The following is a 56,868-nucleotide window of genomic DNA, read 5'->3' as shown; positions in this document are numbered from 1 at the left end:
CCGACCCCGCGATGATGCCGTCCACCAGCATCTCCGAGGCGAGCTTGTAGATGTCCACGTCCTGGACGTACTCCGCGCGCTTCTCCCGGACGTAAGCCGCGCGCTCGCTTTCCGGCAGCTCCATGATCTTGTTGTAGTAGACGGCGTTGACCGCCGGCTCGGGCCCCATGATGGCCACCTGCCCCTGCGGCAGGGATAGCGCCGCGTCGGGCTCGAAGGCCGGGCCGCACATCGCGTAGAGCCCCGCGCCGTAGCACTTGCGCACGACCACGGAGATCTTCGGCACCGTCGCCTGCGAGGTGGCGAAGACCATCTTGGCGCCGTGGCGGATGATGCCCGCGCGCTCCACCTTGGCCCCGACCATGAAGCCCGGGACGTCGGCCAGGTAGACGAGCGGGATGTTGAACGCGTTGCAGAGCCAGATGAAGCGCGCGCCCTTGTCGGAGGAGTCCACCATCAGCACGCCGCCCTTGACCTTGGGCTGGTTGGCGACGATGCCGGCTGCGCGGCCGCCGATGCGGGCGAATCCGGTAATGATCTCCTGGGCAAAGAGCCGCTTGATCTCGAAGAAGGAGCCTGCGTCCACGACCCGATCGATGACCTCGTACATGTCGAACCACTTGCGCTGGTCGTACGGGACGATCTGTTCGATCGGCCTGCCCGGCACGGCCTCGCGGGCTTCGGTGCTCGCCGGCCGCTCGCGATACGACTGGGGCATGAAGGCCAGGTATCGCTTGCAGAGTTCGATCGCGTCCTCGTCGGAGCCCGCCAGGATGTCGCCGCAGCCCGACACCGAGCAGTGCATGCGTGCGCCACCGAGGTCCTCGAGCGAGACCTTCTCGCCGATGGCCATCTCGACCATGCGGGGAGAGCCGACGTACAGGCTCGCCTTACCGTCCACCATGATCACGCAGTCGGTCAGAGCCGGCAGGTAGGCAGAGCCGGCCGGCGACGGGCCGAAGAGAATGCACACCTGGGGGACGACGCCGGAGAGCTGGACTTCATTGTAGAAGATGCGCCCGGCATGGAAGCGGCCGGGGAAGATCTTGATCTGCTCCGAGATGCGCCCGCCCGCCGCGTCCACGAGATAGAGCAGCGGCACCTGCAGCCGCTGGGCCCGCTCCTGGATGCGCACGATCTTCGCCACCGTCTTCTCACCCCAGGAGCCGGCCTTGACCGTGTAGTCGTTGGCCATGATGCAGACTGTGCGCCCGCCCACGGTGCCGACACCGGTGACCACGCCGTCGGCGGGCGTATCCGCCTCCAGGTTGCGGGCGAAGAGGAAGTCCTCCTGGAACGGAGAGCCCGGGTCGAGGAGGAGCTTCAGACGGTCGCGGACGAAGAGCTTGCCCTCGTCCTTCAGCTTGTCGCGGTACTTGACGTGGCCCTGCTCGATGCGGGCGCGCTCCCGGAAGTAGCGCTCCTCACTCACGGCCGGCCCCCGTCCCGCTCACTTCGCCGGGGGCGCGGTGATCGGATCCGCCCAGATGATGATGATGAGCACACCGTTGCCGTGGCGCGGGCCGCCGACGATGGCAGGCGCGCCCGGGGCGGCGACGATGTTCGAGGTCATGACCGACTTCTCGCCCTTGAGCAGCCGCACCTGCATGCGGACCGACTTGCCCTGGAGGTCCATCGGCGTGACTTCGAGCGAGCGGTCGCCCGGGGCAGGCAGGCGCCTGGAGGCGCCGAACTCGACGTCCACATTGTGATGTTCGAGCGGCGTGTAGTCACTGTAGCGGAAGAGCTTGCTCAGCCGCGGCACGATCTGCTTGAGGCGCTCGTCCATCTTGCCGACGGCGGGGCCGGCGGGAGCCGGCGCCTGCTTGCCGGCCGCCGCGGGCTGAGGAGCGGGAGGGTTCGAGGCCTGCAGGACCCTGACCTCGAAGTGGACCGTGCCTTTCGGAGGCGCCGTGACGGGCGGAGGCGCCGCGACCGGGGCCGGCGGAGGCGTTTGACCCGAGGCCGGCGACCATGCGGCGACGCCCGCGAGCGCGGCCGCGAGACACACGAGCACGAGCAGCATGGGCCCGAGCGCGCTCCGCAGCCGCTTGCGCGCGTTGTGAAGCCTCGACATCACCGTTCCGATTGGGCAGTTGAGCACGGATGCGATCTCGCGGTACGAGAGTCCCTCGACGTCACTGAGCATGATAATGGTTCGCGCGTTGGGCGGCAAGGTATCGAGCGCCTGGCGGATGCGCAGGCGCCGCTCGGCGCCCAGCGCGGCCTGGTCGGGCCGCTCCCCGTGATCCAGCGCCGTGCGCTCCCACTCCTCCGCGGGCACTGGCTGGCTGCCGAACGCGCGTGCCTGGGCGCTCCGGGCGCGCAGCCGGTCGGTCGCCACGTTCATGGCGATGCGGAAGAGCCAGGTGTAGAAAGCCGCGTGGCCCCGGAACGATGCCAGCGACTGGAATGCCCGCACGAAGGCGTCCTGAGCGCAATCCCATGCCTCCTCGCGATCGCGCAGCACCTGGAAGGCCAGGCGCCACACGCGCTGCCGGTACTTCTCCACCAGGGGCTCGAACGCCGCGATGTCACCCGCGCGACACCGCTCGATGAGGAGGCGCTCGTCCAGGTCCGCGGAGCCCGGAGAGCCTGCGCCGTCGGGTGGCATCGGCGGATCCGCGGGCGGCGTCACAGGCGCCCCTGGCGGCCCCCACGCCTCCCGCCACGACGCGGATTAGACGCCGGAAGGGGGACCGACATTCACCGCGGGCGCCGGCTCGGCCGGCCCGCGGCGGCCGACTGGAGCGCCGCGTCCACGCCCAGGAGGTAGCTGGCGGGGCCGAAGCCCGCGATCTGTCCCCGCGCCACGGCTGCGATCACCGAATGGCGACGGAAATCCTCCCGCCCGTGGAGGTTCGAGAGGTGGACCTCGACGACGGGCACGGAAACGGCGGAGACCGCGTCGCGCAGCGCGAGGGAGTAGTGGGTCAGCGCGCCGGGATTGATGACGATGGCCCGGAAGCCCTCGCCTGCGGCGCCCTGTATCCAGTCGATGAGCTGGCCCTCGTGGTTCGACTGGCGGCAGACCGCCTTGGCGCCTCGGCGCACTGCGTGGCGCCGGATCTTGCCGTCGAGCTGTGCGAGGGTCGTGCGGCCGTAGACGGCAGGCTCCCGCGTCCCCAAGAGATTGAGGTTGGGCCCGTGGAGTACGAGGACAAGGGCAGCCGATGAACGTGCCATGGCGGGGAAAGTATACACTGGCCCCTACGCATCGGCCTCGGGCTGGTGCGCGGCCGGCAGACGCGAGGCGATGGCGTCGCGCACTTGACGCCCCAGCACCCGGGCCGCCACACGCGCGTCGGGCTCCTTGGGCGGCAAAATGACCGGGTGGTAGACGATGGTGAGCCTTCCGGGTCGGGGCAGGACGCGTCCTGGGGGCCACGAGTCGTGACCACCCAGGATAGTCACCGGCAGCACCGGCACCTGGAGCGACGAAGCGAGGCGAAAGGCGCCGGGGCGGAAGCGCTGGAGCCGGCCGTCTGGGCTGCGCGCGGCCTCGGGAAAGATCATCACGCATTGCCCCGTCTGGAGCAGGCGGACGGCTTCCCGCGTGGAGCGGGGATCGGCCGATTTCAGCTGCACCGGGAAGGCGCGAAGCCGGCGGATCAGCCAGGAGAGGCCCGGGACCTCGAACAGCGCATCCCACGCCATGAAGTGCACGCGGAGATGGATGGGCAGCGACACCAGGACGGGGTCGGCGTACGTGACGTGGTTGGGCGCGATAATGAGCGGCCCGTCCGTCGGGATGTGTTGGATGCCCTCGAGCTGGATCCGCCAGTAGATCCGGGCCCCGAACCGGATGAAGGGACGGAGGGTGTCCAGGACGGGAGTGCGCACGGCCAGAGTGTGCCACGGAGATCGCGATGGAGACAATGGAGCGCTCAGCCGGAAAGCCGATCGTGATCGCGCGCGGCGGCGCGTCGGCCGAAACGCCCGAGCACACCATCGCAGCCTTTGAGGCGGCGCTGACCGAAGGCGCCGACGCGCTCGCGCTGCGGGTGCGAGTGTCGAAGGACGGCCATCCCGTGGTCTTCGGCCACGCCACGCTCGAGCGGACCACCGACGGCTGGGGCCCCGTGGCTTCGCTGACCGTCCGCGAGCTCAAGCGGCTCGACGTCGGCAGGTGGAAGGGGCCGCGCTTCGGCGGCCAGCGCATCCAGACGCTTCAGGAGGTGCTCGAGCGGTTTCGCGACCGCACGCGCTTCTGGATCGAACTGCCCGACGGCGCCGCCGCGGGGAGCGCTATCGAGGAGCGCATCGTCTCGACGCTGGAGATCTACGAGGCCGTGGAGCGCTCGCTCGTGCAGTCGGCCGACCGGGAGGCCCTCGGCCGCGTACGGACGCTCAGCCCCGCCGTCCCGCTCGGCGCGCTCTGGAGCGCGGGCCCGCTCGACGCGGCGCTGCCGGCAACCGGAACGGTTGATGCGCTATGCCCGTCGGTGGAGGTGCTCCGAGCGGCGGACGTTGAGACAATCCGGGCGGCGGGGCTCAGCTGCTATGTCTGGACAGTCAACGAGCCGGCCCTCGCGGACCGGCTCATCGGCTGGTGCGTTGACGGTATCCTCACCGACCGGCCCGGGCTCGTGCGTGCTCGGGTCGACCGGCTGTAGTCGTCGCTTAGTCGTCCTCCGGCTCGTCCTCGTCAACACCCGCGCCGACGAGCGCCATGTGACGCGTCATCCGCTCGAGGCGGTCCTGGCAGCGCACGCAGGTCATCACCTCGGGCATGGCCTTGAGGCGGGCGGGCGCGATGGCCTCGCGGCACTCCTGGCAGACGCCGTACTCGCCGTCCCGCAGCCGCTCGAGCGCCTCGGCCAGCCGGTTGGCGCGCTCCACGAGCAGGCTCCGCGTGGCGAAGCTCATTTCGCGATCCTCGTTGATCTGGATCACGTCGACCTCGTCGGCCAGCTGGCTCGTGTCGCCCAGCGCGTTCATGGTCTGCACGGACGTGGCCGTCCCGCCCATGTGGCGGATGCGCTCGACCGTCCGGTTCAGTTCCGCTTCCAGCTTCTTCTTGATGTCTTCCACGTTGGTCTCCCCCCTGGGCGGTTCGCCCTCTGGCTGCCCCCGCCCGGCTGGCTTGGATGAGTGCAAGCCCCATGCCGCAGCCTTCGTGGAGAGAGACGGCCAAAAATGGGGAATATTCTGGCCAGAAAGCGAATTGATCCGGTCCAGCCGGGCAAAGTGCCCCTATTGGGTGGGAAAAAAGGTCACCCGGACCGCCAAATAGTGAAGACAGTACCCAGGATCGGCAGGACTTGAGGAGGGAACGGACACGCCGGGACGCTAAAACGACTGGGCCCCGGGGATCCCTATAGGAGGGTCCCCCGGGGCCGTCTGCTTGATGCCGGCGGAGCCAGCCGCCCTATGCCCTATGCGATGACTGGTGCAGGGTCGCGGACCCCTCCGCCCAGATGCTGTTCTTCCGTGTCTCGGGCATCAGGAACAGGGCGAGCAGGAACATGACCGCGGGAAGCGCGATGGGATAGATCAGCGCGTAAAGCAGGGGATTGCTGGAACCCGCTTGCACCGCGGACGCGTACGACGCGGTCGTGATGATCGGGACGAGACCCCCGCCCCAGCCGTTGCCGATGTGATAGGGCACCGACACCGAGGTGTAGCGGATGCGACCCGGGAAGAACTCGGCCAGGAACGCCCCGATCGGGCCGTAGGTCATGCCGACGTAGTTGACCAGGATCACGACGATCAGGATCGACATCGGGTAGTTGATGCCCACCTTGGGATCGGCGTAGTTGCCGAGGGCGGTGTAGAGCGGGTAGTACGTGATGGACGCCAGGGCCATGCCACCCAGGATGATCGGCTTGCGCCCGACCTTGTCAGAGAGCCAGCCCCAGAAGATAAGGGTCGGGGTGGCGATCAGCAGCGCGATGCCGATGATGTAGCTCGAAGACAGCACGTCGACGTTCTTGACCTTCTGGAGGAAGAAGAGCGCCCAGAACTGGCCGCTGTACCAGACGCATCCCTGCCCCAGCACGACGATGCTGGCGACCACGATGTACTTGAAGTTCTTGCTGAGGAAGGCCTCGCGCCAGGGATTCGTCGTGGTCTGCCCCTTCGCCTTGATGTCCTGGAAGACCGGAGTCTCCGCGAGCGTGAGGCGGATATAGATCGCGATCGCGACGAGGAGGAGGGAGATGATGAACGGCACCCGCCACCCCCACTCGGCGAAGGCAGCCTCGCCCATGTAGCCCCGCGTGCCGATGATCACAGCCAGCGATAGGACGATGCCGAGCGTGGGTGAGGTCTGGAGCCAGCCCGTATAGTACCCGCGCCTTTTGTCCTCGATGTGCTCCGCCACGTACGTGATGGCGCCGCCGTACTCGCCGCCGAGGCAGAGGCCCTGGATCAGCCGGAGGCCGAAGAGGATGAAGGCCGCCGAGAGACCGATCTGGGCATAGGTGGGGACCATGCCGATGACCGCGGTCGACACTCCCATGCCGGTCAGCGTGACGATGAAGGTGTATTTCCGGCCCACCTTGTCGCCGAGCCAGCCGAACACGAAGGCCCCCAGCGGCCGGATCAGGAAGCCGACCGAGAAGATGGCCACCGTGCTGAGGAAGGCCGCCACCGGGTTGGTCTTGTCGAAGAACTTGACCGCGAGGATCGAGGCCAGGCTGCCGAAGATGTAGAAGTCGTACCACTCGATGATGTTCCCCACCGATGCGGCGATTACGACACGACGGAGCTCTTTGCCCGTAACGTTAAGAGCCGCCATTGGCCTCCCCTGTTGTCAGGTGCTCTGGAGTCGGTTTCAACCCCCTCCCCTGCGTCCGCATGGACGCCCAGGAGGTGCCTCATCCCCTAGCACGGCCAGTGCCAGCCGGGGGTGCAGGCTAACTACCCAGAATCAGAGGCTCAGGGCCGCGAGAACGGCCGTCGAGCTTGGTGAATTTGCCGTGCCGTCTTGGTATCAGAGCCCTATTCCTCCTCCCCGTACTGGTCCTTCAGCCGGGCCACGACCGCCGGATCGGCCAGCGTGGTCGTGTCGCCGAGCGCCTTGCCCTCGGCGATGTCACGCAGGAGCCGCCGCATGATCTTCCCACTGCGGGTCTTCGGCAGATCGGAGGCGAAGAAGAGGTCGTCGGGGCGCGCTAGCGCGCCGATCTTCTTGGTCACGTGCCCCTTGAGCTCCTCCATCAGCTCCTTCGTGCCCGTCGTCCCGTCCTTGATGGTGACGAAGGCGGCGATGGCCTGCCCCTTGATCTCGTGTGGGCGGCCGATGACGGCGGCCTCGGCCACGAGCGGGTGGTCCACCAGCGCCGACTCGACCTCCATGGTCGAGATGCGGTGGCCTGAGACGTTCATGACGTCGTCCACGCGGCCCAAGAGCCAGAAGTACCCCTCCTCGTCGACCTTGGCGCCATCACCCGTGAAATAGATGCCGGGGTAGCGGCTCCAGTACTGTGCCTGGTAGCGCTGCGGGTCACGGTAGATGCCGCGGAGCATGCCGGGCCATGGCTTCTTGAGCACGAGGTAGCCGGTCTTGGCGGGTAGGCCCTTGTCGTCGACCACCTCCGCCACGATGCCCGGGAAGGGCCTGGTCGCCGAGCCTGGCTTGAGCGTGGTCAGGCCCGGCAGCGGAGTGATGAGGATCTGCCCGGTCTCCGTCTGCCACCAGGTGTCCACCACGGGGCAGCGGCCGCCGCCGATCACCTTCCAGTACCAGACCCATGCCTCGGGGTTGATGGGCTCGCCGACCGAGCCGAGCAGCCGCAGGCTCGAGAGGTCGCAGCGACCCGGATACTGGTCGCCCCAGCGCATGAAGGTGCGGATGGCCGTCGGCGCCGTGTAGCAGATGGTGATGCCGTGCTTCTCGATGATGCGCCAGAAGCGGTCCTTGTCTGGCGTGTCCGGTGTCCCCTCGTACATGACCGTGGTCGTGCCGTTGGCGAGCGGGCCGTAGACGACGTAGGAGTGGCCCGTGACCCAGCCGATGTCGGCGGTACACCAGAAAACGTCGGTGTCGTGCAGGTCGAAGACCCACTTGGTCGTGGCGTAGACGCCGGTGAGGTAGCCGCCCGTGGTGTGCTGGATACCCTTGGGCTTGCCCGTCGAGCCCGAGGTGTAGAGCAGGTAGAGCATGTCCTCGGCATCCATCTTCTCGGGCGCGCAGTAGGCGTCCGCCCCCTTGACGAAGTCCTCCCACCAGACGTCGCGGCCGGTCTGCATGTTGACCGGCTGGCCGGTGCGCTTGAGCACGACCACGATCCCGACGTCGGGGCACTCCGTGAGTGCCTCGTCGACGTTCTTCTTGAGAGGCACGATGCCGCCGCGCCGCCAGCCGCCGTCCGCCGTGAGCAGCACCGTCGACTGGGCGTCGTGGATCCGCTCGCGGATGGCGTCCGGCGCGAAGCCCCCGAAGATGACGCTGTGGGGAGCGCCGATGCGCGTGCACGCCAGCATGGCGATCGCGGTCTCGGGCACCATGGGCATGTAGATGGTGACGCGATCGCCCCGCTTGACCCCCGAGCGCTTGAGGGCGCTGGCGAAGCGATTGACCTCGCGGTAGAGATCCCAGTAGGTCAGCGTCCGGGTGTCGCCCGGCTCGCCTTCCCAGATAAGGGCGGCCTTGGTGCGCCGGGCAGTATTAATGTGGCGGTCGAGGCAGTTGTAGGAGACGTTGAGCTTGCCGCCGACGAACCACTTGGCGTAGGGCGCCTTCCACTCGAGCCCCTTCTTCCACGGCTTGAACCAATCGAGCTCCCGGGCGAACCCCTCCCAGAACTTGACCGGATTCTTCGCGGCCTGGGCGTAGATCGAGGCGCTCCTGGCGTTGGCCCGCTTGGCGAACTCCTTCGGCGGCGCGAACTTCCGCTTCTCCTTCAGGAGGGCCTCGATGGGGGTGCCGCCGCCCGCTGCCTTGGTCGCCATATTGGACGTGCCTCGCGTGATGGGTGGAGTCGATGATCGGCGCGGCATCGCGCCCGCTATCTTCTAAACCAAGTCCCCGCCGACTTCAAGTGGCGCGCGTCCCGCCGTCGCCGGGCTCCGCGGCCTGGCGACGGAGCCCGTAGCGCGCCATCTTGTCGGAGAAGTTCTTGGGGTCCATGTCGGCGTGCTTGGCCGCCGCGGTCAGCTTGCCGCCGTGGGCATCCAGCAGCCCGGCGACATAGGCGCGCTCAAATTCCTCCACGATCCGAGCCTTGGCGTCGCGGAACGGCAGGGACAGGTCCACCGGCGCCTGCGCGCCGGCCGGCCCGCCGAGGAAGCGCTCGAGCGCGGTCAGCACGTCCTCCTTGGAAACGATGACGGCCCGCTCGATAACGTTCTCGAGCTCTCGGACATTGCCCGGCCACGGGTAGCGGACCAGGGCCTGAACGCTCTCCGGCGCGATGGCCTTGACCGCGCGCTTGAGCCGTCGGCCGGCCTCCTCGAGAAAGTGCTGGGCCAACAACGCAATATCCTCCGGGCGCTCCCGGAGAGCGGGCACGCGGACGGGCATGACGGAGAGACGGTAGAAGAGGTCGCGCCGAAAGGCGCCGTGCTCGACCTCGGCCTGGAGATCCTTGTTGGTGGTCACGATGAACCGGACGTCGATGTCCACCGGCCGGTCCGCGCCCACCGAGGTGACTTTCTTCTCCTCGATGGCGCGCAGCAGCTTGCTCTGGAGATGCAGTGGCATCTCGCCGATCTCGTCCAGCAGAAGCGTGCCGCCGTGGGCCATCTGGAAATGCCCGCGGCGGTGCTCGCTGGCGCCGGTGAACGCGCCCTTGCGCGAGCCGAAGAGCTCGGACTCGAACAGCTCCGCCGGGATCGCCGCGCAGTTGACCGCCACGAACGGGCGGTCGCGGCGCGCGCCGGAGAAGTGCACGGACCGCGCCAGCAGCTCCTTGCCCACCCCCGTCTCGCCGTGGATCAGCACGGTCGTGTCGAGGTCGGCGACGGAGCGGAGCGTCTCGAAGACCGACTGCATGACGGCGCTCTTCGCCACCACGTTCCTGAAGGTGAAACGCTCCTGGTTGCGCCGGATGGAACGCCGGTTGGCCGACTTCAACGCCTGGAACTCGATGGCCCTGCGGATCACGAGGAGCATCTCCGCCGCGTCGAAGGGCTTGACCAGGTAGTCCTCGGCGCCGAGCCGCATGGCCTCGACCGCCGACTCGATGGTCCCGTAGGCCGTCATCACGACCACGGCCAGGTCGGCGTGGTCGGCCTTAATCTGGCGCACAAGCGCCACGCCGTCCATACCCGGCAGGCGCTTGTCGGTCAGGACCAGGTCCACGTCCTCCGTCTTGAGGGTGTCGAGCGCCTCCTCGCCGCTTTGGACCGGCAGCACCTCGTAACCCGCCAGCTCGAGCGTGCGGTGCAGCGGGCGGAGGAACACCTCGTCGTCGTCGACCAGGAGCAGCCGCTGCTTCATGACGTGCCTCCCGCTACGGGTTGCGCGAGCCCCACGGCGGGCAGCGAGATGCGCACGCGCGTGCCGCGCCCGGGCTCGCTCTCGACGCCGACCTCGCCGCCGTGGAGATCCACGATCTTCTTGACGATGGCCATCCCGAGGCCCGTGCCCGAGGGTTTCGTGGTGAAGAACGGCAAAAAGATCTTCTCTCGGTCCTCAGGGGCGATGCCGGCGCCGTTGTCGATGACCTCGACCACGGCCCGGTCTTCCTCCGCGAGAAGGTTGACGACTACGCGGCCGTCGACCCGCCGGGGATCGATCGCCTCCAGGGCGTTCTTCATGACGTTGGCGAAGACCTGGCGCAGCCGTTGGCCGTCGGCCGAGGCCGCCACGTCCCGATCCACCCGGCCGTAGCTGAGCTCGACGCCGCGCGCGCGCCCCTCGGCCCCCACGGCCTCGACGACGGGGTCGAGGATACGGAGAACCTCGTACTCGCCGCGCTCGAGCTTGGTGTCCCGGGTGAAGTCCAGCAGGCTGTTGATGATGCGCTCGATCTCGACGATGCCGGACAGGATCGAGCGCGCCATCTCCTTCGATAGCGCGCCATCACCCAGGTCTCCCGACGAGAGAAGGTTGGTCGCCATCTTGATGCCGCCCAGGGGGTTCCTGATCTCGTGGGCCACGCCCGCCGCCATCTCCCCGAGCGACGCCAGCTTCTCGCGCTGGATGAGCCGCCGCTGGGTCTCGACCTGTTCGGTCAAGTCGCGCAGCACGCCGACCGTGCCGATGATCTGCCCGTCCGCGTCGAAGATGCAGCGCACCGACAGGTAGGCGGGGAACGCCTGGCCCTTCGCCGTACGCGCGGTCACCTGGCCGCTCCACCCCTGCCCCGCCTCGACCGCTCGCGCGATGGCCTTGCCGGTCCGGCCGCGCTCCTCCAGGCCCAGCAGGTCCTGGACGCCGATGCGGCCGATCCGCCGCTCCCGGTGGCCGAGAAGACGTTGGCCGGCCAGGTTCATCGTGACGAGGCGGCCGTCCACGCCCGTGGTGAAGATGCAGTCGTCCACGCTCTGGACCACGGAGGCGAGCAATCGCTCGCCCCGCCGCACCTCCTCCTCCGTCAGGCGCAGCGACTGCTGCATCTGCTGGAAGGAGGTGACGAGCTCCTGGGCCTCATCCTTCGAGATGGTGAAGTGGTCCTCCACGATCATGCGCGCCGCGGCGGCGCCGAGGGAGGCCGCCAGCAGCCGCTCGAACCTGATCCGCAGCTCGAGCAGCTCGGGAACGGAGAGATCCGCGGGCGCCTTGCCGCGGAAGAGCTCGCGTACGATGCCCTCGGCCTCCGCGTCGCCCACGTAGTGGTGCACGAGGCGCTCGATCTCGGTCGCCGACAGGATGGCCGGCGCGCCCGCCAGCTGCCTGTCTTCTCCCGCCGCGCCAACGAAGGCGGCTGCCTGGGCGCGATCGTCGGCGTCCTGCTCGGTGAAGAGGGAGACCAGCACGAAGAGCACCAGGTTGACGAACAGCGACCAGAATATCCCGTGCGTCGTCGGATCCAGGCCCGTCAAACCCAGGAGCGCCGTCGGCCTCAGCCACGCGATCCCCCACAGCCCATCGGCGAGCACCGACGCCGAGACCAACCCCTCCTTGACCAGGGCCGGAATGATCAGCGTGTAGCACCACAGCGCGAACCCTGCCGAAATGCCCGCCGCGGCGCCCCGCCGGTTGCCGCGCCGCCAGTAGAGCCCCAGCAGGATGGCCGGCGCGCACTGGCTGACCGCGATGAAGGATAGGAGGCCCATCTCGACGAGCAGGAGCTGACCGCGCTCGATCCGGGCCCAGGCGAAGCCGAACCCGACGATCACGAGCATGGCCACGCGAGTGTAGAAGAGCGTCACCCAGTAGATATCCTCCAACTTCCGCCTGCGAAGCAGCATGGGCAGGATGATGTCGTTGGTGACCATCTTGGACAGCGCGAGCGACTCCACGACGATCATGGCCGTCGCGGCCGAAAAGCCGCCGAGGAAGACCACGACCGAGATCAGGTGGCTCTCGAAGTGAAGCGGCAGGCGCAGGATGAAGCCGTCCGCCTGGGCGCCCGACTCCGGGAAGACCAGGAGCCCCGCGAAGGCGATGGGCAGCACGAACAGGTTGATGAGCAGCAGGTAGAGCGGGAAGGACCACGCGACCGCGTTGACGTCCCGCTCGCGCGGGTTCTGGACGACGAGGACGTGGAACTGCCGCGGCAGGAACATGACGGCCATCATGGAGATCAGCAGCATCGCCGCCCACCGCGCGAACGAGGCCGTCGGCGGCTGGTCGAGCGTCAGGAGGCGCGACCAGTCCGGGTGGGCGGCGATGCGACCGAAGATCTCGGCGGGCCCGTCGAAAAGCCCCCAGGTGACGTAGACGCCGACAGCGAGAAAGGCCACCAGCTTGACGACCGACTCGACCGCCACCGCCGTCATCAAACCGGTCTGCTGCTTGGTGAAGTCGAGATTGCGCGCGCCGAAGAGAATACCGAAGAGCGCCAGCGTCACGGCTACGAGCAGGGTCGGGTCGAACACGTTGAGGACCGATCCTTCGTGCAGGATCATGGTGAAGGACGCGGACACGGCGCGCAGCTGGAGCGCGATGTAGGGGATCATCCCGGCCACCACGAGCACGGCGACGAGCGTGCCGAGGTTCGCCGACTTGCCGTAGCGGCTGGAGATGAAGTCTGAGATCGACGTGATGCGCTGCTCCTTGGAGACCCGGACCAGCTTGCGCAGCAGGACCGGCCAGAGCAGCGCGACGCAGGCAGGCCCGAGGTAGATCGTGAGGAATTCGAGGCCGCGGTTGGCCGCGAGGCCGACACTGCCGTAGAAGGTCCACGCCGTGCAGTACACCGAGGCCGCGAGGACGTAGGTGATGGTGCGGATCCGCGCCCCCGCCAGGCGGTGCGCGAAGGTCTCGCCGGCTGAGGCGACGAGGAAGAGGAAGATGAGGTAGCCCAGCACGATGGCCAGCAGGGTCGGCTGGCTCAGCCAGCTCACTCGTTATCCTCCAGCGCCCGCCGGCGCACGGCGGCCGCGATCAGCACGGCCACGATGGCGGCCCAAACGGCGAAGAGGTAGAGGACGAGGGCCGGCACGCCCCAGATGAGCACCGGGCGGTTGGCGATGGTGAGGAGGGGCCAGACGAGCAGGGCCCCGAAGAGGAGGAAGCAGGCGGCGAGGAGTTCCCTGGCCTTCATTGGCTGGCGGGATTATAGGCGGCGCCCGAGGGGGACGCAATGAGTCTCCCGGGCCGCCGCCTGTCAGCCGGGGCTGGGGAGGAAGCGCTTCATGAGGAGGGCCTGGAAGCCGTCCTCGAGCTCCGCGGCGACGGCCTGCGCGACTTCGTCGGGCGAGCCCTGCCGTTCGACCCAGTCGCCCTGGCCCCAGCCCTCGAGGTAGGCGTCGCCCTCCGTCGCGTTTTCCCGCATGGCGAGAGCGTCGATCAGGTCCTGGAACTTCTGCGAGAGCTGGTGACGAGCCGTCCGGTCGGCGTCGGCGGCTTCGACCAGCGACGGGATCTCCTTCCAGCGGACGATGCGGTAGCGGGCCATGGTTGGTGCGGCACATTCTATCGAAAAGACGCGCGATTGCTTGACAAAGGTAGACCCCAACCCTACCCTCTGAGCGGGAGGCCCACACATGATCGATACGAAGACGGCGGACAAGGAGCTGCAGACCTATATCCGCCCGCAGACCTTCCCCGTGGCGATCCGGATGCTCAAGCCCGGCGAGCCCATCCCCGAGCGGGCGAAGCGCCCCGCACGCGACTTCAAGAAGCTCAGCATGTCCTGTCAGGTCATCGATATGTCGCGGCGCTACGGCTGGATGATCGCGCTCACCCGCGAGGACCACATCTGCTCGCTCGGCATCACCGCCATCGGCTTCGACAAGCCCCTGCCCATCTACAACGTCGGCACGCTCTGCGAAGGCATGTACACCGAGACCAAGGAGGCCGGCCAGCGCTCGGAGGCCGCCATCGACAAGTTCGCCCCGGGAGAGTACGAGACGCTGCTCGTCGCGCCGCTCGACCGCGCGACGTTCGAGCCGCATCTGGTGTGTATTTACGCAACCCCCGCTCAGGTGATGCGGTTGACCCAGGCGGCGTTGTGGAAGCGCGGCGGGCGCCTGCACTCCTCGTTCGAGGGGCGCGCGGTGTGCGCCGACATCATCGTGACGACGATGCAGACGGGCGAGGCCCAGGTCATCCTGCCCTGCTCGGGCGACCGGATTTTCGGCCAGACCCAGGACCACGAGATGGCGTTCACCATCCCGTGGGCGAAGATGGAAGAGATCGTGGAGGGCCTGCGCGGCACGCACAACGGCGGCATCCGCTACCCGATTACGCAGTTCATGGAGTACGAGGCCAAGCTGCCGCCGCGCTACATGGAGGTCAACCGGTTGTGGGACGCCGAGAAGGGCAAGGTGGCGCTGACCCCGCGCGACCGCGTCGTGGCCGCCTACAAGCGCTCCTTCGCCGACCGCGTCCCGGTCTACCCGATCGTCGCCTCGTTCGCCGGCACCCTCGACGGGCAGTCCATCGAGGAGTACTGCACGAACCCGACCAAGGCCATCACGGCCATGATGAACTACTTCGAGCGCTACGAGCCGGACGTGGTGCTGGCGTACAACGACCTCGCCAAGGAAGCCGAGGCCTTCGGCTGCAAGGTCAAGTACTCCGACTACGTCGTGCCGTCGATCGAAGGGCACGTGCTCGAGGACAAGGCCAACTTGGCGAAGCTGAAAATGCCGGACCCGTACAGCGCGGCGAGACTGCCTGGCTTCCTCGAGCAGTGCGAGGCGCTCGTCAAGGCCGCGCCCCCCGCCGCCATGGGCGCCGTCGCGGTCGGCCCGTGGACCGTTGCCATGCTGCTGCGCAACCCGGAGATGATGCTGCTCGACACCTTCGAGGACCCGCAATTCATCCACGACCTGATGCGCGTCACGACCGATTTCTGCAAGACCTGGGGCGACGCCATCGTCAAGACCAAGATCGGACTCAGCTTCTCGGAGCCCACAGCGTCCATCAGCCTGGTCTCCCCCGACAACTATCGCGAGTTCATCGCCCCGTACCACAAGGACCTCGTGGACCACTTCAAGGCCAAGAAGGTCGGGCTCACGACGCACATCTGCGGGACGACCTACCCGATCTACGAAGACATCATCGGCTGCGGCTTCACCACGGTCTCGTTCGACCTCGACCAGCAGGGCGACCCGAAGCTGTACGTGGACCAGCTGCAGCGCTTTATGGAGGTCGCCAAGGGCCGCGCCGTCGCCATCGGCAACGTGGACGCGACCAAGTTCGAGAAGACGACGAAGGCTGAGATGGAAGCGGACGTGCGCCGCTGCATCGACACGGCGGCCAAGCACTCTGCGTTCATCCTGTCGACCTCGTGCGAGATCCCGCCGCGCTCGAACCCGGAGATCGTGAAGTGGTTCATGGACGCGGCGCACGACTACGGCCGCTACGAGCGGGTCCTGGGGTAGCCAGGCGCCAGACACACGAAGGGCGCGGGGGCAACAGCCCTCGCGCCCTTGGCGCTTAAGCTCGAGATCCAGCTACCACTTGAAGGGCTTCTTGGAGGGCGGGACGCCGTACGCGCCCCGATCGCCGCCCCCGAACCCACCGCCACGACCGCCGCCGCCCGGGCGTCCACCCGGCCGGCCGCCGCCCCGCGGGCCGCCGCCGCCGGAGCCGGGCGCCTTCGGGGTCGAGAGATTGACGGTCAGCTTGCGGCCGTCGAGGTCCTTGCCGTTGAGCTCCGAGATGGCGCGCTGGGCCTCCTCAGCCGTGGTCATCTCGACGAAGCCGAAACCGCGCGACTGGCCGGAGAACTTGTCGGTGATGACCGCGGCGGATTCCACGGTGCCGCACTGGGCGAAGTACTCACGCAGCGTCTCGCTCGTCGTGGAATACGAGAGCCCCCCTACGTACAGTTTCGAAGCCATCTGGATCTCCTTCAGTCGCTCTTCCGCCTTGATGCACGCCCCAATACTCGGAAGAGCCAATATCGGAGGCGAGGGCGCCGGCCGCGGCGCTATACACGGAGTTTACACCATACGGGGCCGCCCCGCCGCTACAGCCGCCCGTTTACGGCGTCATCCAGGCCGCGAGGGCCGGATCACGGTAGGTGTTGTCGGCAGGCGCGGGCGTGATCGGCGGCTCCGGCTCCGCAGCTTCCGGAGGCGGGGACGCGATCTCCGCGTGGCGGATGGACTCCCCCGTCGCGACCAGGAGGCCGAGCAGACAGAGGGCCACGCCCAACCCGAGGACCCAGGCGAGGAACTTCCTGCCGAAGGATTCCATCGCGTCTACCCGCACACGGCCTCGACGGCGGCGGCCGCCGCCGCGGGGCGCGGCGCCACCACACGGGCGGGCCGCTCGGCCTTCGCGACGAGGTCGAGCACATCGAAGGGCTCGCGCACCGCGCGAAAGCCGTGAAGCTCGAAGCGGACCTGCTCGTCTATCCCCTGGCCGGCCTCGACCCGCACTACCACCGGCACGCTGGGAGCTACGGTGTCGAAGAGCCGCGCGAGCTCCGCCCCCGGCAGATGCACCAGGGCAGAGGACAGGATGATCAGCGACACGGGAGTCTCGAGCAGGTGACGCACTCCCTCGCAGAAGGTATCGGCCATCCGGACCGCGATGCCTTGCTCGAAGCATCGCATGCCGACCCATTCGGTCAGCGTCCGGTTCTCATCGATCATCAGCACACGTGTCATGGCATTCCTTTCCCGTTAATGTTAAGACCACTGGAATGAAGGCAAAGCCGATGCCACGTGGGGGAAGGCGCACAAATGCGTGTGAGCGCAGGACCTTAGCGTGTGCCGGCCCTCACGGACGTGACGAGACGCGTGACGGGATCGGGCGCGGTGCCCGACGAGAATCGTCCCCTGCCCGAACGGCTTCAGCCCTGCGGCTTCAGCTGATCCGGGGAGATCCCGTAGGTGAGGAGCTTGCGGTAGAGGGTCTTGGGATCGATACCGAGGAGCGCCGCGGCCTTGGCACGGTGCCCGCCGACCTGGCGGAGCGTGGCGTTGATGTGCTGGCGTTCCATTTCCTCGAGGCTGCCGCCTTCCGCCGGTCTACCGGTTGTACTGCCGTGGCCCATACGCAGCTCTGCGGGCAGGTCCTCAGGCTCGATCTCGTCGCCCTTCCCGAGAATGACGGCGCGCTGGATCGCGTGCTGGAGCTCGCGCACGTTGCCCGGCCAGCCGTACGCCTCCATGCAGCGCAAGGCCGCCGGGGAGAGGCGCTTGCGCCCGTAGGCCGCGTTCTGCTCGAGAAAGTGCTCGGCCAGGAGCCCCACGTCCTCGGGCCGCTCGCGCAGCGGCGGCAGGGTCAGGGCGATCGTGTTGATCCGGTAGTAGAGGTCCTGGCGGAACTCGTTGGCGCGGATCGCCTCCGCGAGATCGCGGTTGGTCGCTGCGACGAGCCGCATGTCCACGCTGCGCCGCCGCGTCCCGCCCACGCGAAAGAAGGCGTGCGACTCGAGGACCCGCAGGAGCTTGACCTGGCTGTCGGGCTCCATCTCGCCGATCTCGTCGAGAAAGAGCGTCCCGCCGTCCGCCAGCTCGATGAGCCCCGGCTTGAAGCTGACCGCGCCCGTGAACGCGCCCTTCTCGTGGCCGAATAGCTCGCTCTCCAGCACCTCGCGCGGCAACGCGCCGCAATGGATCGGCACGAAAGCCTGCGTCGCCCGCGGCGACCGCTCGTGGATGGCGCGCGCGATCAGCTCCTTGCCGGTGCCGCTCTCGCCCAGGACCAGAACGGAAGAGTCCGTCGGCGCGACCCGGTCCACGAGGCGCAGCACCTCCTGCATGGCGGGGCTCGCCGTCACGATGCCGACCGACGTGGCGACACCCTCGGGGTCGAGCTGGGCCCGCAGCACGGTGTTCTGTCGTATGAGGCGGCCCTTCTCGGCGGCCTTGCGGATCAGGACGTCGAGCTCCTCGATCCGCGCGGGCTTGGTCAGGTAGTCGTAGGCGCCGAGCTTCATCGCCTCGACGGCGTTGGCGACGTCCTGGAAGCCCGTCATGACGATGACTTGCGGCGCCTCGGACATCTCTCCGAGCGCACGCAGCACCTCGATCCCCTCTATCCTCGGCATCCGCATGTCCAGCAGCAGCACGTCGGGCATGTCCTCCCGCAGCCGCTCGAGGGCCGCCCTGCCGTCGGGCACGCCCGCAGCCTCGTGTCCCTTGCGCTCGAGCTCGCGCACGATCAGGTCGCGCAGGTTCTTCTCGTCGTCGGCTACCAGCACGCGAATGGGCGCGCTCACGACGCGGTCTCTGAGGCGCCCGTGGGCAAGATCACCCGAAAGGTCGTGCCCCGGCCGACGCGAGACTCCGCCTCGATGCGCCCGCCGTGGTCGGCGACGATGCCCTGGGCAATCGCGAGCCCGAGCCCGGTCCCCTGCCCGGGCGGCTTCGTGGTGAAGAAGGGGTCGAACACGCGCGGCAGCGCGTCGGCGGATATACCCGGTCCCTGGTCGGCGAACACGATCTCGACCTCGCCGGTGCCGCGCCGGCCCGTCGTCACCGTCAGCACGCCGCGCCCCTCCATGGCCTCGAGAGCATTGCCGGCGAGCCCGAGGAAGACCTGACGGAGCTGCCCCTCGTTGACGACCACCGCCGGCAGCGCCGGGTCGAAGTCTCGCCTGACCTCCGCTCCAACGAAGCGCGACTGGTGGCCGAGGAGCTCGAGGACCTTGTCCACGAGGGTGTTGAGGTCGACCGCCTCGCGCCGCCCGCCCGGCTCGCGCACGAACTGGAGCAGGCTGCCCGTGATCTCCTTGCAGCGGAAGGCCTCCTCCTCGATGAGCGAGAGATAGGATGGGAAGTCCTTGAAGCAATCCTGCTCGGCGAGCCGCGGATCCCGTGCGCGCTCCTTCAGGGCCTCGGCGCAGCCCGCGATGGTCGCCAGCGGATTGTTGAGCTCGTGAGCCACGCCGGCCGCGAGCCGCCCGGCGGTCGTCAGGCGCTCGGTCAGCAGCATCTGCTGCTCGAGGCGCTTCTGGAGCGTGAGGTCCTCGACGAGCACGATCAGGCGCCCGGCGCCTCCGGCCGCCGCGGGCAGCGGCGCCGCCGTCAGCCTGAGCGTCCGCGGCTGCGCCCCGCCCGGCACCTCCCCCTCGAGATGCCTGACCTCCCGGGCCGCCAGGGCGGCGCCGAGAAAGTCGCCGACGGTCGAGGCCTGAGCGGCCGGCAGGAGGTCCACGAACGAGGAGCCCACGCCCGAGGGACCGGCGAATGCGGCGGCGCCCTCCGGGTTGGCGCGCACGATCCTGAGCTCCGCATCGAGCACGTAGAGGCCGAGCGGAAGCGTCTCCAGCACCACTTCGACGAAGCGCTTCTGCTCGTCCAGCTCCCGGGTGCGGTTCGCGACCATCTCCTCGAGCTGCTCGGAATACGTGCGGACCGAGCTGAAGAGCCGCGCATGCTCGAGCGCCATGGCCGCCTGGTCCGCGAAGGCAGCCACGAGCGACTCCTCCTCCGGCGTGAAATGGTGCACGTCGGTGCGGAGCACGGTCAGCGCGCCGATCGCCTCGTTGCCTACCACGAGCGGAGCGGCCAGCATGGAGCGCAGCGGGCTTGCCTCCGCCACCTGCGGGTAGCGGACGCGCGGATCGTGCTGCAGATCGGCGCTCTGCTGCGGCCGGCGCTCCTTCACGGCCATGCCCGTGATGCCCTCGCCCACTCGGAGCCGGATCCGGCCCACGATCTCAGGGTCGAGATCGAGGCTCGCCGCCGATGCGAGCTCGCCCGTGGCCGGGTCGAGCGTGAAGAGGCCGCAGGACTGGACGCCGAGCACCTCGCGCGCCTGCTGGAGGATGAGGCGGATGGTCTCGCCGACGTCCAGGCTCTGGTTGACGGCGTGCCCCGCTTCGAGGAGCGCCTGGCGCTCGCGGCCGCGGCGCTGGCTTTCCTCGAAGAGGCGCGCGTTCTGGATGGCGATGCCCGCCTGGTCGGCGAAGCCCTCCAGGAGCGCCTGGTGCCTCCGGCGGAAGAAGCCGATCCCCGTCGAGAAGGCCGAGATGACGCCGATCAGCTCGCCGCCCACCCGCATTGGCACGGAGAGCATGGAGCGGATGCCTTCCTTCTCGTCGACATCGCGCTGCGCCGAGCGCGGGTCGGTGCGGACGTCGTCCACGCGCAGTGCCGCTCCCGACATCGCGGCGCGCCCGATGATCCCCTCGCCCAGGGGCATGGAGAGCCGGCTCCACTCGGGCGTCCTGAAGCCGTGGGCGGCCACGTGCACCACGGCGGTGCGCTCCGCATTGAGGAGGCCGATGCCGCAGCCGGTGCTGCCGATGAGGTCCGCCACGGAGCGGCTGACGGTCTCGAGGAGCGCGCTCAAGTCGAGCCGCGAGGTGATGAGCTGGCTGGTCCGGTTGAGCGCGGCCAGCGCCTCGGCGCGCTCCGCGGTCTCCGCGTGCAGACGCGCGTGCTCGATGGCGGAGGCGAGCGGCCGCGCCACCTCGCCCAGCGCCTCGAGGTCGGCGTCCGTGAACGCGCGGGCCGCGCGGTGGGCGACGTTGAGCGTGCCGATGACCACGCCCTGGGAGACGAGCGGCGCCAGCATGGCCGAGCGGAGCCCGCGGCGCGACAACAGCTCGCGGCTGGCCGGGGGAACGGCAGGATCGTCGAGGTCGTCCACGCGGCGCGGCGCCCGCTGCTCGAGGACCCACTGGGCGAGCGTGCCCTCGAGCGGGATCCGCTCTGTCCTGGTCTCCGGAACCCCGGCCCGGGGGGACACGGTCACCAGCTGGAACTCTTCGCGCTCGGTGTCGAGCAATGTGACCGAGAGCAGGTCGAAGCGGACCAGCCGGCCGAGCGCCCGCGCCACGGCTTCGTAGACCTGCTCGAGCGCGTGCGCGCCGGCGGTCAGCTGGGTCACCTCGTTGATCACGGTCAGTCTGAGTGTGCGCCAGTGCAGCCGCCAGACTTGCTCGAGCGCCAGCCCGAACTCGAGCGGAAAAGAGGACGGCAGCGCGCCGCCGCGAAACCGGCGCCCCAGGAGCAGGAGCGTGCCCAGAGGATGCGCCGGCGGGCCGAGCGGCGCCCGCAGCAGGAGCGGCCGGCCCGGCCCCTTCCACCCCGGCGGCGGCTCGCGCAACGTCTCGACCCGCATCCTCCGGGGCGGCGTGGCGTCCTGCCCGCCGAGCCACGTCGCCAGCGCCGAGTCCGGACGCGCGCCGGCGAGGAGGTCTAACGATGGGCCCGGGCCGCTGGAGAAGGTCAGGCGGCCGGCGGAGGCGCCGGTCAGCCTGACGAGGCGCTTGATCCCGCGGGCGACGCCGATCTCCGGCGAGGAGGCGCGGCCGAGGGTAGCCAGGAGATCGGGGAAGAGGCGGCCAATTTTCATCGCGACCCGACCCTACGCCGCCGCGGGCCTGAGCACGCGCCCGGGAAGATTCCCGGTATGCTCGCCGCCTCGCACGACGGCGCGGCCGTTGACGATCACGTGCTCGATCCCGGCGGCGTAGCGGTGCGGGTCCTCATACGTCGCGAGATCGGCGACGCGCCCTGGCGAGAAGGCGACGACGTCGGCCTTGGCGCCGGCGCGGATGGCGCCGCGATCCTTCAAACCGAGCCGCGCCGCGGGCATCCCTGTCATCTTGTGGATGGCGGCGGGCAGGGTCAGGACGCCCTCGTCGCGGACGTAGCGGCCGAGCACGCGCGGAAACGTCCCATAGCTGCGCGGATGAGGCTTGCCCACGGAGAGCTGCCCCGTCGCCACGAGGGACGAGCCGTCGGAGCCGATCATCACGTGGGGGTGGACGAGCGCCTTCCGGAGGTCCGCCTCGTCGAGCTGGAAGAGGATGACGAAGCCCTTCCCCTTCTCGGCCTCGATGACCTCGAAGGCGCAATCGACCGGGTCCCTGCCCCAGCGCCTGCCGATCTCGTCGAGCCTCAGCCCCTGCGCCTCGGGGCGCGAGGGCGCATACGCGATCATGATGTCGCCCCAGCCGACGCCGCGCGCCAGGACGGCCCCGTGCGCCATCTCGTCGCGGATCCGCGCGCGCGCCGCCGGGTCGCGGAGACGGCCCAGCATCGCCTCGATGCCACCCTCGAGGGCAGAGTCCGGCAGGAGAGTCCGGATCGTCGTGCTCGAAGCCGTGTACGGGTAGACATCGGCCATGATGTCGAGCCCTCTCGCGCGCGCGGCGTCGATCAGGCTGAGGGCGTCCTTCACCCTGCCCCAGTGGGGCCGGCCCGCCGCCTTGATGTGGCTCACCTGGACCGGCAGACCGCCCTCTTCACCGACGCGGATGGCCTCGGCGACCGAGTCGAGGAGCTTCGCCCCTTCGTCGCGGATGTGGCTCGCGTAGAAGCCCCCGCGCGCGGCGGCGCGCGCGATCTCGACGATCTCCCGCGTCTCCGAATAGGAGCCGGGGGCGTAGATCAGCCCCGTCGACAGGCCGCAGGCGCCGTCGGCCATGGCCGACTCCATGAGGCTCCGCATCCGGGCGAGCTCTTTCGCCGACGGCGGCCGCCGGGCGAAGCCCATCACCGCGAGCCTCAGCGTGCCATGCCCGATGAGCTGCGCCACGTTGAGGGCGAGCCCGTCGTCCTCGTAGCGGCGGAGGAAGTCCTTGACCGAGCGCCATGAGAAGTCCATGCCGTGGCCGAGGTAGGGGGCGAAGCCCTTCATGTCCTCTCGAAACTCGTCGCTGACCGGCGCGGGAGAGAAGCCGCAGTTGCCGACGACCTCCGTCGTGACGCCCTGGCGGATCTTGGACTCGGCGCGGCGGTTCTCGAAGAGGCGCCAGTCCGAGTGCGAGTGCATGTCGATGAAGCCCGGCGCGACTGTCAGCCCCGCTGCCTCGACGGTCTCTCCCGCGGGCTCGCGCGAGAGATCGCCGACCGCCGTGATGCTGTCTCCCGTGACACCGACATCGGCCCGCACTGCGGGCGCGCCCGTGCCGTCCAGCACCTGCCCGCCCACGATCTTGAGGTCAAGCACGCGGCGTCTCTTTGAAGCCGATGACCCGCTCGCACCAAGTCGCCGCGGCCAGCAGCCGCGCCTCGCACCACGGCGCGCCGCTCAGCTGGACGGCGAACGGCAGCCCGTCGAGCGCGAGCCCGGTGGGCAGCGAGATCGACGGCATGCCGGCGAAGCTCCAAGGCGCGCAGTAGTACGGATCGCCAGTGGACTCGAGCCCCTTCGGCGCGGGGCCGGCCGCCGTCGGCGAGACGAGCGCGTCGTAGCGCGCCGCGACCGCGCCCATGTCTTTGGTGAACGCACGCCGGTGGGCCTGGGCGGCGATGTAGTCCACGGCGGCGATGCCGTGGCCGGCCTTGACGGCCTCGCCGATGTGCTTCGGGTACTCGGCCGAATGCCGCGCGTAGAGGTCGCGGTGGAAGGCGGCCGCCTCGGCGCGCGAAACGGTGTCTCCCGCCGCATGAAGACCCTCGAACGAAGCCGCGAGCGGGGCCTCCTCGACCTGCGCGCCTGCCGCGCGAAGCGTCTCGAGAATCGCGTCGATGTGCGCCGCGTTGGCGGGCTCGGCGCGCCCGATCAGCGGCCGCAGCACCCCAATCCGTGGGGCCGCCGGTACCGCCAGCGCGGCGAGGTAATCCTCCACGGGCATCGCCGCCGAGAGAGGGTCCGCTGGATCGTGACCGGCCATGACCGTGAGCGCCAGCGCCGCGTCCTCGACGGAGCGGCAGAGCACGCCCACGTGGTCCAGGCTCCACGCCAGCGGCGTCACGCCGACCGCGCTGATGCGCCCGTGAGTCGGCTTGAAGCCGACCGCGCCGCAGTAGGCGGCCGGGCGCAGCACTGAGCCGACGGTCTGCGTGCCGAGCGCCAGCGGCACCATGCGCGAGCCGACCGCCGCGCCCGAGCCGCTCGACGATCCGCCCGGCGTATGGTCGGGATTCCACGGGTTGCATGTCGCCGTCGGGTCGCGGAGCGCGAACGGCGTCGTCGTGACCTTGCCCAGGATGACGGCTCCCGCGGCCCGCAGTCGCGCGACGGACACCGCGTCCACGGTCGGACGGCGGTGCCCCCAGACGCCTACTCCTGACGTCGTCACGAGCCCGGCGGCGTCGTAGATGTCCTTGAGCGCGACGGGCACGCCGTGGAGCGGCCCCATGAAGCGTCCCTCGCGCGCCTCGATGTCCCGCTGGACCGCGACGCGGGAGGCGGCATCGCGGTCGAGGTGCACCCAGGCCTTGAGGACGGGCTCGACCGCGTCGATGCGCTTGAGGCAGGACGCGAGCAGGTTGGAGGGCGACAGCGCGCCGGCACGGATGCGGCGCGCGGCCTCGGCTGCGGTGACGTCGTGGAGATCGGCCATCGGAGTCCCCCGGGAAGACTACTGGAGCGCGTCGAGCACTTCCGCGACAACCTCGAAGCGGCCGAACGAGGGCATGAGGTACACGCCGGCATAGTGGCCGCGGATCTGTCGGACCAGCGCCTGGGCCGTCTCGATCCCCGCGCGCAGACCGCGGTCGCCCGCGTCCTTCATGCGCGCGCGCACGGCGTCGGGGACGGTGATGCCGGGCACCTCGTTGTGGAGGAACTCGGCATGGCGGGACGAGTGCAGCGGCAGCACGCCGACCACAACCGGGATCGGTGAGCGGGTGCGCGCGAAGAAGCGCTCCAGCACCTCGAGGTCGTAGACCGGCTGGGTCTGGCACCAGCGCGCGCCCGCCTCCGCCTTGGCGAGGAGCCGCTCCATCTCGCGCCCGGGATCGGCCGCCGCGGGGTCGAGCGCCGCGCCCACGCAGAAGGCCGTGGGCTCGCCGACGGAGTTGCCCGTGGCGTCGCGCCCTTCGTTCATACCCTGCAAAATGCGGATGAGCCCGATGGCGTCCACGTCGAACACGGCGGTGGCATCGACGTAGTCGCCCGTGCGGGGCGGGTCGCCCGTCATCGCGAGGATGTTCCGGATATCCAGCGCGTGGGCTCCGAGCACGTCGGCCTGGATGCCCATCAGGTTCCGGTCGCGGCAGGTGAAGTGCATGTTGACGTCGAGCCCCGTCGCCTCGCGGACCAGGATGGCCGTGGGCAGCACCGACATGCGCACCCGCCCGAGCGAGCCGTCGTTGATGTCCACGATCTCGACGCCCCGCTCCTTGAGGAGCTTGGCGCCCTGGACGAGCTTCTCGATGTTGTGTCCGCGCGGCGGGTCCAGCTCGACCGTCACGAGAAACGCCCCCGCGTCGACTTTGCGTTGAAGCAGCGTCGGAGCGGCGGTCGTCGGCAGTGTCGGCGCCGGGCTCGCCTCGACGCGCGCGCGCCGCGGCTCGGCCGCCTTCCCGGCGCCGGAGCGCGGCACGTGACGGTCCACCACCTCGCGCATGGCGCGGATGTGGTCGGCCGTCGTGCCGCAGCAGCCGCCCACGAGGCGGGCGCCCGCCCCGATCATCCGCGCCGCGTATTCGGCCATGTATGCGGGCGACGAGATGTAAATCAGGCGCTCGCCCACGCGGCTCGGCAGCCCGGCGTTCGGCTGGATGATCACCGGCAGACCTGCGGCCTCGGGCAGCATCTGCTCCAGCACTTCGTAGAGCGTGCTCGAGCCGACGGAGCAGTTGGCGCCGAGCCCCTGGATGGGCAGCGCGCGGAGCGTCCTCGCGACCTCGACCGGCGTGTGGCCGAGGAAGGTGACGTGGTCCTGGGTGAAGGCGACCGAGGCGATGACCGGCAGATCGGTGATGGTGCGGATCGCCTCGACGGCCAGCCGCAGCTCGACGAGATCCGAGAAGGTCTCGGCGACGAAGGCGTCCACCCCGCCCTCGAGCAGCCCCTCGGCCTGTTCGAGGAATGTCGCGCGCGCCTCCTCTTGCGTGACCGACCCGAGCGGGGCCAGGTACTTGCCGAGCGGGCCGATCGAACCCAGCACGAAGACGTCTCGCCCCATCGTCTCGCGCACGTCGCGCGCCAGCTTGGCGCCGCTGAGGTTGATGTCCCGCACGCGCGCGGCGAGACCATGGATACTCAGCTTGAAGCGGTTGGCGCCGAACGTGTTCGTCTCGATCCAGTCGGAGCCGGCCTGGATGTACTCGGCGTGGATGCCCTGGACGATCTTGGGCTCGTTGACGTTGAGCACGTCGAAGCAGGCGTCGAGCGGCACGCCGCGGGCGTAGAGCATGGTGCCCATGGCGCCGTCGCCAAGGAGGGGCCGCTCGCGAAGTCGCTCGAGGAAGGGCGCGGGCATCAGACGGCCTGCCTCTCACGCTCTGCCAGCGCCGCGGCCACTCGCGCCGCGACCTGGTCGGGGGTGAGCCCCGTCGTGTCCATCGTGAGGTCTGCCTTGGCGTAGAAGGGAATGCGCGCCGCGTAGAGCGCCTCGGCCTGCTCGCGCGTCTTGTCACTGAGCATCGGGCGGTCGCCGCCCCGGAGGGCGCGCTCGTAGAGCGATTCGAAGTCACCCGAGAGCCACACCACGGTGCCGATGGCGCGAAGCGCTTCGGCGCGACCCTGGCCGCAGGGCAGCCCGCCACCCGTGGCGATCACGTCGCCCCGCTTGAGGGCGAGGAGTCGCACCGCCTCGTCCTCGAGCGCGCGGAAGTGCACCTCTCCCTTCTCGGCGAAGATCTCCGGGATGGGCCGGCCCTCTGTGGCGGTGATCATCTCGTCCGTCTCGACGAAGCAGCGCCCGAGCCGCGTGGCCAGGATGCGCCCGACCGAAGACTTGCCCGCCCCCATGAAGCCCACGAGGATCACGTTGTCCGCCATCTCACCGGCCATCGTATCACCAGGACACGGCGGAACCCTACCGGCGCACCGTGGTGGCGGCGGGGGCGCGGCGATAGGCGCAGTCGGGCATCCAGCAGCGGCGGCACTGGGTGAAGTAGTGGTCCACCCGCGCCTCGGGCCCGACGCCGACCAGGAAGGAGATGCTCTTGCCAGGGCTCATCACGCAGGAGTCATTGAGCGTCACGCCGATGGGCCCGCCGTGGCAGATGCGGAAGAGGGTCGCCTGTTCGGCGGTATCCCACCCGGCATAGCCGGGGCTGACCCGGTTGGTCACCTTGAGCCCTGCGGGAATGGCCGCCTGGCACAGGAGGTCGTTGGCGTACTCCGCAAGGCTCTCGACCGCCGCCGAGCCGACGCTGTCGAGCATGACCGCCAGCGGCAGCTCTCGCCTATCCCACAGCTCGCGCACTCGCTCCTCGATGGCAGACCCCACGGTGCAGATGCCCGCCCCGATCGCCTCGAGCGAGCCCCAGAGCCTGCCGATCTCGGGGATCTTGAGCCGCTCGCCGCCGGCTTCGATCAGGTCGGGCCCCTGCCCCGTCACGCGGCTGCCGCGGTAGACGACGCGAGGCTCGATCAGCGACTCGCCGAGCGCCAACGCCTCGTCGAAGAGCAAGAGCACGGCGGCATCCGGGATATCGATGCCCTTCTTGTAGCCCTGGAAGCGCAAGACCTCGTCGCGGTCCACGCGCAGCGGGACATCCTGGAAGACGGCGGGGAGCGGCGAGCGGACGTCGAGCGCCGCGCTCACGTGCTGCGGCGGGAGCGCGCGACCTCGGCGATGAGGCGGATGTGGCCCGGATCCGAACCGCAGCACGCGCCGACGATGTTGCAGCCGGCGTCCAGCAGCGCCGGGTAGTCCTTGGCCATGGCCTCGGGCCCAAGCTCGTAGGTCGTGGTGTCGCCCTTGGTGATGGGCAGCCCGGCGTTGGGGTACGCGATGAGCGGCGCGTCGGTCACCGCCCGCATCTCGCGGATGATCACGATCGCGCGGTCGGGGCCGCGGCCGCAGTTCATGCCGACGATGTCGGCGCCCGCGCCGAGCAGGCCCTTCGCCACGTCGGCCGGGCTCTCGCCCCACATGGTCCGATCCCGGTCGTGCATTTCCTCGTATTGGAAGAACATGGTCGCCATGACCGGCAGGTCGGTGACCGCCTTGCACGCCTTGATCGCGGCGGTGGCCTCCTGGGGAAACATCATGGTCTCGACGGCGAAGATGTCCACCCCGCCTTCGGCCAGCGCCAGGGCCTGCTCTTTAAAGGTAGCGACGTACTCCTCGTCGCTGGTGTCACCGAGGGGCTCGTACTCGACCGGCAGGCGGCTCGTCGGGCCGATCGAGCCCGCCACGTAGCCGCCGGGCGGGCAGACCGAGCGCGCCAGCCGCGCGCCCTTATCGTTCAGTTCGCGGGTCCGGTCACCGATCTGGTATTCGTTGAGCTTGAGCCGGGTGCCGCCGAAGGTGTTGGTCTCGACGAAGTCCGAGCCCGCGTCGAAGTAACCCTTGTGGATGCCGCGGACGACCTCCGGGTGGGTGTCGTTCCAGAGCTCGGGGCAGGCGCCGTTGAGGAGCCCCGCCGCGAAGAGCGCCGTGCCGTAGCCGCCGTCGAAGACCAGGCGCTCCCCCGCCTTCGCACGCTCGACGATCTCCCAGCCGCGCGGGCGCGCCATCAGGTCGCCGCCGCCACGCCGAGGAGCTCCTTGGCGCGCACCACCGCGATGGTCGAGTCCCGCGCGTAGCCGTCGGCGCCGATCTCGTCGGCATAGGCCTGGCTCACCGGGGCGCCGCCGATCATCACCTTGACGCGGGCGCGGACGCCCGCCTTCTCCAGCGCGTCGATGGTGCGCTTCATGGCGGGCATGGTCGTGGTCATGAGCGCCGAGATGCCCACGATCTGCGCGCCGTGCTCCTCGACCGCCGCGACAAACTTCTCAGGCGAGACGTCACGTCCGAGGTTGTGCACCTTGAAGCCCGCGCCCTCGAGCATCATGGCGACGAGGTTCTTGCCGATGTCGTGGAGGTCGCCCTGCGCCGTGCCGATGACGACCACGCCGAGCGACTGCCCGTCGCCGCCCGCCTTGGTGATGAGGGGCTTGAGGAGGTCCAGCCCGGCGTACATGGCGCGCGCGGAGAGCAGCACCTGGGGCACGTAGTACTCGTTGCGCCTGAACTTCTCTCCCACGACGTCCATGCCGGGGATCAGGCCGCGAAAGATCAGCTCCTTGGGATCCATCTCGAGGGCGAGGCCTTCGTGGGTCTTCCGGGCGACGGTGTCCTTGTCGCCCAGGATCACAGCCCTCGACATGATGGGGTAGTCGAAGTCGTCGTTCATGCCTCGTTCTGGCTTCCTTCTCGGTCGTGACCGCGGGCGGACGTGACCGCGGGATACCCCGCCTTGACCCACTCGCGCATGCCGCCGGCTACATTGTACCAGTCGGTCATGCCGGCCCGCAGGAACGCGCTGATCACCGAGCTCGAGCGGAGGCCGCCCGCGCAGAGCACCGCCTTAGGGCGGTCGGCGGGAAGCTCGCCCATGCGCTCGACGGCCTGGCCCATGGGCACGTTAACCGCGCCTGCGATGTGGCCTTCATCCCACTCGAAGGGCTCACGCACGTCCACCACGACGAGCTCGGGCCGCTCTTCGCGCATGGTCGCCAGATCGTGCACCGTGATCTGCGGCACCCGCTCCTCCGACAACCCCTCGCTCTTCCAGTCCGTCATCCCGCGCTGGAGATACCCGGCGATGTCGTCCATGCCGGCGCGCCCCAGCCCCTGCACCGCGCGGGTGAGGTCCGAGGGCCCCGTCGCCAGGAGCACGAAGCGGCTATCGGGCGGCGTCATCATCGCCACGCGGGCCGCGAAGGGGTTGCTCTCGATCCACACGTTGATGGCGCCGGGAATGTGCCCCTCTCCATATTCCGCGGGGCTGCGCACGTCGAGGACGACCGCGCCCTTGGCCATGGCCTCGCGCGCCTGAGTGACAGACAGCGGCTCGGGATCACCCGACGATGGCAGCGCCTGCGAGCGGTTCTTGGCGATGATGCGGTCGAAGCCGGGCGGCTTGGGCGGCAGCCCGGTCATGAGCGCGCTCACGAAGGCGTCGGCCGTCCGGGCCTGGAGCGCCGGGTTGAACCGCCGCTCGAAGCCGATGGTGGAGCCGGGCTTGGAGGACATGGCGCGGCCACATGAAGATCCGGCGCCGTGCGCCGGGTAGACCTCGACGCTGTCGGGCAGCGTCAGCACGCGGGTCGTGAGGCTCTCGTAGAGGTTGGCGGCCGCGCGCTCGCCCCCGAAGTCGGGCCGTCCCACGTCGCCCACGAAGAGCGTGTCGCCCGTCAAGACGAACCACGGATCCTCGCCGCGCGAGAGGTCGGTCACGAGGAGGCAGACGCTGTCAGGCGTGTGTCCCGGCGTGTGGATAACCTGGACGCGCACCGTGCCGATCCTGATCTCGTCCCCGTGGACGATCGGCGCATGAGGAAAAGCCGCCTCTGCTGCTGGATGGATGTGGATGCGCGCGCCCGTCTTCGCCGCCAGGGCCTGGTTGCCCGAAAGGTGGTCGGCGTGGATGTGGGTGTCGACGATGCGGGTGAGGCTGAGGTCCTTGCGTCGCGCCCAAGCAAGGTAGTCGTCCACGCGGTCCCGCCCGGGGTCCACAACGAGGGCCTCCCCCGCCTGGCCGCACCCGATCAGGTAGGCGATGCAGCCGGCGTCCTCGTTGACGATCTGCTGGAAGATCATCGCTCGCATCTTCCCACACGGGCTCCGTGTTTCGCAAGGCCGCCCAAGATAAGGGCTCGAGGCCCGCCGATCTCACGCTGCTTGACCGCCCGTTCGCTGGTAGACTAAAATCGCGGAGCTAAAATCTCGGATTTAAACTCGACCCGATCGGAGGCCCCCAAGGGGTCGGATGAAGACGGTCGCATGAAGATCAAGGTCCTCGGCTCGTACGGGAGTGAGGGGCAGGGACAGCGGCCGTCGGCTCTCCTCGTGGACGATCGGGTCCTGGTGGACGCAGGCACGGTCGGCGGAGCCCTCTCCGCCGCCGAGCAGGTCGAGGTCGAGTACGCCTTGATCAGCCACGCCCATCTCGACCACATTGCCGGCCTGTGCTACCTCACCGACACGCTGGCCATGCTCGCCCCGGAGCGACGGGTGACGGCCTGCGGCCTCGGGCCGGTGCTCGACAGCCTCCGCACCCACGTCTTCAACGACATCGTCTGGCCCGACTTTGCGAACATACCGAACCCGAAGGACCCGGTGCTGGCCTTCCGCTCTTTGGCCGAAGAGGGCGAAGCGCGAGTGGGTGAGCTGTGGGTGACGCCGATCGAGGTGGAGCACACCGTCCCGACCTCGGGCTTCATCGTCCACGACGGCGAGACGGGCTTCGTCTTCAGCGGTGACACGGGGCCGACGCGGAAGATCTGGCAGGCGGCGCGCGAGATGCGCGGGCTCAAGGCGGTCATCGTCGAAACGTCATTTCCGAGCCGCATGGACGCCCTGGCGAAGGCCTCGGGGCACCTGACGCCGGAGATGCTGAAGCGCGAGCTCGACAAGGCGCCGCCCGACGTGCCGGTGTGGGTCTACCACGTCAAGCCGCAGCTGTACCAGGAGACCGCTGAAGAGCTCGCCAAGATCGACTCCACCCGCATCCACATCCTCGAGCAGGGCAAGACCTACACGCTGTAGTCCTTACTGTTCCGTAGTCCCGTTGTCATTCTTGCAGCGCTGGGCCGGGGCCGGGACCGGGGGTGCCCTCGTCCGCTCAACCTCCTCGCCTCGCGCGCCACCTCGCTCGGGCACCTCCGCCTGCCCCCCATCCCCCGAGACGGGGGTGCGCTCGCCGCCCCGCTGCGCGGGGACGGCTCGCGCGGCGGAGTCGCCCTGCGCTTCGGGGCGCGCTACGGCTCGTCGGATTCGCTCCCGATGGCACCCCCGGTCCCGGCCCCTGACGTGCGGACACGCTCGTCGAGGTGAATCGCTCCAGTCAGACGGTAGTGACGTTAGCGGGAGGCAGGGGCGAAGAGGAAGTCGCGGAGGTAGGCGTTGACGACTGCTGGGTGCTCGATCTGGGGAAAGTGGCCGCAGCTGTCGAGCCACTTGGCCTGGGCGGCCCCGAGACCCTCCGCGACCTCCCGGGCGTGAGCCAGCGGGACGACCCGGTCCTCCCGCCCGTGGACCACGAGCACGCCCCGGCCCAGGCGCGAGAGAGCGGCGCGGTACGCGTCCGCGTCCACCGTGAAGTCGCCCTTTGCCGAGCGCAGGAGCGAGAGATAGGCCGCGCGGCCGGGGCGGGACGCGCGCGCCGCGTATTCGTGCTCGACGAAGAAGCGGATCTCCTGGGCGTCGGGGTGGGCGAAGCAGCGCTCGAGCGCCGTCGCGCAGATGCCGGGAGTGATCAGGCTCGAGAGCATCTCGCCCAGTCCCGGCAGCGACAGCGTCCGGTAGATCCACGACGGGCGCAGGTGGAAGCCCGGCACGGCCGCCCCCAGGAAGGCGAGCCGCTCCACGCGCCCAGGGTGCTCGAGGGCGAAGCGGGCGGCGACGGCGCCTCCGAGCGAATGGCCGACCAGTCTCACCGTGTCGACGCCGAGCGCGCGGAGGAGCCCGTCGAGCGCCTGGGCCAGGAAGTCCAGGGTGTACGCGCGCCGCGGCTTGCTCGAGCGGCCGAAGCCCGGCAGGTCGAGCGCGATCACCCGTCCGTGGCGCGCCAGCTCTGGGATGTTGTGGCGCCACGACTCGGCGAACCCGCCGAGCCCATGGACGAGCACGGTGGCCGGCCCCCGCCCCTCTTCGAGGTAGTGGAGCAGGAGCCCGTCGAGGTCGCCGCCTCTGAGCCGGATCTCGGACACGTCAGGAATCGAGCAGGCGCGTCAGCGACTCTCGGAACGGGAAGAGGCTGAAGATGCCGCCGGTGTGGATGAAGCAGACACGCTGGCCGAGCGCCTTGGGGTCGCGCTGGAGCGTGTCGAGGAGGCCGCCGAAGGCCTTGGCGGTGTAGACGGGATCGAGCATGACCCCCTCCTCGCGCGCCAGGCTGATCAGAAGTGAGAGCTCGGCGTCGTCGACCCCCGTCCGTCCCGCGCCCTGGTAGCCGTCGAGGAGGTGGATAGTCTTGGGCACGTCGATGGCGAAGCCGAAGCGGCCCACGGCCTTGCTGATGGTTTCGGCGACGTAGCTGCGAACGTGGTCCGCCGAGAACGCGATCGGCACGCCGACGATCTCGGAGGGCAGCCCCGCCAGCTGCTTGCCCATGAGGAGCCCCGCCTGGCTGCCGCCGCTGAACGCCGTGACCGCGATCGTGTCGAATCGCGGGGCCCCGTGGCTGATCTGCTCGGCCAGCTCGACGGCGCACTCGAGATAGCCCAACGCGCCGATCTCGTTGGAACCGCTCTCGGGGATGATGTACGGCTTGCCGCCGCGGCGACGGACGTCCTCGGCCATAGCCTCGAGGGCGACGGGATAGCTCTTGAACTCCTCGTCGGTGAGATAGCGGACCTCGGCGCCAAGCATCCTGTTCAGGAGGAGGTTGCCGTCGTAGGCGGCGGGACGCTCCCCCTTCACCGCGACGACGGCCCGCAGCCCGAGCCGCGCGGCCACGGCCGAGACCGCGCGGCAGCAGTTGGACTGGAGCGTGCCGACGGTGATAAGGGTGTCGGCGCCCTGCGCCAGGGCGTCGCCCACCAGGAACTCGAGCTTGCGGATCTTGTTGCCGGACTCCAGCAGGCCCGTCAGGTCGTCGCGCTTCATGTACAGCTCGACGCCCAGACGGCGCGACAGGCGCTCGAGCTTCATGATGGGCGTGGGCGCCAGGGCAAGCTCGATGCGCGCCGGGGCGTTCATACGCTCATCCTATCACTCACCCATGCTGCTTCTTCAAATCAGCGGCGATGGGGGCGAAGTCGTAAGACGGAAAGACCTGGTAGCGGAAGGCGCCCCAGGCCTTCTGCTCCATGTACCGGTTGACGCTTCGGACCTTGTCGGCCTCGACCTTGAGGTTGATGACGAAGCCGAACGACATCGCCACGACCCAGGACACGAGCTCCGAGCCCTCCGGAGGGAAGTCGCGGTAGAAGCCCGTCTTCTTCAGGTGCGCCATGATCTCGTCGAGGGTCTTGGACTGGTCGTGGTGGAGCAGCACCGTCAGCATCACGTGGCCGGAATCTGCCATGCCGTCCTCCTGGAGCGACGTTAGGGGGAGAGAGGGAGCGCGTCCGCAACGTAACATATAATGCGCCGGTGACCCGCCCGCCGGAGAGCCTGGCGAACCCCCGTCTGTGGCTCGCTTTCATGACCATGCTCCTGATCTCCGGCTTCCCAAACACCTACGTCCTCTTCCTCCCTTCGCTCCTCGCCGAATTCCACGCCTCGCGCGCGGCGACCGCCTCGCCCATGTCCTTCGTCTGGATGGGGGGAGCCGTGCTGGGGCCGCTGGCCGGCTGGCTCGTGGCGCGGCACAACCCTCGCCTCGTCGTCATGGCGGGGCTCGGGGCGGCCGCCTGCGGTCTCGCGCTGGGCGCGGCCGCCCCTACCCTGCCGGTCTTCGTCGCCTCGGTGGGCATCGCGGTCGGGATCGGCCTCGGGCTCACGAGCCTCTCGACCCAGGCCGCGCTGCTCGCGGACACGTACAGCCGGCGCCGCGGCGTGGCCATGGGCATCGCCTTCTCGGGCTCGATGGCGGCATTCGTGCTGGGGCCCGTGACCCAGCGGATCATCGACGGCTTCGGCTGGCGCACGGCCTTCGGCTGCTACGCCGCCGCGCTCGTGGCGCTCGTGCCCGTGGCCTGGCGCGTGCTCCCCTCGCGGCTCGGCGAGCGCAGCGTCACGGTGGACCCGGCCCGCGTCACCCCCGCGGAGCGGCCGGTCGCCGCCATCGTGCTGTCCGCGCCCTTCTGGAGCCTCATGGTGCTCTTCAGCGTCCCGCCGCTCTTCGGCTTTCTCGCCATCACACAGCACGCTCTGTACTTTCCCGCGCGCGGGATGTCGGTCGCGGAGACATCCATGATGCTGGCGGTCGGCGGCGTGCTGGCCGCGTTTGGCCGCATCCTGGCGGGCATGGCGGCGGACCGCTTCGGCGCCCCGATCGCGGGCTTCGTCTCGTTCAGCTCGTCGGTGCTGGGCGTGCTCTGCCTGCTCGCGATGGAAGCCTGGCCGGCGCGGCTCCTGGCCTACGGCTACGTGCTGTTCCTCTTCATGCCGCTCGGCTCCCGGGCGACCATCGTCTCAGTCCTCCTGAGCCGCATCGCGGGGCCGCGGAACTACGGGCCGGTCTTCGGCCTGATCGGCATCGGCAACAGTCTGGGAGGGGCGGCAGGACCGTGGCTCTCGGGCGCGATCTTCGACCACACCCATTCGTACCTGACGCTCTACCTCACCACGCTCGGCTTCGCCGCGGCGGGGCTCTGCGCGCTCGCGGTCTTCCTGCTCACGTCGCGCCAGCGCGGCTGAAGCGCGGTAACGCTCAGCCGACCTTCTTCGCGACGGCGGCGTACCCGTCCAGGAGCGGCAGCACCGTGTCCGCACTGGCCGATGGGACGAAGAAGACCACGCGCGCCACGCCCGCGTCGCGCAGCCCGCCCAGCTTGTCCGCGTCAGGCGGGACGCCGAAGATCGACACGGTTACGGCCGACGGGTCGCGCCCGGCCTTCTGGGCCCGGGCGCGGAAGTCCGCCATGGACTCGGCGATCGGCTCGCTGTAAGTCCGGCCGCCGATGGGCATCCAGTGGCCGTCGAAGTCCGCGGCGCGCTGTCGCGCGTGCGGGCCGGCGCCGCCCATGAGGATGGGCGGGTACGGCTTCTGGACGGGCTTGGGGTAGGACCACAGCTTGTCGAAGTTGACGTACTTGCCGTGGAACTCGGCTTCATCCTGGGTCCAGATCGCCTTCATGGCCGCGATCCGCTCGCGCAGGATCTTCCAGCGCTCGGCGAACGGGGTGCCGTGGTGCTCCATCTCCTCCGCGTTCCAGCCTCCGCCGATCCCGAAGAGCACGCGGCCGCGCGAGATGTGGTCGAGGCTCGCCACTTCCTTGGCCAGCATGATGGGATCGCGCTCGATGACGAGGCAGATGCCTGTGCCGAGCATGAGGGTCTTGGTCACCGCGGCGGCGGCGCCGAGGGCCACGAATGGATCGAGGGTGTGCCAGTACTCGCGCGGCAGGTCGGCGCCGCCGGGCCACGGGCTCTTGCGGCTCACCGGGATGTGGGTGTGCTCGGGCAGCCACAGCGACTCGAAGCCGCGCGCCTCGAGCTCGCGCGCGAGCGCATCGGCCTGGATCGCATAGTCCGTCGGGAACATCGCGATGCCGTACTTCATCGGCTTATCCTCCGAGATCGAGCGGGGTGTAGTACGGGCGGCCGGCGAGGGCTGCGACCTCTTTCTGGAAATTCGTGCCGTAGAATTTCTCGGCGTCGGTCAGCGCCCAGGCCTGGCGCTTGAAGCACCACGACTCCGGCTGCAGCGCCTGCGCGCGCTTGAACAGAGGCACGGCCGCCTCGGGGTGACCGGTCTCGTGGAGGTGCTCGGCGAGGCGGAAGGTGGCGGCCGCCAGCGCGTGCTCGGCGGTCGGCAGCGGCAGGCGCCGGCGCCGCTCCTTCGCCGCGAGCGCGTACGGGCTCTGCGCGCCGCGCTCCGCCCAGTCGCGCACGGCGTCCAGGTACCGCGTCATGTCGAACTTCGTGTACTCGATCCAGCGATTGTCGGCGAAGGCCATTTCGTTGGGGCGGACGATGCGCCCCTCTTCATCGATCCAGACGGCCGTCGGCACGTTGACCATGTTGTAGGCCCGGGCGACCTCATAGTGGGCGTCGATCAGCGACGGGTGAGTTGGCGTGGCCGCGCGGATGAACTCCCCGGCCGCGGCGGCGCCCGCGCTGTCCAGCGCCACCGTGATGACGGTCAAGCCCTTGGGCTCGAGTAGGGCGTGCAGCGCCTGCCACCCGGGCAGGTCGAAGCGGCACCCTCACCACGATGCCCAGGCGAGCAGGAAGACCTTGCGGCCCCGGAAGGACGAGAGCGTGTGCATCCGCCCGTCGAGGTCCGGAAGCGTGAAGTCGGGCGCGTCGAGAGCCAGCAGCCGGTCCGCCACGTCCTCGGCCGCTACGCCGATGGACCATGCGGAATACTCGGGGCTCGCGGCCACGGGCTGGCCCATGTGGCGCGAGAGCCCACTGACGTCCACGCGTACATCCGCGCCCCGGCCGCGCACCCACGACGCTCCCGGCAGCACCGGGACGCAGAGCGAACCGCGGCAGAGCCCTTCCGGCTTCAATTCCCAGCCCCCAGCCTTGGCGAGCTCGGCGGGCGCCAGCCACAGCGCTTCCGCGTCGGCCTCGCCCGTGACGGTGACGTTGCCTGAGGGGAAGAGGATCGTGGCGGTCGCCGCGGCCATGGACGCTAGCGCGGCTTCTGCCGGGAGAGGTACGCCGCGAGCGCCTCGGCCTCGCGCTGCTGAAAGGCCACCGCCACGCGGAGCTGCTCGAGATACTGCTGGAGCGTCCTGCCGCCGAGATCGATCTTGTTGTCGGCGAAGAACGCGCGCACGTCCTGCTCCCACGCGGGACTCACTAGCGCGGGCACACCCTCGTACATGCGGCGGTACGCGCTCTCCGGATACTGCCGCGCCATGACATCCCAGTGTCCCTTGACGAAGTCCCACGCCTGTCCGCGCGCGTACACGCTCGTCAGCAGGGTCCGGATCACGAAGGGCGCGTCCTGGCTCCGCACCTCGCCGTTCACGGTCATCTCGAGCGTCTGCCGCAAGAGATCCGGCTGGCGGAAGCCGGCCAGCGCGTAGAGGTAGCGCTGCTCTTCCTGCGGCGTGCGGGCGCGCTTGAAGCGGTCGCGGAACTCCGCATACTCGGCCTCCGCGCCCGATCCGGCCAGGATGGCGATGACGGCAGGCAGCACGTTGGCGTCCACGGATCCCTCGTCCTCGCGGTAGCGGGCGTAGGCGACGCGGGCGCGCGCTTGCACCGCCGGGTCGTTCCCGAGCGTGCCGAGCGCGCGCAGGAGATCCCCGCGCAGCTGCCTGTCCAGCTCGGTCTCCTCCTCCTGCGGCTCCCAGCCGATGAGCGCGGCGGCCGCCGCCAGTCGATGGCGCGCGAGCGACTCGAGCGCGGGCCGGAGGTCGTCAGCGATCACGCGGTTGACGTAGGCGAGCGAGGAGGTCAGCGCGGTCCAGACGTTGCGGTCGGTTTCGGCGGTGAAGCGAGCCGTCAGGTCGAGGAAGTCCGCGGCGGGCATGAGCCCGGCCTGGACCAGCGCGAAGCTGTCGCTCAGAAGGTTGAAGCGCTCGATCGGCGCGATCTTGGCGACGGCGCCGGCGAGCTTCTTGAGGAGCGCGGGCGCGTACCGCACGCGGTAGAAACCGGTGCCGCCGGAGTTGCCCACGACCCAGTCCGCCTTGGCCGGCAGCGCGACGGCCACCGCGTCGCCGTCGAGCAGCAGCCGCCGCTCGATGTAGCCGTGCTTGACGGAGGCGCGCAGCACGACCGGGATGCGCCAGCGCTGCCCGCCGTCGGCCTCACCGCCCAGGTAGCTGAAGCGGCGCTGCGAGACCTTGAGCCCCGTGCCGTCGGGCTCGACGGTGATGAGCGGATAGCCCGGCTTGAAGATCCAGCCGTCCATGACCGCGGGGATGGGCTGGCGCGCCGCGTCCCCGAGCGCCTTCCAGAGATCGGTGGTCTCGGCGTTCGCGTACCGGTGCCGCTCGAGGTAGAGGCGGACACCATCGCGGAAGACGTCGGCGCCCAGGTGCTGCTCGAGCATCCGCAGCACGGACGCGCCCTTCTCGTACGTGAGGAGGTCGAACATGGCGACGCAGTCGTGCGGGTTGCGCACCTCGACCTCGATGGGCCGCGTCGCCTCGAGACCGTCCACGCCCATGGCCGCGGCGCGCGAGACGCCGAAGGTGACCCAGCGCTTCCACTCGGGCTTCCAGGCGTCCACCGCCACCAGTTCCATGAAGGTGGCGAAGGCCTCGTTGAGCCAGATGCCGTTCCACCACGTCATGGTCACCAGGTCGCCGAACCACATGTGGGCGACCTCGTGCGCGACCACGTCCGCGATGCGCTCGAGCTCGGAGTGCGAGGCCGCCGCCTCGTCCACGAGCAGCGCGTTCTCGCGGAAGGTGATGGCGCCCAGGTTCTCCATGGCGCCGGCGGCGAAGTCCGGGATGGCGAGGAGATCGACCTTGTCGCCCGGATACGGCAGCCCGTAGTAGCGCTCGAAGAAGTCGAGCGAGAAGGCGCCGATCTCGAGCGCGAAGCGCGCGAGGTGCTTCTTGCCCGGCACGCACCAGACCCGGAGCGGCGTCTGCCCGACCATGACCGTCTCCGTCGCCTCCAGCTCGCCGACCACGAAAGCCACGAGATAGGTGGACATCCTGATGCTGTCGGCGAACGCGACACGCTTGCGCCCGTCGCCGAGCGGCTCTTCCCTGACCACCGCGGTGTTCGAGACCGCGGCCAGGTTCCCGGCCACCACCAGCGTGACGCCGAAGACCGCCTTGAACGCGGGCTCGTCCCAGCACGGGAAGCCCCGTCTCGCGTCGGTGGATTCGAACTGCGTGGCGGCGAGGGTGTGCGGCTGGCCCGCGGCGTCCTTATACGTGCTGCGGTAGAACCCGTGGAGCCGATCGTTCAACGTTCCAGTGAACCGGAGGGTCAGCCGCCACTCCCCCGGCGCGATCGCCGCGGGGAAGACGAGCCGGGCGCGCTCGGCCGCCTCGTCCAGAGTGATGGAGCCGTGGATGGGGACGCCGCCCCCCCGGACGACCGACGCGCTCTGGATCAGGAGCTCGGCCGCGTTGAGCACGATCTCGGTGAGCGTCGTCTCGACCTCTACCGTGATGACGGCCTCGCCCGAGAAGGTGGCGGCCGCCAGGTCGGGCTCGAGCCTGAGATCGTAGCGCTTGGGCACCACGGTCGTGGGCAGACGGTAGTCCATGGCGGCAGATATTACCACCGTCGCGGCGCGGTGACACTTGACATCCCTTCGCCCCCGGCGCGACACTCACCGGGTCCAATCACTGGGAGACCACATGGAGAATCTCAAGGGCAAGGTCGCCGTCGTCACCGGCGGAGCCAGCGGCATCGGCCGCGCGCTCTGTCTCGCATTCGCGGGCGAGGGCGCCAGCGTCGTCGTGGCGGATCTGGACGAGACCGGCATGGCCGAGACCGCCGCGGGTGTCCTGAAGGCGGGCGCCAAGGCGGTCACCGTCAAGACGGACGTGACCAAGCTCGCCTCCGTCCAGGCGCTCGCCGAGCGGGCCTGGAAGGAGCTCGGCGGGACCCACGTCCTCTGCAACAACGCGGGCGTCGCGGTCCACGGCGGCCTCGAATCCGCCACCCACGGCGACTGGGAGTGGGTGCTGGGCGTCAACCTCTGGGGCGTCGTCCACGGCGTCGAAGCCTTCGTGCCGCGCATGATCGCCCAGAAGCAACCCTGCCACATCGTCAACACGGCCTCCATGGCGGGGCTGATCGCCTCGCAGGGCCTCGGCGTCTACAACACGAGCAAGTACGCCGTCGTCGGTCTCAGCGAGACGCTCCAGAAGGACCTGCGCCAGTACAACATCGGCGTCTCGGTGCTCTGCCCGATGGGCGTGGCCACCAACATCCGGACCAGCGAGCGCAGCCAGCCGGCCGATCTCAAGAATCCTGGCGGCCCGCCTGCGAGCGACGGGATCGAGCTGATCGGCCGCTATCTCACGCCGGAGCATGTCGCGGGGCGCGTGCTCCGCGCCGTCAAGGCCAACCGGCTCTACGTCATCACCCACGAAGAGGCCCGCGAGCCCCTGCGCCGACGCTTCGACCGCATGGACAGGGCCATCGAGGAGTCCGCATGAACTTCAAGGTCATCGAGGGCTGGGGCACGCTGCCTGACGGCTGGCGCTACGTCGAGGTGGCGGGTGTCGCCGTGGACGCCAAGGACAACGTCTTCTGCTTCACGCGGGGCGAGCACCCGGTTATCGTCTTCGACCGTGGCGGCAAGTTCCTCCGCTCGTGGGGCGAGGGCCTGGTGCGCCGGGCGCACGGCATCACGATCGACGCCGACGGCATGGTGTGGCTGACCGACGATCTCCACCACACGGTCCGGAAGTTCACGCCCGACGGCAAGTGCCTGCTCGTCATCGGCAACCCCGACACGCCGGCGACGCTCCAGGGCGGCAAGCCCTTCAACCGCCCGACGCACGTCGCTATCTGCCCGAAGAGCGGCTACCTCTTCATCTCCGACGGCTACGGCAACTCGCGCGTGCACAAGTACTCGCCCGACGGCAAGCACGTCATGTCCTGGGGCGAGCCGGGCACCGACCCGGGCCACTTCAACCTGCCGCACAACCTCGTCACGGACCGCGACGGCCTCGTCTACGTCGCCGACCGCGAGAACCACCGCGTCCAGATCTTCGACGGCAAGGGCACGTACCAGGGCCAGTGGAACAACCTCCACCGCCCTTCCGGGCTCTTCGTGGACCGCACCCAGAACGGCGGGACCTTCTACGTTGGCGAGCTGGGGCACGCCCTGCCGGTCAACCAATCGGTGGCGAATCTCGGGCCCCGCGTGACCGTGCTGGACGCCAAGGGGCAGAAGATCGCGCGCTTCGGCGGGCAGTTCGCCGGCGAAAAGCCGGGCGAGTTCATCGCCCCGCACGGCGTCGTCACGGACTCGCGCGGCGACGTCTACGTCTCGGAGGTCTCCTGGACCAACACGGGACAGCACGAGAAGCCGCCGCGCGAGATCCGCAGCCTCCAGAAGTTCGCGCGCGTCGCCTAGCGCGTCTGGGGCATCGGCCCGCCGGGCATCGGCCCGCCGGGCATCGGCCCGCCGGGCATCGGAAAGAAGCGGCCGGTCGCCTTCGCGACGACTTCGCCCGTCTCAAGAACTTCGAGAGTCCCCTCGAGGTCGAGGTACTTGGAGGCGTCCTTGACGGCGCGACCGCGGCCCAGGAGCGGACGCTCGATGGGCGTAAGCTTGAGGTAGCGCACGGAGAGCTCTCCCGTCACGTGGATGCGGCCCGTGTGGCCGACGGCCGCGGCCGCCAGCACTTCATCCAGATACGCCGCGACGATGCCGCCATGAGCGCCCCTGGGCGGTCCCTCGAAGCGCTTGGGGATCACGATGGGCGAGAGGACACCCACCTCCGTCCTGAAGTTCCGGACGCGGAGTCCGATGTCGTGGTGGGGACCGCACCCGAAGCACTCGTGAAAGCTGCTGCCGGAGCCCGAGGACTTGATCTCCTCGAGTTCTGCGAAGAGGGTCTCGAATGGCGCGGGCAGCGGAGGCTCGTGGCGCACGGCGACGGCCTAGCGCCCTGCGCGCGGCGCGCCGAAGTACTTCCGCAGCAGCGGCTCCCACGAGGCAAGCTCCCGCGTGGGCTGGCCCACCACCTTGGCCTGGTCGTCCCAGCGTCGGAGGCGCAGCGCGTCCGGCCACCACGGTTGCGTCGCCGCGCTCACGGCCTCATCGGCAGTCATCACCCCGCCCTGGAGCGTCAGCGTGTGCTTCGAGCCCTTGGAGAGCGTGTCGTAGTAGCCGGGCTCGGCGGCGCAGAGGTAGCGCTTGGCGTCGGCATGCGCGCGCACGAGGACAGCCACACGCTCGGGCACGTACGGCTGGATCAGATCGGCGCCGGCCTCGTGGTGGCCAGGCACCTTCCCCCCGCGCGGCGCGACCTGCTCGAGCGTGTCGCCGATCTCCTCCTGGGCGACGGCATACCGGCCCACATCGTGCAGCAGGCAGGCGAGGACCAGCTCCTCGTCGGCGCCGGCGGCGGCGGCCAGCTCGGCGCACTGGAGCGCGTGGGCGAGCTCCGTCACCCGCTCCGTCCCGTACTGCCGCGCGGCGGACTTCGTCATCGCCTCGATCAGCCGGTCGGCCATCGTGCTCATGGCATGGAGTATACTCAGGCCTCAGCGATTCATCATCCCCTGCTAGGCAAAGCAGACACGCATGTCAGTCACGGTCAAGCCGATTCCAGATGGCCCCCTCATGGTCAAGGGCGACGGTATCGAGGTGCAGGACGCCCAGGGCAACCCGTTCGCCGTCAAGGGCGACGCGGCCTATCTCTGCCGGTGCGGCGCCTCGGCCAACAAGCCCCTCTGCGACGGCGGGCACGAGAAGATCGGCTTCAAGGGCTACGCCCGCATTTTCGATTTGAAAGGCGAACGGACCGGGCGATAATCGCTCAACGCCTGCATGAAATGCGGCTCTCGGGGGCTCCTCGCTGGTATGGAGGGCACCACCCAATGGGTGACGCGAAATCGGACCCGGTTCGCCTCTCGTTCAATCCCCAACTTCGCTTCGAATTCCGCGGCTCGACGGTGACCTCTGACGCCGGGCTGCTGTTGCCCCGCGAGTTGGACGAGCACCTCGGCCTGAGTGCCCTGATCGACCGACACCTCAGCGATCCCCGCACCGGCCGCAACTCCCAGTTCCCCCTGCAGGATCTCGTCCGCGCCGGGCCGTGACCGCTGTGCTATGGTATGGCGAACTTCAAAACCTTGTGAGGAGGTGCGTCGTTGGCCGTCAAGATCAGCATCAGGCCCAACGGGCCGTATCTGGTGGAAGGCGAGGTCGAGTTAGTAGATGTTAACGGCAACAAGATCGACACGAGCGGGCGAGGGCCGCGGTTCGCGCTGTGCCGCTGCGGTGCGTCGGTCACCAAGCCGTTCTGTGACGGCACCCACAGCAAGATCGGCTTCCAGGCCGCTGAAGCGGCCGTCGCCCAAGAGAAAAAGTAGATCCTAGAAACGTACTTCTAGAGCCAAGGCGATCTACCGGGACCGGGCGGATCAATTCATCGACGGCGTAGTAGCGATGCGCCCAATAGTCGTCACCTTCGCAGCGCAGGAAACCGCTCGCTGTCCAGCGCAGAACGGACTTACTGGCTAAGAGGCGAGAGGCTGGAAGCGCGCCGTGCCGCCGGGGGCGACGATGCGCCCGGGCACGGGGAAGTGGGCGGCCAGGATCGTGACGTCGGCACCGGCGTGCTTCTCGACAAAGGCGCGCCGCGTCTTTCGCGCCAGCGGCCCGTCGCTGCAGAAGCGGCTGTTCCAGTCGGTCTCGGCGACCTGGATGGGCCGGTGCATCATGTCGCCCGTGAACACGGCCTCGCCCGCCTTGGTCCGGAGGCGCACGTTGACGTGCCCCGGTGTATGTCCCGGCGAGGGCTCGAGCTGGAGCCTGTCGTCGATGACGTAGTCGCTCGGCACCAGCTCGGCGAGACCGGCCTTGACGATGGGCATGACGCTGTCGTCGATCAGCCCGAACTCTTCCTTGCCCGTCTCGCTCTCCTTCTTCCAGAACTCGAACTCGTCGCGCGCGAAGATGTACTTCGCCTTGGGGAAGGTCGGCACCCAGCGGGCTCCCACGAGCCGCGTGTTCCACCCGACGTGGTCCACGTGCAGGTGCGTGCAGACGACGAGGTCCACGTCCTCGGGCTTGAGGCCGGCCGCCGACAGGTCCGCCAGATACGAGCCGCTGCGCATGTGCCAGGGCTGAACGCCGTTGCGCGGCTTGTCGTTGCCGACGCAGGTGTCGATGACGATGGTGTGCCAGGGCGTGCGGACGATGTAGGAGTGGATGGTCGCCCTGTGATTCCCCGTGACGGGGTCGAGCAGCTCGGGCCCCAGCCACTCGCGCTGCGCGGCGATCCGCTCGGGCGTCGCGTCCGGGAGCATGAAGCCGACGGGAGTGGCGGAGCGGTCGAGCTCGACCACCTTGCTGACCGTGACGTCGCCGAACTTGAGCGGGGTCATGGGGCCTCCTCGGGGTCCGGCCCGGTCATGGTCTCGGGCCTGACGATGCGGTCGAAATCCTGCGCCGTGACGTGCCCCAGCTGGAGCGCCGCCTCGCGGAGCGTCATCCCCTTGTGGTGGGCGTGCTTGGCGATCTCCGCCGCCTTATCGTAGCCGATATGCGGCGCGAGCGCGGTCACCAGCATGAGCGATTCGTGCACGTGACGCGCGATCCGCTCGCGATCGGGCTCGATGCCTTGGGCGCAATGCTCGCGAAATGACTCGCAGGCGTCGGCGAGCAGGAGGATCGAGCGTAAAACATTGTGAATGATGAGCGGCTTGAAGACGTTGAGCTCGAAGTTGCCCGAGGCGCCGCCGATGGTCACGGCCACGTCGTTGCCGATCACCTGGGCGCACACCATGGTCATGGCCTCGCACTGGGTCGGGTTGACCTTGCCGGGCATGATGCTGCTGCCGGGCTCATTCTCCGGGATGCGTAGCTCGCCCAAGCCCGCCCGCGGTCCCGAGGCGAGCCAGCGGACATCGTTGGCGATCTTGGTCAGCGAGGTGGCCAGGGTCTTCAGCGCCCCGCTCGCGGCGACCAAGCCCTCGTGGGACGCGAGCGCCTGAAACTTGTTCGGCGCGCTCGTGAACGACAGCCCGGTCAGCGCCGCCAGGCGCGCCGACACCCGCTCGCCGAATCCTTTCGGCGCGTTGAGCCCGGTGCCGACGGCTGTGCCGCCTATCGCGAGCTGGAAGAGGGCGGGCAAGGTGGCGCGAATCGCGCCCAGGCTCGTGTCGAGCATCGCCACCCAGCCCGAGATCTCCTGCCCGAGGGTCAGCGGCGTCGCGTCCTGAAGATGCGTGCGGCCGATCTTGACGATGTCGGCGAAGGCGCGCGCCTTTCCGTCGAGCACGTCCCGCAGCCGCTCGACCGCGGGAATCAGACGCGTGACGATCTCGCTCACGGCGGCCAGGTGCATGGCCGTCGGAAAGGTGTCGTTGGACGACTGGGAGCGGTTGACGTGGTCGTTCGGATGCACCGGCTTCTTCGAGCCCATCTGGCCGCCCAGGAGCTCGATCGCCCGGTTGCCGATGACCTCGTTGGCGTTCATGTTGCTCTGCGTCCCGCTGCCGGTCTGCCAGACTACCAGTGGAAAATGCGCGTCGAGGGTGCCGGCGATCACTTCGTCCGCGGCTTGGACGATGGCGTGCACGACGTCCTTCGGCAAGAGCCCGAGCTCGGCATTGACTTCGGCGCAGGCCTTCTTGAGCAGGCCGAAGGCCCGGATCATCTCGGGCGGGAAGCGCTCCCCGGCGATCTTGAAGTGCTCGAGCGAGCGCTGGGTCTGCGCGCCCCAGTAGCGGTCGGCGGGCACCTCGACGGCGCCCATGCTGTCGGTCTCGCGCCGGGTCGCCACGTTACGTGCCCTGCGGCCAGCCGAGCCACGCCGACAGGCCGCGCCCCATGACTCCCTCGAGGTCGGCGCCCTTGAGCCACGCCAGCTCCTCGGTGAACATGGTCACGGCCTGGCGATAGGAGCACGTCAGTCGTGTCCAGTCGGTGCCCCAGAACATGCGCTCGGGCCCGAAGCCATCGAAGATCCGGTGGAGAGGCTCGTGGAGCGCGCGGAACGGATACGGCTCCGTCGAATAACACGGCAGCGCGGACGACTTGACCGCCACGTTCGGCCGCTTGGCGAGCTTGAGGAGATCGGGCAGGTGCTCGAAGGCTGCCCCGTCCCGCCGATCGCCCCAGATCGCGAGATGGTCGATGACGAGCTTGAGCCCGGGATACTTGGCGGCGATGCCGTCCACGACGGGCAGCGAGCCCGGCACGAAGACCATCACCGGGACGCCCGCATTCTCGGCGGCGGGCCAGAGCCAGTCCGCCGTACCGTCGGTGAGCCACGGCTTCTGGAGATCGGTGTGGAAGGTGAAGCGCAAGCCGAGCATGCCCGGCTGCTTCCTCCATCCCGCGACGAGCGCCCGGCTCTCGGGCTTCTCGACGGCGAGCCGCCCCATCACGGCGAAGCGGTCGGGGTGCAGGCGCGCGGCCTCGAGGGCAAGGTCGTTCCTATCCCCTTCCCACGAGGGCGGTACGATGACGACGCGCGCGACTCCCGCCTCGTCCATGGCGTTCCGCAGCATGTCCTTGGTGACGGGGTACGGCTTCTGCGCCTGGTGCGCTCGGCCCGGCGGCCACGGTCGATCGGGTGTGTCGGCGCCCCAGATGTGGACCTGCGAATCCGTGATGACCATGAACCCTCCTCTCAGGTGGGCGGTAGCATAACATCGGTCCTGCAGATCAAGGGCTTGGGCGCCAGATGAATCGCGCGCCGAGCAGCAAGGCCCCGCCGCCGATGACCGCGAGGAAGACCCGCTGCCCGCCGCCCTCGAGGACACCGGCCACGAGCGGTCCCAGGAAGATGGCCGAGTCCACGCCGACGCGATAGAGCCCGGTCTGCCATGCGAGCCGCGAGACCGGGGTGTGCTCCCGGATCACGCCGAGCGGCAGCATCCATCCGCCGAGCCCCAGGCCGAAGCAGGCGCAGCCGAGCGCAAACCACGGGAAGGAGCCGAGCCCCACGCCGAGGGTGCCGAGACCGAGGGCGACGCAGACGGCGCCCAAGACGAGGCCGCGCCCCACGCGGTCGGCGAGCCGCCCCACCGGGATCAGGACCGCGAGGTCGATGACCTGCGTCATCGCGAGGAGCCAGGAGATGCCGGTGCGCGACAGCCCGAACTCGCGCGTGCCGCGGATCGGAATCACGAACGCGCTCACCGCCGACCAGGAGAGCGCGAAGACGATGCCGGCGCTGAACATGAGGGCGACGACGCCCGTGTCCCCCCGCCGCTCGGTCAGGCGCTCCTCCGCCGGCGCGACGTCGCGCTCGGCGCGGGGCGCCTTGGGAAACGCGCGCCCCATGGCGGGAATCAGGAAGAGCGGGATGAGCGCCGGCATCGAGGCAAGGACGAGCGAGACCTTCCATCCCCAGGCCGCCGGCATGATGCCGACCACGCATAAGCCGCCCAGGAGGCCCAGCATGCCCGAGAACTCGAATTTGTTGAGCCTGAGCGAGGCGCCCGGACCCTGGTCTTCGAGGAGAATCGCCGTGAGCCCGCCCACCATGGTCAGCGTGTGCGCGACGCCGAGCAGGAAGCGCCCCGCCAGCAATATGGGAAACGGCCCGGAGCTCACGAGGAGCAGGAGCCCCGCAATGAGGACCGCGGGCGCGGCCATGAGCGTCGCTGCAAGGCGCCGGGCGACCAGCAGCCCTGTGGGCATGGCCGCGGCCATGCGCGCAAAGCCGAAGGCGGCGGCCGCCATCCCCAGCTGCCAGTCGGCCAGCGACTGAGTGCGGCCGATTTCCGGCAGGAGGGGGCCGAAGGCGCCCACGCCGAAGGTGTTGCAGAAGAGGAGGACGCAGAGGAGGCGCGTCCGGTCGAGCCGGAAGAGGCGCCCCGGGCCCATCACGTACCCGGGCCCCTCACTTACCTGGGCCCCTCACTTAAAGGAGCGCTCGCTCCACCACGGGTAGAAGGGCGGCATGTCCCGGCTGGGCTTGAGAGTGAAGCGAGGCGGGCGCTTCTCGAGAAAGGAGGCGATGCCTTCACGGGCGTCCGCGGAGCGTCCGGTCCAGGCCATGCCGCGCGAGTCGAGGCGGTGCCCATCCATCGGGTGATCCGTGCCCAGGAGCTTCCACATCATCTGCCTGGCCAGCGCTACTGAGACGGCGGACGTGTTGTCCGCGATCTCTCGCGCCAGGGCGAGCGCCGTCGGCAACAGCGCGTCGGGCGGCACGACGCGGCTCACGAGCCCGCCGGCGAGCGCCTCCTCCGCCCCGAAGACCCGCCCCGTGTAGACCCACTCGGCGGCGCGCTGCATGCCGACGAGCCGAGGCAGGAACCACGTGCTGCAGGCTTCCGGCACGACGCCGCGCCGCGCGAAGACGAAGCCCAAGCGCGCCGCCGACGAGGCGATGCGGATATCCATGGGAAGCGTCATCGTGACGCCGAAGCCTACGGCCGGGCCGTTGATGGCTGCGATCACCGGCTTCTTCATGTCGTAGATCCGGAGCGCTACGAGCCCGCCGCCGTCACGGTGCTCGCCGTCGCCCTCCGGGCGCTGCCGCTTGGAGCGGTCAAAAGTCTGTGTACCGGCGGACAGGTCCGCACCGGCACAGAAGGCCCGCCCGGCGCCCGTCACGATCACCGCGCGGACGGTGTCGTCCGCGTCGGCGTCATCGAAGGCCGCGATGAGCTCGCGCAGCAGCACGCTCGTAACGGCATTGAGCTTCTCGGGCCGGTTGAGCGTGACGGTGGCGACGCCGTCAACGGCGTCGTAGCGGATCTGCTCGAAGGCCACGGGTCAGGCCTCCGGCGCCTTGTCGGAGGGTTCGTCGGCGCCCCCTTCGGCCTGCTTGAGCTTGCGGAAGACCGTCTTGGGATCGACGCCGAGCAGCTTGGCGGTGACGGTGCGGTTGCCCTTCGCGAACCGCAGCGTCTCCTCGAGAACGCGCTGATCGATCTCGGCCAGCGGCGTGCCGATGCGGATCGTGAAGACGCCGTCCGGCACCGCGCCCGGCGCGGCCGGCTGCCCTGGCTCCGGCACTTCGCGGGTGAACGTGACCGAGCGCTCCGTGACGTTCCCGGGCAGGTTGCCGACCTCGATGACGGCGCCGCGAGCCAGCACCACCGCGCGCTCGACGACGTTCTCGAGCTCGCGGACGTTGCCCGGCCAGCGGTAGGCCTCGAGGCAGCCCATCGCCTCGTCGCTGAAAGCCTCGAGGGCGCGGTTGTTCTTGGCGGCGTAGAGGCGCAGGAAATGCTGGGCCAGCACCCGGATGTCCTCGCGGCGCTCGCGAAGCGGCGGCGTCGTGATCGTGATGACGTTGAGCCGGTAGTAGAGATCCTCGCGGAAGCGCTTGTCGCGCACCAGCTGGGCCAGGTCCTGGTTGGTCGCGGTGACGATGCGCACGTCGACCCGGATGGTGCGTGTGCCGCCCACCCGCTCGAACTCGCCCTCCTGGAGGACCCGGAGGATCTTCGGCTGCGTGACGGGGGAAAGGTCGGCGACTTCATCGAGGAAGAGCGTGCCGCCGTCGGCCAGCTCGAAGCGCCCCTCCTTGCGGCCGGCGGCGCCGGTGAAGGCACCCTTCTCGTAGCCGAAGAGCTCGGATTCGAGTAAGGTCTCGGGCAGCGCGGCGCAGTTGACGGCGATGAATGGCCCCTGCCGACGCGGTGACCGGTCGTGGATGGCACGCGCGGCCAGCTCCTTGCCGGTGCCGCTCTCGCCCTGGATCAGGACGGTCGCCGAGCTGTCGGCGACCTGCTCGATCAAGGTCATCATCTGCTTGAAGGCCGGGCTGACGCCGATGGCATTGCCTTCGCCCAGGAGATCGTCCAGGCGCCGCTGCAGCGCGCGGTTCTGCTGGATCAGCGAACGGCGCTCGAGCGCCTGCCGGACCACGCGCAGCAGCTGGACGCGCTGGAGCGGCTTGGTCAGGAAGTCGATGGCGCCGTCCTTCATCGCGCGGACGGCCTCCTCGACGGTGCCGAAGGCCGTCAGAAGGATGACGTCCACATCGGGCGCCACGGCCTTGGCTTCCTTCAGGAGCTCGAGCCCGGTCAGCCCCGGCATCTTGAGGTCGGAGAGCAGGAGATCGACACCGCCCTTCCGGAGCAGGTCGAGGGCGGCCTGCCCGTCGGGAGCCAGCACCACGGCGTAACCCTCCCGCATGAGCGTGCGCTCGAGGCTCTGCCGCACCGCAGGGTCGTCGTCGGCCACCAGCAGCGTCGCCTGTTCAGACATCTTCGGTCCTCTTGATGGGCAGCGACGCGGTGAACGTCGTGCCCCGGCCCGGGGCGCTCTCCCAGCGGAGCGTGCCCCCGTGCTCCTCGATGATCTGCCGCGAGATGTAGAGCCCCAGCCCCGTGCCCTGCGGCTTCGTGGTGAAGAACTGCTCGAAGAGGCGCGTGCCGACGTCGGGCGTGATGCCGGGGCCGGTGTCGCGGATGGCGATCTCCACCTGATCGTCCACACGGTGGGTGGCGACGGTGAGCTTGCCGCCGCGGCCCAGCGCCTCGAGCCCGTTCTTGACGAGGTTCAGAATGGCCTGACGCAGGAGCGTCCGGTCGATGGCCATGGGCGGCACGGCCTGATCGGTCGTCGCCTCGACCGCGCTGCCCTGCCGCGCGGCCACCGGCCGCACGAACTCGACGAGCGCCGCCACCATCTCGTTGACCGAGTCCTCGTCGTACTGCGGCCGCGGAAAGCGGGCGAAGGCCAGGTACTCCTCGGTTATGGCGTCGAGCGCGTTGACCTGCTCGCGGATGGCGGTCACGAGCGTGGCCGCCTCCTCCATGTCCGCGCCGCCGCGCTCCTTGACGAGGTCGCCGACCAGCTCGGCGTTGAGCTCGATGGCCGCGATGGGGTTGCGCACCTCGTGAGCGACCTTGAGCGACAGCTTGCCGACCGTCGCCATCCGCTCCGCGACGAGCAGCTCGGCCTGCGCCCCTTGGAGCCGCGTCAGCGTGCCCGTCAGCTCGGCGTTCAGGCGCTCCACCTCCGCGCGCGCGCGCCGCTCGCGGTTGGCCACGACGCCCACGGCGAGCGCGGGCAGGCCGACCAGCCCGATCAGCATGAAGACGGGGTACCAGCCGACCCAGGGCGTCGCCAGGGCGGCCGCCGCGGCGAAGAGCAGGCCCGCCACCACCGCACCGGCGAAACCCACCGTCGGGCCGAAGTAGTAGGCGTTGACCGCGACCAGCGGGAAGAAGAGCAGGTAGAAGAGGCTCTCGCCGCCACCCGTGAGGTAGAGGAGCGCGAAGATGAGCAGGAGGTCCACCGCCAGCGCGCCGCTGAAGACCACGCGCGTCGAGCGCGGGTTGACGCTAACGAGGGCGAGGATGCCCACCTTGTACATGGCGAACCAGAACACGAGGGGGGGCAGGTCGATACGGTGCCGGGGACGGAGGGCGAGGCCGAGGCTCGCGAGGCCCCCGACCATGACCACGGCCAGGAGGAACGCGAAGACGCGCTCGTCCCGCTCGAGGAGGCGGACGATCGCGGTCCAGGTCCTGCGCGCCGGGGTGGCCATGGCCGGTAGTGTATCCCACAACAGCCGCCGCCGGCCGCCGCCCTCTTGACGCACGGCCGCCGCGCGGGTAGGGTCGGCCGCATGAGCTTCCTTGGCAAAGCTATTCTTGCGTTCTGGGCCGACGTGGAGGCCTCCGGAGAGGCCGACTACAACGACTGGCACACCCGCGAGCACATGCCGGAGCGGTGCGGCGTGCCCGGGTTCCTGCGGGGCCGGCGCTACGTCGCAGTCGCGGCGGCGCCCAAGTACTTCATGATGTACGAGACCGAGACGCTCGAGACGCTGGCGAGCCCCGCCTACGTCGAGCGCCTCAACAACCCGACGCCGTGGACCCGGAAATGCCTCGCGCTCTTCAGGAACTCGAACCGCACTGCCTGCCGCAACACGCTGTCGATCGGGCGCGGCATCGGCGGCGCGATGGCGACCATCCGCCTGGGCCCGTCGGCGGGGCGCGAGCAGTCGCTGCGCCGGTGGCTGACGGGCGAGGCCCTGCCCAAGCTCCTCGAGCGGCCCGGCATCTCGGCGGCGCATCTCTGCGAGGCTGACGTCGAGACGACCACCGTCAAGACGGCGGAGAAGTCGATCCGCGACAAGCCCGACGAGGTGGCGCGCTGGGTGCTGCTCGTGGAGGGCATCGACGCCGACATCGTCCATCACGCGTGCGCGGACGCTCTCGGCGCGGCCGCGCTCGAGCGACGGGGAGCCGAGCCGGGCGCCATCACCGGCGTCTACCTACTGCACTACGTACTGTAGGCCCCCTCACCCTCCCCTCTCCCCTGAGGGGAGGGTGAGGGGGTGATTCAATCCAACGACGGCCGGCGGCGATGCCAGCCGGCGGCTTCCTGGTACGTGTGCCCCAGCCTCAGCAAGAGCGCCTCGTCGAAAGGTCGCCCCACCGCCTGGAAGCCGAGCGGCAGCCCCGCGGCCGTGAAGCCGCAGGGCACGGAGATCGCGGGCAGCCCCGAGCCGTTGAACGGCCGCGTCAAGCGTGAGAAGCGCCCCGCCCGCGCGTTGAACTCGTCCACCGTGGCGGTCTTGAGCGCGGCCAGCGCGGGCGGCGACTCGGGGATCACGGGCGTGAGCAGCACGTCCACCTCCGCGAAGACCTCGCGCACGAAGGCCCGCGTCAGCTTCGCGCGCAAGCGAAGCGCCTGGAGATAATCGTACGCGGAGATGCCGAAGCCCACCTGGAGGCGCGCTCGCGCCACGGGCTGGAGATCCTGCGGCCGCTCCCGGAACACCCGGGCGTGGATCGTCGAGGCCTCCGCGCGCGTGATCAGCATGGCCACGTCCGTCATGTCCCTGGGATCGGGGAGGCGGATCTCGCTGACCCGCGCGCCCAGCCCCTCGAGCTGCCGCGCGGCTTGCCGGACACCGACGGCGATCTCCTCGTCCACGCCCTCGAAGAAGTAGTTCTCCGGCAGGCCGATCCGCACCCCGCTGATGCCGCCCTCGAGCCCGCCCGCGTAATCGGGCACCGCGCGGCGGCTCGCGGTCGCGTCGGCCGGATCGCGCCCGGCCATCACCTTCAACATCAGCGCGGCATCCCGCGCGGTCCAGGCGAGCGGGCCCAGGTGGTCCATGGACCATGACAGCACCATGGCGCCCGCGCGACTGACGCGGCCGTACGTCGGCTTGATGCCGACGACACCGCAGCAGCCGGCGGGGAGCCGGATGGAGCCGCCCGTGTCCGATCCGACGGCGCCCGCGAAGAACCCCGCCGCGACTCCCGCGGCCGAGCCGCTCGATGAGCCGCCGGCCGCATGCCCCGCGAGCCACGGATTGTCGACATCACCGTGGTGGGCGTTGTCACCGTAGGCGCCCATCGCGAGCTCCGTCATGTTGAGCTTGCCCAGGCTGATGGCGCCGGCGTCGAGGAGCCGCCGCGCCGCGGAGCACTCGCCCGCGCCGACGAAGTACTCGGGCATGCGCGTGCCGCAGGAGGTCGGCAGGCCGTGGAGGTGGCAGAGGTCCTTGAAGCCCAGCGGCACGCCGTGGAGCGGCCCGCGCCAGCGCCCGGCCGCGGCGTCGGCCTCGAGAGAGCGCGCCGCCTCGAGCGCGCCCTCCTCGTCGAGGCGGATGAAGGCGTGGAGGCGACTGTCCCACTTCCGGATCCTGGCCAGGCAGCGCTCGACAGCCTCGACCGGGGAGATCCGCCGCGCCCTGATGCCCGCAGCAAGGCCCGCCAGGCTCTCCTCATTCATCCCGCGGCGCCTCGTCCTCGTCTTCGACCTCGTCCTCGGGCAGGCCCTCGAGGGCGGCGATGAATCGCGCGGGCTCCTCGCCCAGCGCGAGCTCACCCGCCAGGCGCTCGATGATGCCCGCCATGTTCGCCAGCTCCACCTGGTGCTGCCGTGACTCCGTCATGATTCCCTCCTTTTCGCGCCTACCGTAGCAGATGTATGATGGGCGCGGTTTCGCGGCCAGGTCACCTGGCGGTCAACCACCCCCGGCGGTCAACCATCAAAAGATGGAGGCAGTGCCCATGCTCATGCGGCGCGCGCTGACGACGCTCACGGCCCTCCTGATCGCCCTCACGCTGGCGGCGGAGCCGGCCCTGGCCCAGAAGAAGACCCTGGTGGTAGCGCTCAGCCAGGACCCCGACATCCTCGATCCCACCCTATCCCGCACCTATGTCGGGCGCATCATCTTTGCCCAGATGTGCGAAAAGCTGTACGAGATCGACGAGAACCTGAAGATCTTCCCCCAGCTCGCCGCCGACATGCCCGCCTTCATTGACGGCGGGAAGACCGTCACGATCAAGCTGCGTCCGGGCGTCAAGTTCAACGACGGCACGCCCATGAACGCGGAGTCCGTCCGCTACTCGCTGGACCGCCACCTCAACATGAAGGGCTCCAACCGGCGCAGCGAGCTCGAGTCGGTCAACAGCATCGAGGTCGTGGATCCGCTGACCGTGCGGCTCAGGCTCAAGACGCCCTTCTCCCCGCTCGTGGCGATCTTGGCCGACCGCTCCGGGATGCCCGTCTCGCCGGCTGCGGCGAACAAGCTTGGCGACAAGTTCGGCACCGCGCCGGTCTGCGTGGGGCCGTGGCAGTTCGTGGAGCGCATCTCCCAGGACCGGATCGTGCTCGAGAAATCGCCGCACTACTTCGACAAGGGCGCCGCGAAATTCGACCGCCTGGTCTTCCGCATCATCCCCGACGACAACGTGCGCCTGGCGAATTTGCGCTCGGGTGACATCGACATGATGCATCTCGTCGGACCGACGGATGCCGCCAACCTCCGTAAGGAGGGGAAGTTCGACGTCTCGAGCGTGACGGGCATCGGCTACTCGGGGCTGACGATCAACCTTCGCAATAAGAATGGCAAGCCGCCCCAGCCGCCCGGCGATCTGGGCACTCCGCTGGCCAACGACCCACGCGTGCGCGAGGCGCTGGACCTCTCCATCGACCGCGTGGCGCTCAACCAGGTCGCCTGGGACGGCCAGTACACGCCGGGCTGCACGCCCATCTCGCCCGTGAGCCCCTTCGCCGACAAGAGCCGCAATTGCCCCGCGCGTGACGTCGCCAAGGCCAAGAAGCTCCTGGCCGACGCCGGCCTGGCCGGCGGCTACAGCTTCGAGATGATGATCGTCAACGAGCCCCAGCAGCGGCGGGCCGGTGAGGTCATCCAGGGGATGGCGAAAGACGCGGGCTTCAACATCAGACTCAAGCCCTCCGAGTTCGCCTCGGCGCTCAACGAGAATGACGCGGGCAAGGACCAGGCCTTCCTCATCGGCTGGAGCGGCCGGGTGGACCCGGACGCGAACATCTTCCAGTTCCATACCTGCGGCGCCACCCTCAACACCACGCAATCATGCGACGAGGGCGTGGACGCGATCCTGAACCGGGCGCGCGAGGTCAGCGACCTGACCCAGCGCGCGTCCCTGTACCGCCAGGCCGTGGACAAGTTCGCCTTCGGCCGGCGCAACATCCTCTACCTTTACCACCTCAACTACATCGTCGCGTACCCGAAGAGCCTCAAGGGATACAAGGCTGTGCCGGACGGCCTCATCCGCATCAAGGGCGCGACCTGGCAGTAGCCGGAATGAGGCGGCCGGCCGCGCTCATCAGAGGGTGGCGGCGCCGGCCGCCTGACACGCCGTGCTCGAGTACCTGATCCAGCGCCTCGCCATCTCGGCGGTCACGCTCGCCGTGATCAGCCTCATCGTCTTCACGGGCGTGCGCATGATCCCGGGCGACCCCGCGCGCGTGATGGCCGGCACCGAAGCCGACGAGGCGGGCCTGGCGGAGATCCGCGAGAAGTACGGCCTCAACGACCCGATCCCGGTCCAGTACTTCCGGTGGGTCGGCCTGGCGATCCGCGGCGACCTCGGCGAGTCCATCCGCACCCGCGAGACCGTGACACAGACGGTGGCGAAGAAGCTGCCGATCACCCTCGAGCTGGCCTGCCTCTCCATCCTGGTCGCCCTCACGATCGCCATCCCGGTCGGCGTCCTCTCCGCCGTCCGCCGCAACACGCTCTGGGACTACGTGGCCAACGGGCTCTCGCTCTGCGGCCTCTCGGTGCCGAGCTTCTGGCTCGGGATCATGCTGATCCTGTTCTTCTCGGTGCGGCTCGGCTGGCTTCCGGCCTCCGGCTTCGTCTCTTTCTTCCAGGACCCCGTCGCGAACCTCACGCGCATGATGATGCCGGCCTTCGTCCTGGGGACCGCGCTGGCGGCGGTGCTCATGCGCCAGACCCGCAACAGCATGATCGAGGTGCTGAGCGCGGATTACATCCGGACCGCGTACAGCAAGGGGCTGACGGGACGCGCGGTCGTCTTCCGCCACGCGATCCGGAACGGCCTCATTCCAGTCGTCACGATCCTGGGACTGCAGATGGGCGCGCTCATGGGCGGGGCCGTCGTGACCGAGCAGATCTTCGTGGTGCCGGGCTTCGGCCGGCTCATC

Annotated in this window: 53 protein-coding genes (1 of these 53 only partly in view); 12 read left to right on the top strand and 41 right to left on the bottom strand. The window is 69.4% G+C overall.

Going from position 1 to position 56,868, the window contains the following annotated elements:
• The 4 genes from VGV06_00555 to VGV06_00540 all read right to left on the bottom strand — a co-directional run.
• Positions 1-1,432, bottom strand: partial view of an acyl-CoA carboxylase subunit beta gene (locus VGV06_00555; GenBank protein ID HEV2053643.1) — the 5' portion only. It extends 92 nt beyond the left edge of the window; only the first 1,432 of its 1,524 coding nucleotides appear in the window; the start codon lies at positions 1,430-1,432; its stop codon lies off the left edge, out of view.
• Between the two features lie 18 nt (positions 1,433-1,450).
• On the bottom strand, positions 1,451-2,614 hold the full coding sequence (locus VGV06_00550; protein ID HEV2053642.1) for a sigma-70 family RNA polymerase sigma factor: 1,164 nt from the start codon (positions 2,612-2,614) through the stop codon (positions 1,451-1,453).
• Positions 2,615-2,706: 92 nt separating this feature from the next.
• Complete coding sequence (gene aroQ, locus VGV06_00545) at positions 2,707-3,186, bottom strand: type II 3-dehydroquinate dehydratase (protein HEV2053641.1); 480 nt, start codon at positions 3,184-3,186, stop codon at positions 2,707-2,709.
• Positions 3,187-3,210: 24 nt separating this feature from the next.
• The gene (locus VGV06_00540; protein HEV2053640.1) at positions 3,211-3,843 is read right to left on the bottom strand and encodes a lysophospholipid acyltransferase family protein; all 633 of its coding nucleotides are present in this window, start codon (positions 3,841-3,843) and stop codon (positions 3,211-3,213) included.
• Positions 3,844-3,869: 26 nt separating this feature from the next.
• On the opposite strand from VGV06_00540, the gene VGV06_00535 reads away from it, so the two are divergent.
• Positions 3,870-4,616 (top strand): glycerophosphodiester phosphodiesterase family protein, encoded by a 747-nt coding sequence (locus VGV06_00535; protein HEV2053639.1) that lies wholly within the window; start codon positions 3,870-3,872, stop codon positions 4,614-4,616.
• 7 nt (positions 4,617-4,623) lie between these two features.
• Here the strand turns inward: VGV06_00535 and VGV06_00530 are convergent, their stop codons facing one another.
• The 7 genes from VGV06_00530 to VGV06_00500 form a co-directional block, all read right to left on the bottom strand.
• Positions 4,624-5,034: a TraR/DksA C4-type zinc finger protein gene (locus VGV06_00530; protein ID HEV2053638.1), complete on the bottom strand. Its 411-nt coding sequence runs from the start codon at positions 5,032-5,034 to the stop codon at positions 4,624-4,626.
• Positions 5,035-5,371: 337 nt separating this feature from the next.
• Positions 5,372-6,742, bottom strand: a complete 1,371-nt coding sequence (locus VGV06_00525; GenBank protein HEV2053637.1) for an MFS transporter — start codon at positions 6,740-6,742, stop codon at positions 5,372-5,374.
• A gap of 203 nt (positions 6,743-6,945) precedes the next feature.
• Positions 6,946-8,898 (bottom strand): acetate--CoA ligase, encoded by a 1,953-nt coding sequence (gene acs, locus VGV06_00520; GenBank protein ID HEV2053636.1) that lies wholly within the window; start codon positions 8,896-8,898, stop codon positions 6,946-6,948.
• Between the two features lie 85 nt (positions 8,899-8,983).
• Positions 8,984-10,387 carry a sigma-54 dependent transcriptional regulator gene (locus VGV06_00515; GenBank protein HEV2053635.1) on the bottom strand — a complete coding sequence of 468 codons (1,404 nt, stop codon included), beginning with the start codon at positions 10,385-10,387 and terminating at the stop codon, positions 8,984-8,986.
• Positions 10,384-13,401, bottom strand: a complete 3,018-nt coding sequence (locus VGV06_00510) for an ATP-binding protein (protein ID HEV2053634.1) — start codon at positions 13,399-13,401, stop codon at positions 10,384-10,386. The genes VGV06_00515 and VGV06_00510 overlap by 4 nt, the downstream gene beginning before the upstream one ends.
• Positions 13,398-13,601: a hypothetical protein gene (locus VGV06_00505; protein ID HEV2053633.1), complete on the bottom strand. Its 204-nt coding sequence runs from the start codon at positions 13,599-13,601 to the stop codon at positions 13,398-13,400. Before VGV06_00505 ends, VGV06_00510 begins: the two co-directional genes overlap by 4 nt.
• Positions 13,602-13,664: 63 nt before the next feature.
• Positions 13,665-13,955: a virulence factor gene (locus VGV06_00500; GenBank protein ID HEV2053632.1), complete on the bottom strand. Its 291-nt coding sequence runs from the start codon at positions 13,953-13,955 to the stop codon at positions 13,665-13,667.
• Positions 13,956-14,043: 88 nt separating this feature from the next.
• Between VGV06_00500 and VGV06_00495 the strand changes: the two genes are divergently transcribed.
• Complete coding sequence (locus VGV06_00495; protein ID HEV2053631.1) at positions 14,044-15,888, top strand: uroporphyrinogen decarboxylase family protein; 1,845 nt, start codon at positions 14,044-14,046, stop codon at positions 15,886-15,888.
• Positions 15,889-15,960: 72 nt separating this feature from the next.
• Here VGV06_00495 and VGV06_00490 read toward each other — a convergent pair whose 3' ends face one another.
• From VGV06_00490 to VGV06_00430, 13 genes are all read right to left on the bottom strand, one after another.
• A complete protein-coding gene (locus VGV06_00490; GenBank protein ID HEV2053630.1) occupies positions 15,961-16,350 on the bottom strand; it encodes an RNA-binding protein in 390 nt (129 codons plus the stop codon).
• Positions 16,351-16,492: 142 nt separating this feature from the next.
• Positions 16,493-16,708, bottom strand: a complete 216-nt coding sequence (locus tag VGV06_00485) for a hypothetical protein (GenBank protein HEV2053629.1) — start codon at positions 16,706-16,708, stop codon at positions 16,493-16,495.
• A gap of 5 nt (positions 16,709-16,713) precedes the next feature.
• The gene (locus VGV06_00480; GenBank protein ID HEV2053628.1) at positions 16,714-17,124 is read right to left on the bottom strand and encodes a hypothetical protein; all 411 of its coding nucleotides are present in this window, start codon (positions 17,122-17,124) and stop codon (positions 16,714-16,716) included.
• A 185-nt stretch (positions 17,125-17,309) separates the two neighbouring features.
• Positions 17,310-18,683: a sigma-54 dependent transcriptional regulator gene (locus tag VGV06_00475; GenBank protein HEV2053627.1), complete on the bottom strand. Its 1,374-nt coding sequence runs from the start codon at positions 18,681-18,683 to the stop codon at positions 17,310-17,312.
• On the bottom strand, positions 18,680-21,769 hold the full coding sequence (locus VGV06_00470) for a GAF domain-containing protein (GenBank protein HEV2053626.1): 3,090 nt from the start codon (positions 21,767-21,769) through the stop codon (positions 18,680-18,682). The genes VGV06_00475 and VGV06_00470 overlap by 4 nt, the downstream gene beginning before the upstream one ends.
• 12 nt (positions 21,770-21,781) lie before the next feature.
• On the bottom strand, positions 21,782-23,371 hold the full coding sequence (locus VGV06_00465; GenBank protein ID HEV2053625.1) for a D-aminoacylase: 1,590 nt from the start codon (positions 23,369-23,371) through the stop codon (positions 21,782-21,784).
• Entirely contained in the window at positions 23,364-24,710 is a 1,347-nt protein-coding gene (locus tag VGV06_00460) for an amidase (GenBank protein HEV2053624.1), read from the bottom strand. The genes VGV06_00465 and VGV06_00460 overlap by 8 nt, the downstream gene beginning before the upstream one ends.
• Positions 24,711-24,728: 18 nt before the next feature.
• The gene (locus VGV06_00455; GenBank protein ID HEV2053623.1) at positions 24,729-26,576 is read right to left on the bottom strand and encodes a bifunctional homocysteine S-methyltransferase/methylenetetrahydrofolate reductase; all 1,848 of its coding nucleotides are present in this window, start codon (positions 26,574-26,576) and stop codon (positions 24,729-24,731) included.
• Complete coding sequence (locus VGV06_00450; protein HEV2053622.1) at positions 26,576-27,097, bottom strand: shikimate kinase; 522 nt, start codon at positions 27,095-27,097, stop codon at positions 26,576-26,578. Before VGV06_00450 ends, VGV06_00455 begins: the two co-directional genes overlap by 1 nt.
• A 37-nt stretch (positions 27,098-27,134) precedes the next feature.
• Entirely contained in the window at positions 27,135-27,869 is a 735-nt protein-coding gene (locus VGV06_00445) for a vitamin B12 dependent-methionine synthase activation domain-containing protein (GenBank protein ID HEV2053621.1), read from the bottom strand.
• Complete coding sequence (locus tag VGV06_00440; GenBank protein ID HEV2053620.1) at positions 27,866-28,786, bottom strand: homocysteine S-methyltransferase family protein; 921 nt, start codon at positions 28,784-28,786, stop codon at positions 27,866-27,868. Before VGV06_00440 ends, VGV06_00445 begins: the two co-directional genes overlap by 4 nt.
• Positions 28,786-29,448 (bottom strand): corrinoid protein, encoded by a 663-nt coding sequence (locus tag VGV06_00435; GenBank protein ID HEV2053619.1) that lies wholly within the window; start codon positions 29,446-29,448, stop codon positions 28,786-28,788. Before VGV06_00435 ends, VGV06_00440 begins: the two co-directional genes overlap by 1 nt.
• Positions 29,445-30,857: a rhodanese-like domain-containing protein gene (locus VGV06_00430; GenBank protein HEV2053618.1), complete on the bottom strand. Its 1,413-nt coding sequence runs from the start codon at positions 30,855-30,857 to the stop codon at positions 29,445-29,447. The genes VGV06_00435 and VGV06_00430 overlap by 4 nt, the downstream gene beginning before the upstream one ends.
• A gap of 183 nt (positions 30,858-31,040) precedes the next feature.
• Between VGV06_00430 and VGV06_00425 the strand changes: the two genes are divergently transcribed.
• Positions 31,041-31,805 (top strand): 3',5'-cyclic-nucleotide phosphodiesterase, encoded by a 765-nt coding sequence (locus tag VGV06_00425; GenBank protein ID HEV2053617.1) that lies wholly within the window; start codon positions 31,041-31,043, stop codon positions 31,803-31,805.
• 314 nt (positions 31,806-32,119) lie between these two features.
• Here VGV06_00425 and VGV06_00420 read toward each other — a convergent pair whose 3' ends face one another.
• From VGV06_00420 to VGV06_00410, 3 genes are read right to left on the bottom strand one after another with little or no spacing between them, the layout of a single operon-like run.
• On the bottom strand, positions 32,120-32,968 hold the full coding sequence (locus VGV06_00420) for an alpha/beta fold hydrolase (GenBank protein HEV2053616.1): 849 nt from the start codon (positions 32,966-32,968) through the stop codon (positions 32,120-32,122).
• A gap of 1 nt (position 32,969) precedes the next feature.
• On the bottom strand, positions 32,970-33,959 hold the full coding sequence (locus VGV06_00415) for a D-cysteine desulfhydrase family protein (GenBank protein ID HEV2053615.1): 990 nt from the start codon (positions 33,957-33,959) through the stop codon (positions 32,970-32,972).
• Positions 33,960-33,975: 16 nt separating this feature from the next.
• On the bottom strand, positions 33,976-34,287 hold the full coding sequence (locus VGV06_00410) for a hypothetical protein (protein ID HEV2053614.1): 312 nt from the start codon (positions 34,285-34,287) through the stop codon (positions 33,976-33,978).
• 68 nt (positions 34,288-34,355) lie between these two features.
• Here VGV06_00410 and VGV06_00405 point away from each other — a divergent pair, with 68 nt between their 5' ends.
• Positions 34,356-35,564 (top strand): MFS transporter, encoded by a 1,209-nt coding sequence (locus VGV06_00405; protein ID HEV2053613.1) that lies wholly within the window; start codon positions 34,356-34,358, stop codon positions 35,562-35,564.
• A gap of 13 nt (positions 35,565-35,577) precedes the next feature.
• Here the strand turns inward: VGV06_00405 and VGV06_00400 are convergent, their stop codons facing one another.
• The 3 genes from VGV06_00400 to VGV06_00390 are packed head-to-tail and all read right to left on the bottom strand — an operon-like array spanning position 35,578 to position 40,062.
• Positions 35,578-36,429 (bottom strand): LLM class F420-dependent oxidoreductase, encoded by an 852-nt coding sequence (locus VGV06_00400; protein ID HEV2053612.1) that lies wholly within the window; start codon positions 36,427-36,429, stop codon positions 35,578-35,580.
• 4 nt (positions 36,430-36,433) lie between these two features.
• Entirely contained in the window at positions 36,434-37,504 is a 1,071-nt protein-coding gene (locus VGV06_00395; protein ID HEV2053611.1) for a TlpA disulfide reductase family protein, read from the bottom strand.
• Between the two features lie 5 nt (positions 37,505-37,509).
• Complete coding sequence (locus VGV06_00390; protein ID HEV2053610.1) at positions 37,510-40,062, bottom strand: M1 family metallopeptidase; 2,553 nt, start codon at positions 40,060-40,062, stop codon at positions 37,510-37,512.
• A 94-nt stretch (positions 40,063-40,156) separates the two neighbouring features.
• Between VGV06_00390 and VGV06_00385 the strand changes: the two genes are divergently transcribed.
• Together VGV06_00385 and VGV06_00380 are read left to right on the top strand one after the other, a co-directional pair.
• A complete protein-coding gene (locus VGV06_00385) occupies positions 40,157-40,963 on the top strand; it encodes an SDR family NAD(P)-dependent oxidoreductase (GenBank protein ID HEV2053609.1) in 807 nt (268 codons plus the stop codon).
• Positions 40,960-41,889 (top strand): peptidyl-alpha-hydroxyglycine alpha-amidating lyase family protein, encoded by a 930-nt coding sequence (locus VGV06_00380; GenBank protein HEV2053608.1) that lies wholly within the window; start codon positions 40,960-40,962, stop codon positions 41,887-41,889. The genes VGV06_00385 and VGV06_00380 overlap by 4 nt, the downstream gene beginning before the upstream one ends.
• Here the strand turns inward: VGV06_00380 and VGV06_00375 are convergent.
• Both VGV06_00375 and VGV06_00370 read right to left on the bottom strand, forming a co-directional pair.
• The gene (locus VGV06_00375; GenBank protein ID HEV2053607.1) at positions 41,886-42,410 is read right to left on the bottom strand and encodes a PaaI family thioesterase; all 525 of its coding nucleotides are present in this window, start codon (positions 42,408-42,410) and stop codon (positions 41,886-41,888) included. The two genes, VGV06_00380 and VGV06_00375, sit on opposite strands and share 4 nt — an antisense overlap.
• 9 nt (positions 42,411-42,419) lie before the next feature.
• The gene (locus tag VGV06_00370) at positions 42,420-43,004 is read right to left on the bottom strand and encodes an HD domain-containing protein (protein ID HEV2053606.1); all 585 of its coding nucleotides are present in this window, start codon (positions 43,002-43,004) and stop codon (positions 42,420-42,422) included.
• 61 nt (positions 43,005-43,065) lie between these two features.
• Here VGV06_00370 and VGV06_00365 point away from each other — a divergent pair, with 61 nt between their 5' ends.
• The 3 genes from VGV06_00365 (at position 43,066) to VGV06_00355 (ending at position 43,856) form a co-directional block, all read left to right on the top strand.
• Positions 43,066-43,296, top strand: a complete 231-nt coding sequence (locus tag VGV06_00365) for a CDGSH iron-sulfur domain-containing protein (protein HEV2053605.1) — start codon at positions 43,066-43,068, stop codon at positions 43,294-43,296.
• 65 nt (positions 43,297-43,361) lie between these two features.
• On the top strand, positions 43,362-43,583 hold the full coding sequence (locus VGV06_00360; protein HEV2053604.1) for a transposase: 222 nt from the start codon (positions 43,362-43,364) through the stop codon (positions 43,581-43,583).
• A gap of 51 nt (positions 43,584-43,634) precedes the next feature.
• Complete coding sequence (locus tag VGV06_00355; GenBank protein ID HEV2053603.1) at positions 43,635-43,856, top strand: CDGSH iron-sulfur domain-containing protein; 222 nt, start codon at positions 43,635-43,637, stop codon at positions 43,854-43,856.
• Between the two features lie 147 nt (positions 43,857-44,003).
• Here the strand turns inward: VGV06_00355 and VGV06_00350 are convergent, their stop codons facing one another.
• From VGV06_00350 to VGV06_00320, 7 genes are read right to left on the bottom strand one after another with little or no spacing between them, the layout of a single operon-like run.
• A complete protein-coding gene (locus VGV06_00350; protein ID HEV2053602.1) occupies positions 44,004-44,873 on the bottom strand; it encodes an MBL fold metallo-hydrolase in 870 nt (289 codons plus the stop codon).
• Positions 44,870-46,273, bottom strand: a complete 1,404-nt coding sequence (gene fumC, locus VGV06_00345; GenBank protein ID HEV2053601.1) for a class II fumarate hydratase — start codon at positions 46,271-46,273, stop codon at positions 44,870-44,872. Before fumC ends, VGV06_00350 begins: the two co-directional genes overlap by 4 nt.
• A 1-nt stretch (position 46,274) precedes the next feature.
• Entirely contained in the window at positions 46,275-47,114 is an 840-nt protein-coding gene (locus tag VGV06_00340) for an amidohydrolase family protein (protein ID HEV2053600.1), read from the bottom strand.
• Positions 47,115-47,160: 46 nt separating this feature from the next.
• The gene (locus VGV06_00335) at positions 47,161-48,327 is read right to left on the bottom strand and encodes an MFS transporter (GenBank protein ID HEV2053599.1); all 1,167 of its coding nucleotides are present in this window, start codon (positions 48,325-48,327) and stop codon (positions 47,161-47,163) included.
• Positions 48,328-48,360: 33 nt separating this feature from the next.
• Positions 48,361-49,221: a crotonase/enoyl-CoA hydratase family protein gene (locus VGV06_00330; GenBank protein HEV2053598.1), complete on the bottom strand. Its 861-nt coding sequence runs from the start codon at positions 49,219-49,221 to the stop codon at positions 48,361-48,363.
• A 3-nt stretch (positions 49,222-49,224) separates the two neighbouring features.
• Positions 49,225-50,667 carry a sigma-54 dependent transcriptional regulator gene (locus VGV06_00325; GenBank protein HEV2053597.1) on the bottom strand — a complete coding sequence of 481 codons (1,443 nt, stop codon included), beginning with the start codon at positions 50,665-50,667 and terminating at the stop codon, positions 49,225-49,227.
• Entirely contained in the window at positions 50,660-51,955 is a 1,296-nt protein-coding gene (locus tag VGV06_00320; protein HEV2053596.1) for an ATP-binding protein, read from the bottom strand. The genes VGV06_00325 and VGV06_00320 overlap by 8 nt, the downstream gene beginning before the upstream one ends.
• Before the next feature lie 81 nt (positions 51,956-52,036).
• Here VGV06_00320 and VGV06_00315 point away from each other — a divergent pair, with 81 nt between their 5' ends.
• Positions 52,037-52,708 (top strand): hypothetical protein, encoded by a 672-nt coding sequence (locus VGV06_00315; protein ID HEV2053595.1) that lies wholly within the window; start codon positions 52,037-52,039, stop codon positions 52,706-52,708.
• 47 nt (positions 52,709-52,755) lie between these two features.
• Here VGV06_00315 and VGV06_00310 read toward each other — a convergent pair whose 3' ends face one another.
• Positions 52,756-54,159 (bottom strand): amidase, encoded by a 1,404-nt coding sequence (locus tag VGV06_00310; protein HEV2053594.1) that lies wholly within the window; start codon positions 54,157-54,159, stop codon positions 52,756-52,758.
• Positions 54,152-54,322 carry a hypothetical protein gene (locus tag VGV06_00305; GenBank protein ID HEV2053593.1) on the bottom strand — a complete coding sequence of 57 codons (171 nt, stop codon included), beginning with the start codon at positions 54,320-54,322 and terminating at the stop codon, positions 54,152-54,154. The genes VGV06_00310 and VGV06_00305 overlap by 8 nt, the downstream gene beginning before the upstream one ends.
• A gap of 118 nt (positions 54,323-54,440) precedes the next feature.
• Here VGV06_00305 and VGV06_00300 point away from each other — a divergent pair, with 118 nt between their 5' ends.
• Together VGV06_00300 and VGV06_00295 are read left to right on the top strand one after the other, a co-directional pair.
• Positions 54,441-55,997 (top strand): ABC transporter substrate-binding protein, encoded by a 1,557-nt coding sequence (locus VGV06_00300; protein HEV2053592.1) that lies wholly within the window; start codon positions 54,441-54,443, stop codon positions 55,995-55,997.
• Positions 55,998-56,058: 61 nt separating this feature from the next.
• On the top strand, positions 56,059-56,868 hold an 810-nt coding region (locus VGV06_00295), incomplete at its 3' end, for an ABC transporter permease (protein ID HEV2053591.1).

This window comes from Candidatus Methylomirabilota bacterium, assembly GCA_035936835.1.
Classification (GTDB): domain Bacteria; phylum Methylomirabilota; class Methylomirabilia; order Rokubacteriales; family CSP1-6; genus AR37.
This window is presented reverse-complemented; position numbering and strand designations above follow the sequence as displayed.

Bases quoted from the DNA above. Each gene is read 5' to 3' on its own strand.
- VGV06_00370 (HEV2053606.1), bottom strand. From the start codon at position 43,004: ATGAGCACGATGGCCGACCGGCTGATCGAGGCGATGACGAAGTCCGCC.
- VGV06_00435 (HEV2053619.1), bottom strand. From the start codon at position 29,448: ATGAACGACGACTTCGACTACCCCATCATGTCGAGGGCTGTGATCCTG.
- VGV06_00350 (HEV2053602.1), bottom strand. From the start codon at position 44,873: ATGACCCCGCTCAAGTTCGGCGACGTCACGGTCAGCAAGGTGGTCGAG.
- VGV06_00525 (HEV2053637.1), bottom strand. From the start codon at position 6,742: ATGGCGGCTCTTAACGTTACGGGCAAAGAGCTCCGTCGTGTCGTAATC.
- acs (HEV2053636.1), bottom strand. From the start codon at position 8,898: ATGGCGACCAAGGCAGCGGGCGGCGGCACCCCCATCGAGGCCCTCCTG.
- VGV06_00550 (HEV2053642.1), bottom strand. From the start codon at position 2,614: ATGCCACCCGACGGCGCAGGCTCTCCGGGCTCCGCGGACCTGGACGAG.
- VGV06_00300 (HEV2053592.1), top strand. From the start codon at position 54,441: ATGCTCATGCGGCGCGCGCTGACGACGCTCACGGCCCTCCTGATCGCC.
- VGV06_00535 (HEV2053639.1), top strand. From the start codon at position 3,870: ATGGAGACAATGGAGCGCTCAGCCGGAAAGCCGATCGTGATCGCGCGC.
- VGV06_00505 (HEV2053633.1), bottom strand. From the start codon at position 13,601: ATGAAGGCCAGGGAACTCCTCGCCGCCTGCTTCCTCCTCTTCGGGGCC.
- VGV06_00365 (HEV2053605.1), top strand. From the start codon at position 43,066: ATGTCAGTCACGGTCAAGCCGATTCCAGATGGCCCCCTCATGGTCAAG.
- VGV06_00315 (HEV2053595.1), top strand. From the start codon at position 52,037: ATGAGCTTCCTTGGCAAAGCTATTCTTGCGTTCTGGGCCGACGTGGAG.
- VGV06_00305 (HEV2053593.1), bottom strand. From the start codon at position 54,322: ATGACGGAGTCACGGCAGCACCAGGTGGAGCTGGCGAACATGGCGGGC.
- VGV06_00450 (HEV2053622.1), bottom strand. From the start codon at position 27,097: ATGGCGGACAACGTGATCCTCGTGGGCTTCATGGGGGCGGGCAAGTCT.
- VGV06_00310 (HEV2053594.1), bottom strand. From the start codon at position 54,159: ATGAATGAGGAGAGCCTGGCGGGCCTTGCTGCGGGCATCAGGGCGCGG.
- VGV06_00385 (HEV2053609.1), top strand. From the start codon at position 40,157: ATGGAGAATCTCAAGGGCAAGGTCGCCGTCGTCACCGGCGGAGCCAGC.
- VGV06_00425 (HEV2053617.1), top strand. From the start codon at position 31,041: ATGAAGATCAAGGTCCTCGGCTCGTACGGGAGTGAGGGGCAGGGACAG.
- VGV06_00440 (HEV2053620.1), bottom strand. From the start codon at position 28,786: ATGGCGCGCCCGCGCGGCTGGGAGATCGTCGAGCGTGCGAAGGCGGGG.
- VGV06_00470 (HEV2053626.1), bottom strand. From the start codon at position 21,769: ATGAAAATTGGCCGCCTCTTCCCCGATCTCCTGGCTACCCTCGGCCGC.
- VGV06_00360 (HEV2053604.1), top strand. From the start codon at position 43,362: ATGGGTGACGCGAAATCGGACCCGGTTCGCCTCTCGTTCAATCCCCAA.
- VGV06_00495 (HEV2053631.1), top strand. From the start codon at position 14,044: ATGATCGATACGAAGACGGCGGACAAGGAGCTGCAGACCTATATCCGC.
- VGV06_00390 (HEV2053610.1), bottom strand. From the start codon at position 40,062: ATGGACTACCGTCTGCCCACGACCGTGGTGCCCAAGCGCTACGATCTC.
- VGV06_00460 (HEV2053624.1), bottom strand. From the start codon at position 24,710: ATGGCCGATCTCCACGACGTCACCGCAGCCGAGGCCGCGCGCCGCATC.
- VGV06_00430 (HEV2053618.1), bottom strand. From the start codon at position 30,857: ATGATCTTCCAGCAGATCGTCAACGAGGACGCCGGCTGCATCGCCTAC.
- VGV06_00490 (HEV2053630.1), bottom strand. From the start codon at position 16,350: ATGGCTTCGAAACTGTACGTAGGGGGGCTCTCGTATTCCACGACGAGC.
- VGV06_00455 (HEV2053623.1), bottom strand. From the start codon at position 26,576: ATGCCCGCGCCCTTCCTCGAGCGACTTCGCGAGCGGCCCCTCCTTGGC.
- aroQ (HEV2053641.1), bottom strand. From the start codon at position 3,186: ATGGCACGTTCATCGGCTGCCCTTGTCCTCGTACTCCACGGGCCCAAC.
- VGV06_00325 (HEV2053597.1), bottom strand. From the start codon at position 50,667: ATGTCTGAACAGGCGACGCTGCTGGTGGCCGACGACGACCCTGCGGTG.
- VGV06_00500 (HEV2053632.1), bottom strand. From the start codon at position 13,955: ATGGCCCGCTACCGCATCGTCCGCTGGAAGGAGATCCCGTCGCTGGTC.
- VGV06_00515 (HEV2053635.1), bottom strand. From the start codon at position 10,387: ATGAAGCAGCGGCTGCTCCTGGTCGACGACGACGAGGTGTTCCTCCGC.
- VGV06_00485 (HEV2053629.1), bottom strand. From the start codon at position 16,708: ATGGAATCCTTCGGCAGGAAGTTCCTCGCCTGGGTCCTCGGGTTGGGC.
- VGV06_00400 (HEV2053612.1), bottom strand. From the start codon at position 36,429: ATGAAGTACGGCATCGCGATGTTCCCGACGGACTATGCGATCCAGGCC.
- VGV06_00380 (HEV2053608.1), top strand. From the start codon at position 40,960: ATGAACTTCAAGGTCATCGAGGGCTGGGGCACGCTGCCTGACGGCTGG.
- VGV06_00320 (HEV2053596.1), bottom strand. From the start codon at position 51,955: ATGGCCACCCCGGCGCGCAGGACCTGGACCGCGATCGTCCGCCTCCTC.
- VGV06_00480 (HEV2053628.1), bottom strand. From the start codon at position 17,124: ATGACACGTGTGCTGATGATCGATGAGAACCGGACGCTGACCGAATGG.
- VGV06_00415 (HEV2053615.1), bottom strand. From the start codon at position 33,959: ATGAACGCCCCGGCGCGCATCGAGCTTGCCCTGGCGCCCACGCCCATC.
- VGV06_00335 (HEV2053599.1), bottom strand. From the start codon at position 48,327: ATGGGCCCGGGGCGCCTCTTCCGGCTCGACCGGACGCGCCTCCTCTGC.
- VGV06_00340 (HEV2053600.1), bottom strand. From the start codon at position 47,114: ATGGTCATCACGGATTCGCAGGTCCACATCTGGGGCGCCGACACACCC.
- VGV06_00410 (HEV2053614.1), bottom strand. From the start codon at position 34,287: ATGGCAGATTCCGGCCACGTGATGCTGACGGTGCTGCTCCACCACGAC.